The sequence below is a fragment of the Streptomyces sp. NBC_00075 genome (genome assembly GCF_045041225.1).
Taxonomy (GTDB): domain Bacteria; phylum Actinomycetota; class Actinomycetes; order Streptomycetales; family Streptomycetaceae; genus Streptomyces; species Streptomyces adonidis.
Window position 1 is genome coordinate 6,598,891 of sequence record NZ_CP108243.1, and the last position, 57,671, is coordinate 6,656,561.

45 protein-coding genes and 1 tRNA gene (2 of these 46 only partly in view) are annotated in these 57,671 nt (G+C 70.7%); 28 read left to right on the forward strand and 18 right to left on the reverse strand.

From position 1 onward, the window contains the following. Window positions 1–164, forward strand: the 3' portion of a protein-coding gene (locus tag OG787_RS28880; RefSeq protein ID WP_369035450.1) for an MFS transporter. 1,441 nt of this gene lie to the left of the window's left edge; 164 of the gene's 1,605 nt are visible here — the last part of the coding sequence; its start codon lies beyond the left edge, outside the window; it ends in the stop codon at window positions 162–164. Here the strand turns inward: OG787_RS28880 and OG787_RS28885 are convergent. Beyond that, complete coding sequence (locus tag OG787_RS28885; protein ID WP_405537001.1) at window positions 161–595, reverse strand: hypothetical protein; 435 nt, start codon at window positions 593–595, stop codon at window positions 161–163. The genes OG787_RS28880 and OG787_RS28885 overlap by 4 nt on opposite strands. A 300-nt stretch (window positions 596–895) precedes the next feature. Here OG787_RS28885 and OG787_RS28890 point away from each other — a divergent pair, with 300 nt between their 5' ends. Together OG787_RS28890 and OG787_RS28895 are read left to right on the forward strand one after the other, a co-directional pair. Beyond that, window positions 896–2,308, forward strand: a complete 1,413-nt coding sequence (locus tag OG787_RS28890) for a DUF2252 domain-containing protein (RefSeq protein WP_405537002.1) — start codon at window positions 896–898, stop codon at window positions 2,306–2,308. 18 nt (window positions 2,309–2,326) lie between these two features. Beyond that, entirely contained in the window at window positions 2,327–2,746 is a 420-nt protein-coding gene (locus OG787_RS28895; protein ID WP_369035452.1) for an SHOCT domain-containing protein, read from the forward strand. Between the two features lie 3 nt (window positions 2,747–2,749). Here OG787_RS28895 and OG787_RS28900 read toward each other — a convergent pair whose 3' ends face one another. Both OG787_RS28900 and OG787_RS28905 read right to left on the reverse strand, forming a co-directional pair. Beyond that, on the reverse strand, window positions 2,750–3,661 hold the full coding sequence (locus tag OG787_RS28900; RefSeq protein ID WP_405537004.1) for a sulfotransferase family protein: 912 nt from the start codon (window positions 3,659–3,661) through the stop codon (window positions 2,750–2,752). 87 nt (window positions 3,662–3,748) lie between these two features. Continuing rightward, window positions 3,749–4,201 (reverse strand): GNAT family N-acetyltransferase, encoded by a 453-nt coding sequence (locus OG787_RS28905; RefSeq protein ID WP_405537006.1) that lies wholly within the window; start codon window positions 4,199–4,201, stop codon window positions 3,749–3,751. A 308-nt stretch (window positions 4,202–4,509) separates the two neighbouring features. Here OG787_RS28905 and OG787_RS28910 point away from each other — a divergent pair, with 308 nt between their 5' ends. Further along, window positions 4,510–5,283 carry a LuxR C-terminal-related transcriptional regulator gene (locus tag OG787_RS28910; RefSeq protein WP_369035454.1) on the forward strand — a complete coding sequence of 258 codons (774 nt, stop codon included), beginning with the start codon at window positions 4,510–4,512 and terminating at the stop codon, window positions 5,281–5,283. Between the two features lie 19 nt (window positions 5,284–5,302). Here the strand turns inward: OG787_RS28910 and OG787_RS28915 are convergent, their stop codons facing one another. Further along, the gene (locus OG787_RS28915; RefSeq protein WP_105974558.1) at window positions 5,303–5,800 is read right to left on the reverse strand and encodes a MarR family winged helix-turn-helix transcriptional regulator; all 498 of its coding nucleotides are present in this window, start codon (window positions 5,798–5,800) and stop codon (window positions 5,303–5,305) included. Between the two features lie 89 nt (window positions 5,801–5,889). On the opposite strand from OG787_RS28915, the gene OG787_RS28920 reads away from it, so the two are divergent. Together OG787_RS28920 and OG787_RS28925 are read left to right on the forward strand one after the other, a co-directional pair. Next, window positions 5,890–6,699, forward strand: coding sequence for a trans-aconitate 2-methyltransferase (locus OG787_RS28920; RefSeq protein ID WP_405537009.1), 810 nt, complete (start codon window positions 5,890–5,892; stop codon window positions 6,697–6,699). Window positions 6,700–6,702: 3 nt separating this feature from the next. Beyond that, window positions 6,703–7,068, forward strand: a complete 366-nt coding sequence (locus OG787_RS28925) for a VOC family protein (protein WP_369035456.1) — start codon at window positions 6,703–6,705, stop codon at window positions 7,066–7,068. A 193-nt stretch (window positions 7,069–7,261) separates the two neighbouring features. On the opposite strand, the gene OG787_RS28930 is transcribed toward OG787_RS28925, so the two are convergent. After that, window positions 7,262–7,939, reverse strand: coding sequence for a TetR family transcriptional regulator (locus tag OG787_RS28930; protein ID WP_369035457.1), 678 nt, complete (start codon window positions 7,937–7,939; stop codon window positions 7,262–7,264). Continuing rightward, entirely contained in the window at window positions 7,936–8,961 is a 1,026-nt protein-coding gene (locus OG787_RS28935; RefSeq protein ID WP_369035458.1) for an acyl-CoA desaturase, read from the reverse strand. The genes OG787_RS28930 and OG787_RS28935 overlap by 4 nt, the downstream gene beginning before the upstream one ends. A gap of 277 nt (window positions 8,962–9,238) precedes the next feature. On the opposite strand from OG787_RS28935, the gene ppc reads away from it, so the two are divergent. After that, window positions 9,239–11,980 (forward strand): phosphoenolpyruvate carboxylase, encoded by a 2,742-nt coding sequence (ppc, locus tag OG787_RS28940; RefSeq protein ID WP_369035459.1) that lies wholly within the window; start codon window positions 9,239–9,241, stop codon window positions 11,978–11,980. Window positions 11,981–12,049: 69 nt separating this feature from the next. Here the strand turns inward: ppc and OG787_RS28945 are convergent, their stop codons facing one another. The 6 genes from OG787_RS28945 to OG787_RS28970 form a co-directional block, all read right to left on the reverse strand. Then, a complete protein-coding gene (locus tag OG787_RS28945; RefSeq protein ID WP_369035460.1) occupies window positions 12,050–12,541 on the reverse strand; it encodes a hypothetical protein in 492 nt (163 codons plus the stop codon). 65 nt (window positions 12,542–12,606) lie between these two features. Next, window positions 12,607–13,209: an aminoacyl-tRNA hydrolase gene (gene pth / locus OG787_RS28950; RefSeq protein ID WP_369035461.1), complete on the reverse strand. Its 603-nt coding sequence runs from the start codon at window positions 13,207–13,209 to the stop codon at window positions 12,607–12,609. 89 nt (window positions 13,210–13,298) lie between these two features. Then, window positions 13,299–13,883: a 50S ribosomal protein L25/general stress protein Ctc gene (locus tag OG787_RS28955; protein WP_369035462.1), complete on the reverse strand. Its 585-nt coding sequence runs from the start codon at window positions 13,881–13,883 to the stop codon at window positions 13,299–13,301. Window positions 13,884–14,087: 204 nt separating this feature from the next. After that, window positions 14,088–15,071: a ribose-phosphate diphosphokinase gene (locus OG787_RS28960; protein ID WP_369035463.1), complete on the reverse strand. Its 984-nt coding sequence runs from the start codon at window positions 15,069–15,071 to the stop codon at window positions 14,088–14,090. Between the two features lie 119 nt (window positions 15,072–15,190). Then, window positions 15,191–16,639, reverse strand: a complete 1,449-nt coding sequence (gene glmU / locus OG787_RS28965; RefSeq protein WP_405537014.1) for a bifunctional UDP-N-acetylglucosamine diphosphorylase/glucosamine-1-phosphate N-acetyltransferase GlmU — start codon at window positions 16,637–16,639, stop codon at window positions 15,191–15,193. A 129-nt stretch (window positions 16,640–16,768) separates the two neighbouring features. Further along, window positions 16,769–16,840 (reverse strand) — tRNA-Gln (locus tag OG787_RS28970). Window positions 16,841–17,121: 281 nt separating this feature from the next. Here OG787_RS28970 and OG787_RS28975 point away from each other — a divergent pair. Beyond that, a complete protein-coding gene (locus OG787_RS28975; RefSeq protein ID WP_405537015.1) occupies window positions 17,122–18,435 on the forward strand; it encodes a sensor histidine kinase in 1,314 nt (437 codons plus the stop codon). Window positions 18,436–18,571: 136 nt separating this feature from the next. Here the strand turns inward: OG787_RS28975 and OG787_RS28980 are convergent, their stop codons facing one another. Continuing rightward, entirely contained in the window at window positions 18,572–19,105 is a 534-nt protein-coding gene (locus tag OG787_RS28980; RefSeq protein ID WP_369035477.1) for an SUKH-3 domain-containing protein, read from the reverse strand. Window positions 19,106–19,181: 76 nt separating this feature from the next. Beyond that, entirely contained in the window at window positions 19,182–19,778 is a 597-nt protein-coding gene (locus OG787_RS28985) for a YwqJ-related putative deaminase (protein WP_369035466.1), read from the reverse strand. A 355-nt stretch (window positions 19,779–20,133) separates the two neighbouring features. On the opposite strand from OG787_RS28985, the gene OG787_RS28990 reads away from it, so the two are divergent. The 7 genes from OG787_RS28990 to OG787_RS29020 all read left to right on the forward strand — a co-directional run bounded on the left by OG787_RS28990 (window position 20,134) and on the right by OG787_RS29020 (window position 33,480). Then, window positions 20,134–21,132 (forward strand): SMI1/KNR4 family protein, encoded by a 999-nt coding sequence (locus OG787_RS28990; RefSeq protein ID WP_405537016.1) that lies wholly within the window; start codon window positions 20,134–20,136, stop codon window positions 21,130–21,132. Between the two features lie 8 nt (window positions 21,133–21,140). Continuing rightward, a complete protein-coding gene (locus OG787_RS28995; RefSeq protein WP_405537017.1) occupies window positions 21,141–24,926 on the forward strand; it encodes an SUKH-4 family immunity protein in 3,786 nt (1,261 codons plus the stop codon). Between the two features lie 178 nt (window positions 24,927–25,104). After that, entirely contained in the window at window positions 25,105–25,989 is an 885-nt protein-coding gene (locus OG787_RS29000) for a cellulose-binding protein (protein WP_405537018.1), read from the forward strand. Between the two features lie 132 nt (window positions 25,990–26,121). Then, on the forward strand, window positions 26,122–27,105 hold the full coding sequence (locus tag OG787_RS29005; RefSeq protein WP_405537019.1) for a TIR domain-containing protein: 984 nt from the start codon (window positions 26,122–26,124) through the stop codon (window positions 27,103–27,105). Beyond that, window positions 27,106–28,722: a hypothetical protein gene (locus OG787_RS29010; protein WP_405537021.1), complete on the forward strand. Its 1,617-nt coding sequence runs from the start codon at window positions 27,106–27,108 to the stop codon at window positions 28,720–28,722. Then, window positions 28,719–29,780 (forward strand): AAA family ATPase, encoded by a 1,062-nt coding sequence (locus tag OG787_RS29015; RefSeq protein WP_405537022.1) that lies wholly within the window; start codon window positions 28,719–28,721, stop codon window positions 29,778–29,780. The genes OG787_RS29010 and OG787_RS29015 overlap by 4 nt, the downstream gene beginning before the upstream one ends. A 7-nt stretch (window positions 29,781–29,787) precedes the next feature. Next, window positions 29,788–33,480, forward strand: coding sequence for a TIR-like protein FxsC (locus OG787_RS29020; RefSeq protein WP_405537023.1), 3,693 nt, complete (start codon window positions 29,788–29,790; stop codon window positions 33,478–33,480). 116 nt (window positions 33,481–33,596) lie between these two features. On the opposite strand, the gene OG787_RS29025 is transcribed toward OG787_RS29020, so the two are convergent. Then, window positions 33,597–35,129, reverse strand: a complete 1,533-nt coding sequence (locus tag OG787_RS29025; protein ID WP_405537024.1) for an MFS transporter — start codon at window positions 35,127–35,129, stop codon at window positions 33,597–33,599. Between the two features lie 384 nt (window positions 35,130–35,513). On the opposite strand from OG787_RS29025, the gene OG787_RS29030 reads away from it, so the two are divergent. The 4 genes from OG787_RS29030 (at window position 35,514) to mfd (ending at window position 43,836) form a co-directional block, all read left to right on the forward strand. Further along, on the forward strand, window positions 35,514–36,302 hold the full coding sequence (locus OG787_RS29030; protein WP_369035471.1) for an ABC transporter ATP-binding protein: 789 nt from the start codon (window positions 35,514–35,516) through the stop codon (window positions 36,300–36,302). After that, window positions 36,299–38,872, forward strand: coding sequence for an ABC transporter permease (locus tag OG787_RS29035; RefSeq protein WP_405537025.1), 2,574 nt, complete (start codon window positions 36,299–36,301; stop codon window positions 38,870–38,872). The genes OG787_RS29030 and OG787_RS29035 overlap by 4 nt, the downstream gene beginning before the upstream one ends. Before the next feature lie 150 nt (window positions 38,873–39,022). After that, on the forward strand, window positions 39,023–40,132 hold the full coding sequence (locus OG787_RS29040) for a hypothetical protein (protein ID WP_405537026.1): 1,110 nt from the start codon (window positions 39,023–39,025) through the stop codon (window positions 40,130–40,132). Window positions 40,133–40,305: 173 nt separating this feature from the next. Further along, window positions 40,306–43,836, forward strand: coding sequence for a transcription-repair coupling factor (gene mfd, locus OG787_RS29045; protein ID WP_405537027.1), 3,531 nt, complete (start codon window positions 40,306–40,308; stop codon window positions 43,834–43,836). An 85-nt stretch (window positions 43,837–43,921) separates the two neighbouring features. Here the strand turns inward: mfd and OG787_RS29050 are convergent, their stop codons facing one another. Then, a complete protein-coding gene (locus tag OG787_RS29050) occupies window positions 43,922–44,116 on the reverse strand; it encodes an Rv0909 family putative TA system antitoxin (RefSeq protein WP_369036898.1) in 195 nt (64 codons plus the stop codon). Between the two features lie 188 nt (window positions 44,117–44,304). Here OG787_RS29050 and OG787_RS29055 point away from each other — a divergent pair, with 188 nt between their 5' ends. Beyond that, on the forward strand, window positions 44,305–45,051 hold the full coding sequence (locus OG787_RS29055; protein WP_405540615.1) for an HNH endonuclease family protein: 747 nt from the start codon (window positions 44,305–44,307) through the stop codon (window positions 45,049–45,051). Between the two features lie 206 nt (window positions 45,052–45,257). Next, window positions 45,258–46,001, forward strand: coding sequence for an N-acetyltransferase (locus OG787_RS29060; RefSeq protein WP_369036899.1), 744 nt, complete (start codon window positions 45,258–45,260; stop codon window positions 45,999–46,001). Between the two features lie 13 nt (window positions 46,002–46,014). Here the strand turns inward: OG787_RS29060 and OG787_RS29065 are convergent, their stop codons facing one another. After that, window positions 46,015–46,803, reverse strand: a complete 789-nt coding sequence (locus OG787_RS29065) for a hypothetical protein (RefSeq protein ID WP_405537029.1) — start codon at window positions 46,801–46,803, stop codon at window positions 46,015–46,017. A 189-nt stretch (window positions 46,804–46,992) separates the two neighbouring features. Continuing rightward, a complete protein-coding gene (locus tag OG787_RS29070) occupies window positions 46,993–47,712 on the reverse strand; it encodes a hypothetical protein (protein ID WP_405537030.1) in 720 nt (239 codons plus the stop codon). Window positions 47,713–47,978: 266 nt separating this feature from the next. Between OG787_RS29070 and OG787_RS29075 the strand changes: the two genes are divergently transcribed. The 7 genes from OG787_RS29075 to OG787_RS29105 all read left to right on the forward strand — a co-directional run. Beyond that, entirely contained in the window at window positions 47,979–50,318 is a 2,340-nt protein-coding gene (locus tag OG787_RS29075) for an N-6 DNA methylase (RefSeq protein ID WP_405537032.1), read from the forward strand. 195 nt (window positions 50,319–50,513) lie between these two features. Then, window positions 50,514–51,176, forward strand: coding sequence for a hypothetical protein (locus OG787_RS29080; protein ID WP_405537034.1), 663 nt, complete (start codon window positions 50,514–50,516; stop codon window positions 51,174–51,176). A 38-nt stretch (window positions 51,177–51,214) separates the two neighbouring features. Further along, on the forward strand, window positions 51,215–52,696 hold the full coding sequence (locus tag OG787_RS29085; RefSeq protein ID WP_405540617.1) for a protein kinase domain-containing protein: 1,482 nt from the start codon (window positions 51,215–51,217) through the stop codon (window positions 52,694–52,696). A gap of 154 nt (window positions 52,697–52,850) precedes the next feature. Beyond that, complete coding sequence (locus OG787_RS29090) at window positions 52,851–53,699, forward strand: glycoside hydrolase domain-containing protein (protein WP_405537036.1); 849 nt, start codon at window positions 52,851–52,853, stop codon at window positions 53,697–53,699. A gap of 150 nt (window positions 53,700–53,849) precedes the next feature. Then, entirely contained in the window at window positions 53,850–54,512 is a 663-nt protein-coding gene (locus OG787_RS29095) for a SurA N-terminal domain-containing protein (RefSeq protein ID WP_369036905.1), read from the forward strand. Window positions 54,513–54,619: 107 nt separating this feature from the next. Beyond that, window positions 54,620–55,639, forward strand: a complete 1,020-nt coding sequence (locus OG787_RS29100; protein WP_369036906.1) for a nucleoside triphosphate pyrophosphohydrolase — start codon at window positions 54,620–54,622, stop codon at window positions 55,637–55,639. A gap of 72 nt (window positions 55,640–55,711) precedes the next feature. After that, window positions 55,712–57,671, forward strand: partial view of a tetratricopeptide repeat protein gene (locus tag OG787_RS29105; RefSeq protein WP_405537037.1) — the 5' portion only. Its footprint extends 113 nt past the window's final position; the window shows 1,960 of its 2,073 coding nt (coding positions 1–1,960); its start codon is at window positions 55,712–55,714; the stop codon falls past the right edge of the window.

The following is a 57,671-nucleotide window of genomic DNA, read 5'->3' on the forward strand; positions in this document are numbered from 1 at the left end:
CCCTGGCCAAGGAGGGCGCGAGCAGCGAGGTGACCCAGGCGGCACTCGACGCGAACGCCGACGCCAGGATCGAGGGTCTGCGCGCCGCACTGGCGATCCTCGCCCTCGCCGCCCTCCTCGCGATGTTCTTCACCCACAGGATCCCGAAGACACAGCCCCGCTAGTGTTCCGACGGGCTGGGTGCGGTGCACAGGGCCCAGATCACCACAGCGTTGAGCGCGATGAGGACGATGGCCCAGAACGGCGCGTAGGGGATCCAGAGGAAGTTCGCGAGCATGGCCAGGCCGGCCAGTGCCACGCCGACAACCCTGGCCCAGGTGGCGCCCTGGAAGAGAGCGACACCGGCGAGAGTGATGACCACACCCAGGACCAGATGGATCCAGCCCCATGCGGTGAGATCGAACTCGTACACGTAGTTGCGGGTGGCGACGAACACGTCGTCGTCGGCGATGGCGGCGATGCCCGAGAAGAGCGCCATCAGTCCGCCGAAGATCATCAGGACGCCGGCGAATACCACCCAGCCGCTGCCGATCCCCGTGTGCGCGGAACTTCGTGCTGCCGTACCCGAGTGGGCTCCGGTCACATGACTGACCATGGCTGGTTCCTTTCCTGAAGACGGGCGCAGGCGATCATGCCGAGGGCCCGGACGATCAGAAGGGCACCCGGCGACGGCATGGTCACCTCTGGGACGAGAAGGCGGATCTGCTGGTCCGCGCTGGTTCCGACCATGGGATGTCCCTCGGTCACGGTGCCCCTGCGTCCAGCCTCCTCCTCCAGCCCGTGGCTCGCCACAGGTGACCTTGCCGGCCGAGATGCCCGCGGGTGCCGAGTGTGGAACGGTGGGAGAGGGCCGGGGCACGTCTCCACCGGGCGGCTCCGCCCTGGAGGTGGCGACATGGCTGACCAGATCGACGGAAACCACGACGGAAACCTTCCCGAAGAACGGGCAGCGCGAGGACGGGCCGCCCGGGCGGACGCGCCACGCTCCGCCCACGCCGAGTACCGGCCCGCGGCGAAACGGCCGGACCCGGTGGACACCATCGAGGCACAGTCGGCCGCCCGGGTCCCGGAACTCGTGCCCATCCGCTACGGGCGGATGCTGGAGTCCCCCTTCCGCTTCTACCGGGGCGCCGCCGCCATCATGGCCGGTGACCTGGCCGACACCCCCCGCTCGGGCATCACCGCCCAGCTGTGCGGGGACGCGCATCTGCTGAACTTCCGGCTGCTCGCCTCACCTGAGCGGCACCTCGTCTTCGACATCAACGACTTCGACGAGACCCTGCCCGGCCCCTGGGAGTGGGACGTCAAGAGGCTGGCCGCGAGCCTCGCCATCGCCGGACGCGAGAACGGCTTCACGGACGCCGAACGGGCCTCCGTCGTACGCGCCGCCGTACGGTCCTACCGCGAGCGGATGCGCGACTTCGCCGGCCAGGGCAACCTCGCCGTCTGGTACACCCAGGTCGACATGGACGCGATGCAGGAGCTGGCGGACCAGAAGCTGGGCTCGCGGGCCCGCAAGCGCACCCGGCGGGCCATGAGCAAGGCCCGCAGCCGGGACAGCCTCCAGGCCTTCGAGAAGCTCACGGAGGTGGTCGACGGCCGGCGCAGGATCGCCCCCGACCCGCCCCTGATCGTGCCGGCCCAGGACCTGCTGGCGGGCGGCGAGCGGGACGCCCTGGAGGAACAGCTGCGCGAGCTGATCAAGCGGTACGCCCACAGTGTGCAGTCCGACCGCCGCCATCTGCTGCGGCAGTACCGGTTCGTCGACATGGCCCGCAAGGTCGTCGGGGTCGGCAGCGTCGGCACCCGTTGCTGGATCATCCTGCTGCTGGGCCGGGACGACGAGGACCCGCTGCTCCTCCAGGCCAAGGAGGCCGACCGGTCGGTGCTGGCCCCGTTCGCCGGGGCGAGCGTCCACGACAACCAGGGTCATCGGGTCGTCGCCGGGCAGCGCCTCATGCAGGCCACCAGCGACATCTTCCTGGGCTGGGAACGCGTCATCGGCATCGACGGACGCCGACGCGACTTCTACGTCCGCCAGTTGCGGGACTGGAAGGGCATCGCCGAACCCCAGTTCATGGTCCCCAGAACCATGCGTGCCTTCGGTGAGATCTGCGGCGCCACCCTGGCTCGCGCGCACGCCCGCTCCGGCGACCGCATCGCCATCGCCGCCTACCTCGGCGGCGGCGACGCCTTCGACCGCGCACTCACGGTCTTCGCCGAGAGCTACGCCGACCAGAACGAACGCGACCACCAGGCCCTCGTCGACGCCGTACACACCGGCCGGGTCCGCGCGCAGAGCGCGTAGGGAGACAGGAGAACGACCATGAGCAACAGCGTGTTTCTGGCATACGACTACCCGCTTCTGGGCGCGTTCTGGACGATGATGTGGATCTTCCTGTGGATCCTGTGGATCGTCCTGCTGTTCCGCGTCATCGGCGATGTCTTCACCGACGACTCGCTGAGCGGGTGGGGGAAGACGGGGTGGACCTTCTTCGTGATCATCCTGCCGTTCCTCGGGATCTTCGTGTACCTGATCGCCCGCGGCCGTGACATGGGCAAGCGGGGACAGCAGGCCGCCAGAGCACGGCAGGAGTCGATGGATGCCTACATCCGTGAAACCGCCGCAAGCACGGGCTCGGGCGGCCACGCGGACGAGCTGGCCAAGCTCTCCGAGCTGAAGAGCAAGGGCGATCTCACCGAGACGGAGTTCCAGCACGCCAAGGAGAAGGTCCTGTCCTCCTGACTCCTACTGGTACCCCCACGTCCGGCACATCTCCCGCAGCACCTCGGGTATCTCCTCCGGCGCCGGAGCCGGCCGGTCCGGCTGGACCTTCCCCGAGCGGATCTTGTCGTTCCAGTCGCCGAAGCCGCCGCCCAGGACCGCGCCCTCCAGGCTGCTGCCGTACTCCAGCATGCCGGGCTGCCACTCCAGGTCCAGGAAGTCGCAGAGGGCGCGGAGTTCGGTGGCGGGGTCGGCGGTGAGGTCCTCGTACGTGAGGATGTGGCCGCCCAGTTTCGCGTGGGCCTCCTCCATCGCCACCATGTACTGGAGGACCCGGGACGCCGCCTCCTCGCGGGTGCGGTCGGGCACCGCCTCGTGCCAGGAGCGGGCGACCGAGGCCGGGTGGCGGCGCAGGAAGACGAAGCGGGCGTCGGGCCAGGTCTCGGCGATGCGCTGCCACTGGAAGGTGTTGCCCGGGGTCTTCTCCACGATGAACGGCTTGCCCGACTTGACCAGTTCCCGGTGCAGGGCACGGTCCCAGAGCAGGCCCTCCAGGTCCTCGTAGCCGAGACCGAGCGCCTCGAAGGAGCGTTCCGTGGGGCTGCCGGACTTGAAGTACACCTCCAGGCCGGTCAGATGCAGCTCGTGCGAGGCGTGCAGCTCGGAGTGGGCGCCCAGCATCATGCGGAGCAGTGTCGAGCCCGAGCGCACGGGCGCCAGGACGAAGACCGGACGGTCAAGGAGCCGGTCGACCGCCGGGTCCACCGGATGCCGGGGCGCGGCCGGCGGCCGGGGCGGACGCGGCTGGCGGGGCTTCGGCACGGCGTCGAGGGTGCCGGCCTTCGCACCCGCGACGGCTTTGGGCGCGGGGACGCGGCGCACCTGGTAGCCGGTCGTCTCGGCGAGCTTGGAGTTCAGCTTCCGCAGGATGCTCATGGGGCGGCACGCTAGAACTCTTACCTGAGACTTACCTTGGTCTTGCCTGAGACGGGAGTAAAGTCCCGAGGTGAACGCCCACGTCTCTCAGGCCCCTGACCGCAGCCGTTTCGTCAGCGTGTACTCCGTCACCCCCGGCGGATAGTCCGGGATCACGCACACCACCTCGTACCCCTGCTTCCGGTAGAAGTCCGGCGCCTGGAAGTCCCAGGTCTCCAGGCGTACGTCGGTGCACGCGCGCTCCCCGCGCGCCTTGTGCTCCGCCTCGGCGAGGAGACGGGAACCGAGGCCGCTGCCCCGGTGCGGGGCGTCGACCCAGAGATACGTCACATGCAGCCAGGTCGTCCAGGTGTGGCCGACCAGGCCCCCCGCCAGCTCACCCTTCGCATCCAACGCCCATACGTGCAGCGGGAGTTCGCGTTCGGCCGGGGTTCCGCGCAGGGCGCGCAGCACCGGCGATGCCGCCGTGTTCGTGTCACGCAACCTTGATCGGAGAAGAGAGAGCCATTCCTTGTCGACTTCTGTCTCAATACGAAACATGCGGCACACCATAAACGTGCTGGCCAATCAGTTCTGCGAATTAGCTTCCGCTCCTGCCTCCCGGCCGTACCCTGATGAACAGCACCGGTGGGGGCCGGTGCTGATCAGGGGGCGAGACAGTCGGGTACGACGCCCGGAGTGGGGGTAGCAGTCATCGCACGGCGGCGGCCGCGCGGAGTGACTGCGGCAGCCCCGTCCCAGGCCAGAACCAACAGCCGGGGACTGCTCCGGGCGTCGTGTCCGCACGGGGTGTCCCCCCGACGATTGGGTGTCCCCAGCTCTTGAGGAGCTCGGGGAAGGGGGTTTCAGTGGTTCGCATCCGAGTCCTGGTCGTCGACGACCACCGCATCTTCGCCGAGTCGCTCGCCGCCGCACTGGCCGCGGAGCCCGACGTCGACGTCTCCGCCGCGGGCAGCGGTCCCGCCGCGCTGCGCAGTCTGGAGCGCGCGGTGGCCGAGGGCCGCCGGTTCGACGTCCTGCTCGTCGACTCCGACCTGGGCGGCAATGTGCCCGGGGCGCGTCCGGCGGTGCCCGTGCAGGAGGGCAACGAGGAAGGGCTGGTCGACGGCATCTCGCTGGTCGCGGGCGTCCGTACGGGCCATCCGCACGTACGGACCGTCGTGCTCGCCGAGAAGGACGATCCGCGGCGGGCCGCACTGGCCCTCCAGGCCGGGGCCTCCGGCTGGGTCGCCAAGGACTGCTCGCTGTCCCGGCTGCTGACCGTCATCAGGGGCGTCCTGCGCGACGAGACGCACCTCCCGCCGGCGCTGCTGACGGGCGTACTGCGCGAGCTGACGGCCGCCCGCAAGCACCGCACCGAGAGCGAGCGGCTCGTGGAGTCGTTGACGCCCCGGGAGCGGGAGGTACTGCGGTGCATGGTCGCCGGCCTCGGCCGCAAGGCCGTCGCCGAACGCCTGTTCCTCTCCCCGCACACCGTCCGCACCCACATGCAGAACGTGCTGGGCAAGCTCGGCGTCCACTCCACCCTCGCCGCAGTCGCCCTCGCCCGACGGGCCGGCGTCGGCCCCGTCGACCTGGGACCCACCGCCCGGATCGGCGTGGAGGAGAGCAGCAGCGCCTGACCGGGGACGCCTTCGGCGCTCAGCCGGGGATGTTGTCGAAGGGCGCCGTCAACTGGCGCAGCAGCCCGGCGAGTTCGCCCCGCTGTGCGCGCGACAGCTCGGCCAGGATCGCGCGCTCCTGGTCCAGCAGCCCGGCGAGCGCCTGATCAGCCCTGTCCTGCCCCTCGACCGTGAGCCGCACCAGCACACCGCGCCGGTCACTGGGGTCGGGGAGTCGCTCCACCAACCCCTTCTTCGTCAGCCGGTCGATACGGTTCGTCATCGTGCCGGAGGTGACCAGGGTCTGGGTGAGGAGCTGTCCGGGGGAGAGCTGATACGGGTTCCCGGCACGCCGTAGCGCGGTCAGAACGTCGAACTCCCATGGCTCCAGGGCGTGCTCGGCGAAGGCGAGCCTGCGCGCACGGTCCAGATGCCGGGCCAGCCTGCTGACCCGGCTGAGCACTTCGAGCGGTTCCACGTCGAGGTCCGGGCGCTCCCGGCGCCACGCAGCGACCAGCCGATCGACCTCGTCCTCCATGGCGATCAGTGTAGTGGTTGTGTCGACGTGAAGTCTCTTGGGATCAAGTCTCTTGACGTCGAGATAAATATCGAGGGAGAGTGAGAGGCATGACCACCCCCACCTGGGACCCCACCCAGTACCTCCGCCACGCCGACCACCGAGCCCGCCCCTTCACCGACCTCCTGGCCCGAGTACCCACCCTCCCCTCGGCCGAGCCCCGCATCGCCGACCTGGGCTGCGGCCCCGGCAACGTCACCACGCTCCTCGCCGACCGCTGGCCCACCGCGCACATCACCGGGTACGACAACTCCGCACCGATGCTGGAACGGGCCGCGCGCCACGCGGGCCCCACGGCGGGCGGCGGGCGCCTCGACTTCGCCCACGCGGACGCCACGGCGTGGGCGCCCTCGGAGACGTACGACCTGATCGTGTCGAACGCGGCCCTCCAGTGGGTCGACGGCCACCTGGACGCCTTCCCGGCCTGGCTGGACGCGGTCGCCCCCGGCGGCACCTTCGCCTTCCAGGTCCCGAACAACCTCGACGCGCCCCTGCACACCCTGATGCGCGAACTGGGCACAGGCGTCCGCTGGCGAAGCCGCCTCGGCGAGGTACTGCGCCACGACGACTCGGTCCACGCACCCCTCGTCTACCTCGACCGCCTGGCCCGCCTCGGCTGCGAGACGGACGTCTGGGAGACGACGTACCTCCACGTCCTGGAGGGCGAGGACCCGGTCCTGGACTGGGTCAAGGGCACGGGCCTGCGCCCGGTACTGACGGCCCTGGCGGCGGACCCGGAGGCGAGGGACGCCTTCGTCACGGAGTACCGCGACCTGCTGCGGGCGGTGTACCCGACGGAGGCGTACGGGACGGTGCTGCCGTTCCAGCGGCTGTTCGCTGTGGCGCGGAAGGCGGGCTGAGCGATGATCGCCGCCGTCGACCATGTGCAGCTGGCCGCCCCGCCCGGCACGGAGGACGCCCTGCGGGCGTACTACGCCGACATCCTCGGCATGACCGAGATCCCGAAGCCGCCGGCCCTGGCCGCACGGGGAGGCTGCTGGTTCCGGGCGGGCCCGGTGCAGTTGCATCTCGGGATCGAGAAGGACTTCCGCCCGGCCAGAAAGGCCCACCCGGGCCTGCGGGTCGTCGGCATCGAGGCGTACGCGGAGAGGCTGGCCGCAGGCGGGGCGTCGGTGGCCTGGGACGACGAACTCCCGGGCCACCGGCGGTTCTTCTCGTACGACCCGGTGGGCAACCGGCTGGAGTTCCTGGAGCCGGGGGTTCGTTGATCAACCGGGCTGTGAACGGCTGCGGGTCGTATGTGGCTTGTCGCGCAGTTCCCCGCGCCCCTGGGCGGGTGTGCGCGGCCTTCGTCGAGAAGGCGCCCCAAGCCCGGCGCTTCCGGTCCGGCGCGCCCCGCAGTTGAAACGCGCCCCCGGCCAGGCGCACCGACCTCAGCGCACCCTCACCTGAAAAGTACCCTCAGGCCTTCCGACGCCCGATCAGGTGCGGCTTCGCCTCCAGCCCGTCCAGGCCGTTCCACGCCAGGTTCACCAGGTGGGCCGCCACCTCCGCCTTGCGGGGGCGGCGTACGTCCAGCCACCACTGGCCTGTCAGGGCGACCATGCCGACCAGGGCCTGGGCGTACAGGGGGGCCAGTTTCGGGTCGAAGCCCCGGCTCTTGAACTCGCGGCCCAGGATGTCCTCCACCTGGGTGGCGATGTCCGAGATCAGGGATGCGAAGGAGCCCGTCGACTGGGGGATGGGGGAGTCGCGGACCAGGATGCGGAAGCCGTCCGTGTACTCCTCGATGTAGTCGAGGAGCGCGAAGGCCGCCTGTTCGCACAGTTCGCGCGGGTGGCCGGCCGTCAGGGAGCTGGTCACCATGTCGAGGAGGCGGCGCATCTCGCGGTCCACCACCACCGCGTACAGGCCCTCCTTGCCGCCGAAGTGCTCGTAGACGACCGGCTTGGAGACGCCGGCCTTCGCCGCGATCTCCTCCACCGACGTCGCCTCGAAGCCCTTCGCGGCGAACAGGGTGCGGCCGATCTCCAGCAACTGGGCCCGGCGCTCGGCACCCGTCATCCGGGTGCGGCGGGGGCGCCGCGGTTTCTCATTGCTCGGAGTGCTGCTGGAGTCGGTCGCCACGCCGTCAATCATGCCGCCTTCGCGGGCTCCTTCCGGCGCCGAGGACTGTCATCGTCCGTGTTTCGACGGGAATCGATACGCGAGCGTGACGGCCAGCGCACGTCATAGGCCCAGCCGAGCATCTCGAACCAGCGGATGAGCCGCGCCGAGGAATCGATCTGCCCGCGCATCACACCGTGCCGCGCCGACGTCGGGTCGGCATGGTGCAGGTTGTGCCAGGACTCGCCGCAGGACAGGACGGCCAGCCACCAGACGTTCCCCGAGCGGTCACGGGACTTGAACGGCCGCTTGCCCACCGCGTGGCAGATCGAGTTGATCGACCAGGTGACGTGGTGGAGCAGGCAGACCCGGACCAGCGAGCCCCAGAAGAAGCCCGTGAACGCGCCCCACCAGGACATCGTCACCAGGCCGCCGATCAGCGCCGGGAGTGCCAGGGACAGGCCCGCCCAGAGGAGGAACTGGCGCGAGATCGTACGGATCGCCGTGTCCTTGATCAGGTCCGGCGCGTACTTGTCCTGCGGGGTCTGCTCCTCGTCGAACATCCAGCCGATGTGCGCCCACCACAGGCCCTTCATCAGCGCCGGAACCGTCTCCCCGAACCGCCACGGCGAATGCGGGTCGCCCTCCGCGTCCGAGAACTTGTGGTGCTTGCGATGGTCGGCCACCCAGCGCACCAGCGGACCCTCGACCGCCATCGAACCGGCGATCGCGAGGGCGATCCGCAGCGGCCGCTTCGCCTTGAAGGCGCCGTGCGTGAAGTAGCGGTGGAAACCGATCGTGATGCCGTGACAGCCCAGGTAGTAGAAGGAGACGAGCAGGCCGAGGTCCAGCCAGCTCACCCCCCAGCCCCACGCCAGCGGCACCGCCGCCAGCACAGCGAGGAACGGGACGATGATGAAGAGAAGGAGCGTGATCTGTTCGAGCGACCGTTTCCGTTCGCCGCCGAGGGTGGCTGAGGGCAGTGGGGTGCCGTCGGGCACGGTCGGGTTCGAGTTCGAAGCGTCTTCGATCACTTCGGAACCTGAGGTGGTCATGCGCGTCCCCTGTGGGGTGATGGGTCCAGTCCAGATTGGGCAGACACCGGGGTACGGGATCCGAGGAGGCCTTCGGATCCTCAGGCTCCCTACGGTTGCGTAACCTACGGCGTCGTAAGTATGGCAGCGCGTCGCCCGGCGGCAAGAGCCCGAAATTCTGCGCGTCCGACTCGACACCTATCCTTAGGTCGGTCGGACAGCGCGGTCCGCTTTGTTTAGTTCCCGGATGTTCCGCCCCTATGCCCGCCGAGCCTCCACACTGCAAGGAGCCGCACCTGTGAGCAGTGCCGACGACCATGGCCAGGCCACCACGACGACCAGCGGTGAGCTGCGCGCCGACATCAGGCGCCTGGGCGACCTGCTCGGCGAGACCCTCGTCCGCCAGGAGGGCCCCGAGCTGCTGGAACTCGTGGAAAAGGTCCGCCACCTGACCCGCGAGGACGGCGAGGCCGCCGCCGACCTGCTGCGTGGCACCGAGCTGGAGACCGCCGCCAAGCTCGTCCGCGCCTTCTCCACCTACTTCCACCTCGCGAACGTCACCGAGCAGGTGCACCGAGGCCGTGAACTGCGCGCCAAGCGCGCCGCCGAGGGCGGCCTCCTCGCCCGTACGGCCGACCGCCTCAAGGACGCCGACCCCGACCACCTGCGCGCCACGGTCAGGAACCTCAACGTTCGCCCGGTCTTCACGGCCCACCCGACCGAGGCCGCCAGGCGCTCCGTCCTCAACAAGCTGCGCCGTATCGCCGCCCTGCTGGAGACCCCCGTCATCGAGGCGGACCGGCGCCGCTACGACACCCGTCTGGCCGAGAACATCGACCTTGTATGGCAGACGGACGAGCTGCGCGTCGTACGCCCCGAGCCCGCGGACGAGGCCCGCAACGCCATCTACTACCTCGACGAGCTGCACGCGGGCGCGGTCGGGGACGTGCTCGAAGACCTCACCGCCGAACTCGAACGCGTCGGGGTCAAGCTCCCCGACGACACCCGGCCCCTCACCTTCGGCACCTGGATCGGCGGCGACCGAGACGGCAACCCCAACGTGACCCCGCAGGTCACCTGGGACGTCCTGATCCTCCAGCACGAGCACGGCATCAACGACGCGCTCGAACTGATCGACGAGCTGCGCGGCTTCCTCTCCAACTCCATCCGCTACACCGGTGCCACCGAGGAACTCCTGGAGTCCCTCCGCGCCGACATCGAACTGCTGCCCGAGATCAGCCCCCGCTACAAGCGCCTCAACTCCGAGGAGCCCTACCGCCTCAAGGCCACCTGCATCCGCCAGAAGCTGGAGAACACCAAGCAGCGCCTGGCCAAGGACACCCCGCACCAGCCCGGCCGCGACTACCTCGGCACCGGCCAGCTCCTCGCGGACCTCACCCTCATCCAGACCTCCCTGCGCGAACACCGCGGCGGCCTCTTCGCCGACGGCCGCATGGACCGTACGATCCGCACGCTCGCGGCCTTCGGTCTCCAGCTGGCGACCATGGACGTACGGGAACACGCCGACGCCCACCACCACGCCCTCGGCCAGCTGTTCGACCGCCTCGGGGAGGAGTCCTGGCGGTACGAGGACATGCCCCGCGAGTACCGCAACAAGCTCCTCGCGAAGGAACTGCGGTCGCGCCGTCCCCTCGCGCCCACCCCGGCGCCCCTCGACGCGGCCGGCGCCAAGACGCTCGGTGTGTTCGAGACCGTCAAGAAGGCCCTCGCCGTCTTCGGGCCCGAGGTCGTCGAGTCGTACATCATCTCGATGTGCCAGGGCTCCGACGACGTCTTCGCGGCTGCCGTGCTGGCCCGCGAGGCCGGTCTGATCGACCTGCACGGCGGCTGGGCCAAGATCGGCATCGTGCCGCTCCTGGAGACCACCGACGAGCTGAAGGCCGCCGACACGATCCTGGAGGACATGCTCTCCGACCCGTCCTATCGGCGCCTCGTCGCGCTCAGGGGCGATGTCCAGGAGGTCATGCTCGGGTACTCGGACTCCTCCAAGTTCGGCGGCATCACCACCAGCCAGTGGGAGATCCACCGGGCGCAGCGCCGCCTGCGCGACGTGGCGCACCGCTACGGCGTCCGGCTGCGGCTCTTCCACGGCCGTGGCGGCACCGTCGGCCGAGGCGGCGGCCCTTCCCACGACGCGATCCTCGCCCAGCCCTGGGGCACCCTGGAGGGCGAGATCAAGGTCACCGAGCAGGGCGAGGTGATCTCCGACAAGTACCTGGTCCCCTCGCTGGCCCGCGAGAACCTCGAACTGACGGTCGCCGCCACCCTCCAGGCCTCCGCCCTGCACACCTCCCCGCGCCAGTCCGACGAGTCCCTCGCCCGCTGGGACGCGGCCATGGACGTGGTGTCCGACGCCGCCCACGCCGCCTACCGCAGGCTGGTCGAGGACCCGGACCTGCCGACGTACTTCCTCGCCTCCACGCCGGTGGACCAGCTCGCCGATCTGCACCTGGGCTCGCGGCCCTCCCGCCGCCCCGGCTCGGGCGTCTCGCTGGACGGGCTGCGCGCGATCCCGTGGGTGTTCGGCTGGACCCAGTCACGGCAGATCGTGCCGGGCTGGTTCGGCGTCGGGTCGGGCCTGAAGGCGCTGCGGGAAGCGGGCCTCGACACGGTCCTGGACGAGATGCACGAGCAGTGGCACTTCTTCCGCAACTTCATCTCCAACGTCGAGATGACCCTCGCGAAGACCGACCTGCGCATCGCTCAGCACTACGTCGACACCCTCGTCCCCGAGAACCTCAAGCACGTGTTCGACGTCATCCGCGCCGAACACGAACTGACGGTCCGCGAGGTCCTCCGCGTCACCGGCGAGAGCAAGCTCCTGGAGGCCAACCCGGTCCTCCAGCAGACCTTCACCATCCGCGACGCCTACCTGGACCCGATCTCCTACCTCCAGGTGACCCTGCTGAAGCGCCAGCGCGACGCGGCGGCAGCGGGCGCCGAGCCCGACCCGCTCCTCGCCCGCGCCCTGCTCCTCACGGTCAACGGAGTGGCGGCGGGCCTGCGCAACACCGGCTGAGCCGGACGGACATGGATTGAGGGTGCCCTCGTACGCGTGATCACGCATACGAGGGCACCCTCATGTCTGTCACAACGCCACCCAGGCCGCCGTCACCAGCGCGAAACCGGTCCCCGCCAGCGCCCAGCCTGTGCGCGGCAGCCCCAGGCCGCCCGCCACCACGACCGATGCCAGCAGCAGCGCGCCGCCCAACGGCACCCAGGCGTACAGGAAACCGGACGGGCCCGACCGTACGACATCACGGCTGCCGGGCTTCACGACCACGGTGTACGTCTCGCCCGCGCTGACCCCGACCGTCTGGTCCAGGACCACCTCGCCCCGCGCCTCGGACCCCACCGACACCGGCCGGTACGACCCCGTACAGACGCCGTCCTCGCACTCCGCCACGGTCATCGTGCCCTGCTCGCGGCCCTTGGAGAGCATCACGTGCTGGGCCGTCCCCCAGGACGCCCAGACGCCCGCGATCAGGATGAGCGCGGCGACCGTACCCATCGCCGCGAGCTGTCCGAACCGGAGGGCGGCGACCGAGGCCTGGCGGGAAGAGGTGGCTGTGGCAGGCATGGCGGGGATCATTGGCCATGCCTCGACGAAGAGTCAACCTCGGTCGGTCCGAACGACCGGACAAGTCAGGAGTTGTACGTGCTTTGCGCCCGCTCGAGACCCTCGATCACCAGACACTCCACGGCATCCGCGGCCCGGTCCACGAAGTAGTCCAGCTCCTTGCGCTCCGCGGCGGAGAAGTCCTTCAGTACGAAGTCGGCGACCGGCATCCGGCCCGGCGGGCGCCCGATCCCGAACCGCACCCGGTGGTACTCGGCGGAGAAGGCCTTCGTCATCGACTTCAGACCGTTGTGCCCGTTGTCCCCGCCGGCGAACTTCAGCCGCAGGGTGCCGTAGTCGATGTCCAGCTCGTCGTGGATCGCGACGACGTTGGCGACGGGCACCTTGTAGAAGTCCTTGAGCGCGTTCACCGGCCCGCCCGACAGGTTCATGTACGACATCGGCTTTGCCAGGATCACCCGGCGGTTCAACGGCCCAGGCGGACCGATCCGCCCCTCCACGACCTGCGCCTGCGCCTTCCCGGCCCGCTTGAACTTCCCGCCGATCCGCGCGGCCAGCAGATCGGCCACCATGAAGCCGACGTTGTGGCGGTTGGCCGCGTACTCCGGCCCGGGGTTGCCGAGGCCGACGACCAGCCAGGGGGCGGACGCATCCGTCGTCACGTTCATCTCTCCCTCTTGATACGCGTCCTTGATACGCGCGTCGGCCGCCGCTCCGGTACGGAAGCGGCGGCCGACGAACTCTACCGAGCTGAGGATCAGCCCTCGGTGCTCTCGGTCTCGGACTCGGCCGGGGCCTCCTCCGCCTGCGCGGCGAGGACCTGGAGGACGACCGCGTCCTCGTCGATCGCCAGCGTGGTGCCGGAGGGCAGCGGGATGTCCTTGGCGAGGATGGAGGCACCGGCCTCCAGGCCCGCGATGGACACGGTGACGGACTCGGGGATGTGCGTGGCCTCGGCCTCGACGGTCAGCGTGCTCAGCACGTGCTCGAGCAGGTACGCGCCCGGGGCCAGCTCGCCCTCGGTGTGGACGTAGACCTCGACGGTGACCTTCTCGCCGCGCTTCACGGTGAGCAGGTCGACGTGCTCCAGGAAGCCCTTCAGCGGGTCGCGCTGTACGGCCTTCGGGATCGCCAGCTCGGTGCGGCCCTCGATGTCCAGGGTCAGCAGGACGTTCGGGGTACGCAGGGCGAGCGCCAGCTCGTGGCCCGGCAGCGCGATGTGGACGGGGTCGGCGCCGTGGCCGTAGACGACCGCGGGAACCTTGGCCTCGCGGCGGATGCGGCGGGCGGCGCCCTTGCCGAACTCGGTGCGGGTCTCGGCGGTGAGCTTTACCTCGGACATGCGTTTCACTCCTCGTACGGGTGAGAGACGGACAGGTCACCCGGCCACGAACGGCCTGCTACGAAGAGCGCGTCGATAACGGATCGCCGTCCCATGACGTACATGGGTACGGCCTCCCTCGCCGAGCAACTTGGACAGACTACTCGGCAGGGGAGGCCGCAGAAAAATCGATCATGCAGAAGCGTTTTTCGGCTTACTGCCGGCTTACTGCTCGTCGAACAGGCTCGTCACCGAACCGTCCTCGAACACCTCACGCACCGCGCTCGCGATCGTCGGCGCGATCGACAGCACCTTGATCTTGTCCAGGTCGGCGCTCAGCTCACCCGGCGTCGGCAGCGTGTTCGTGAAGATGAACTCGCTGACCCGGGAGTTCTTCAGCCGGTCCGCCGCCGGACCCGACAGCACACCGTGCGTCGCCGTCACGATGACGTCCTCGGCGCCGTGCGCGAACAACGCGTCCGCCGCGGCGCAGATCGTGCCACCGGTGTCGATCATGTCGTCGACGAGGACGCACACACGGCCCTTGACCTCACCCACGACCTCGTGGACGGTCACCTGGTTCGCCACGTCCTTGTCGCGCCGCTTGTGCACGATCGCCAGCGGCGCACCCAGCCGGTCGCACCAGCGGTCGGCCACGCGCACCCGGCCCGCGTCCGGCGAGACGACCGTCAGCTTGCCCTTGTCCACCTTCTCGCCCACGTAGTCGGCGAGCAGCGGCAGCGCGAAGAGATGATCGACCGGGCCGTCGAAGAAGCCCTGGATCTGGTCCGTGTGCAGGTCGACGGTGAGAATGCGGTCCGCACCGGCGGTCTTCATCATGTCGGCGATGAGCCGCGCCGAGATCGGTTCACGTCCGCGGTGCTTCTTGTCCTGCCGCGCGTAACCGTAGAACGGCACGATCACGGTGATGGAACGAGCCGACGCGCGCTTCAGCGCGTCGATCATGATCAGCTGCTCCATGATCCACTGGTTGATCGGAGCCGTGTGGCTCTGGATCACGAAGCAGTCCGCGCCACGTGCCGATTCCTCGTAGCGAACGTAGATCTCACCGTTCGCGAAGTCGAAGGCCTTCGTCGGGACAACCCCGACCCCCAACTGCTGGGCGACCTCCTCGGCAAGCTCGGGGTGGGCGCGGCCGGAGAAGAACATCATCTTCTTCTTCTCGCCGGTCGTCTTGGTCCCGGTCACAGCACTGTCTCCTCAGAGGTGGTGTCTCAGCCGTGATCAGCCCTGAGAGGCCTGCTCAGCTGGGGGTGTGCGGGTGTGCATCTATCACGGTAGCCCGAGTCCGACCTACCTGTTTCCGGTCAGCTTCCGCCGCCCTGCTCCCGGGAAGCGGCCTCGGCGGCCTTCGCCGAGGCACTCCCCGGACGCTTACGGGCCACCCAACCCTCGATATTCCGCTGCTGGCCCCGGGCGACGGCCAGCGAACCGGGCGGCACGTCCTTCGTGATCACGGAGCCGGCCGCGGTGTACGCACCGTCCCCGACCGTGACAGGCGCCACAAACATGTTGTCCGAACCCGTCTTGCAGTGCGACCCCACGGTGGTGTGATGCTTCGCCTCGCCGTCGTAGTTCACGAACACACTGGCGGCACCGATGTTCGAGTACTCCCCGATCGTCGCGTCCCCGACGTACGACAGGTGCGGCACCTTCGTCCCGTCACCGATCGACGCGTTCTTCGTCTCGACGTACGTCCCGATCTTGGACTTGACCCCGAGACGCGTACCGGGCCGCAGATACGCGTACGGCCCCACGGTCGCCTGAGGACCGACCTCGGCGCCATCGGCAACGGTGTTGTCCACGCGCGCGCCAGCTCCCACCCGGGTGTCCTTGAGCCGGGAGTTGGGCCCGACCTCGGCACCCTCGGCGAGATGCGTGGAGCCCTGGAGCAGCGTGTTCGGATGCACGATCGAGTCCTGCTCAAAGGTGACCGTGACGTCGACCCAGGTACTGGCCGGATCGATCACGCTCACCCCCGCGAGCATGGCCTCGGTCAGCAGCCGGTCGTTGAGAATCCGCCGCGCCTCGGCGAGCTGCACACGGTTGTTGATCCCGGCGATCTCACGATGATCACCGGCGATGGAGGCCCCGACGCGATGCCCGGCCTCGCGGAGAATCCCGAGGACGTCGGTGAGGTACTCCTCACCCTGAGAGTTGTCGGTCCGCACCTTCCCCAGCGCGTCGGCGAGCAGCTGCCCGTCGAAGGCGAAGACCCCGGAGTTGATCTCACGGATGGCTCGCTGCGAGTCGCTCGCGTCCTTGTGCTCGACGATCGCGGTGACGGCCCCGGAGGCCCCGTCCCGCACGATCCGCCCGTACCCGGTCGCGTCCGGCACCTCGGCGGTCAGCACGGTCACGGCGTTGCCGTCGCCGGAGTGGGTGGCGGCGAGGGCACGCAGGGTGGCTCCGGTGAGCAGCGGGGTGTCACCACAGACGACGACGACAGTCCCGTCGACGCTCCCACCCAACTCCTCCAGCCCCATGCGTACGGCGTGACCGGTGCCGTTCTGCTGCGCCTGGAAGGCGGTACGGATGCCGGCGTCGGCCTCGGCGAGGTGGGCGGTGACTTGTTCGCGGGCGTGCCCCACGACGACGACCAGGTTCTCGGGGTCCAACTCGCGGGCGGCGGCGAGCACATGACCCACCAGCGAACGCCCGCACAGCTCGTGCAGGACCTTGGGTGTGGCCGACTTCATACGGGTGCCCTCACCCGCTGCGAGTACGACGACGGCGGCGGGGCGATTGGCGCTCACGGGGTGTGCCCTTCGGCTGCGGAGGGGGAGGGGCGGACATCCGCAGGATACCGGGGCGTTTCGTGTGGGACATGAGAGTGGGCCCTGACAGAGCTGTCAGGGCCCACATCTCGTATCGCTCTGGTATTGCTCCCCCGCCAGGACTTGAACCCGGACAGATGGCACCAAAAGCCACAGTGCTGCCAATTACACCACGGGGGAATGAAATCGACTGAACCGGACATTTGGCCGGGCCGCCGAATTGGCACCCACCACTATGCCGTAACACCGGCCCTCGACGCGACGGTGTAGGTCGGCGCGCTCGGGGTCGTCGCCGGGGACGGAATCATCGCTTCCAGGGTCGAACGGCGTGCGATTCGGCAGTTCGAGGGATTCTGGTGGGTTTCGCTTCTGTTCGATTGCGGTGGTGCGGGCCTGTGTGGTGTAGGCCAGTCGTCGAAACTCGCCGGAAAAGCGGGGGGTGGCGCCCGTAGGCTGGACGCATGACCACTACGGGGGAAGACCACACCGCGGCCCTGACCGGGCCGTGGTGGTGGGCCAGGTGGCGCAGCGCGGTGCTTGACGGGGGGCTTGCGCTGGTGTCCGCCGGGGAGTGTGCGGCGGAGGGGGTTCCGTTCGCTCGGGACGCGGGGATTCCCGTGTCGGCCGGGATTGTGTTCGGGCTTGTTGCCGGGTCCGTGTTGTTGTTGCGGCGGCGGTGGCCGATTGCTGTCGTGCTGGTCGCCATCGCCATTACGCCGGCCCAGATGGGCTTCCTGATGGGGATCGTCGGGCTTTATACGCTTGCCGCCAGCGAGTTGCCTCGGCGGATCATCGGGGCGTTGGCGGGCATGGCGATGGTGGGGACGCTCATCGTGACGTTCGTGCGGTCGCATCAGGACATGGCGAACGGGAGTCTGAAGATCGGGGACTGGCTCGTTCCCGTGGTTGCCATCACTACGTCGTTGGGTGTTACCGCGCCGCCCCTGCTGCTCGGGCTGTACGTGGGGGCCCGGCGGCGGCTGATGGAGAGTCTCCGGGAGCGGGCCGACAGTCTGGAGCGGGAGCTTCAGTTGCTGGCCGAGCGGGCCGAGGAGCGGGCGGAGTGGGCGCGCAACGAGGAGCGGACGCGTATCGCGCGGGAGATGCACGACGTCGTCGCGCATCGGGTGAGTCTGATGGTCGTGCATGCTGCCGCGCTTCAGGCCGTTGCCCGGAAGGACCCGGAGAAGGCCGTGCGGAATGCCGCCCTGGTGGGGGACATGGGGCGCCAGGCCTTGACCGAGCTGCGGGAGATGCTCGGGGTGCTGCGGTCGGGGGAGGGGTTCGAACGGCGGGTGCAGGGTGTGCCGTTGGCGGCGGTGGGGGTGGCCGCGGCGGTGGCCGCCTCTCGTGCCGCCGAGAGTGGCGACGGTGGGGCGGACGGGCCCTGCCTGGAGGAGCTGGAGGAGTTGATCGGGCAGTCGGCGGCCGCGGGGATGGTCGTGGATCTGTCCGTCGAGGGGGACGTGCGGCTGTACGGCGCGGAGGTGGAGCAGACCGCGTACCGCGTGGTGCAGGAGGCGCTGACGAACGTCCACAAGCACGCGGCCGGTGCGAAGACGCACGTACGGCTGGCCCATCGCGGTGGTGAGATCGCGATGCAGGTGGAGAACGAGCCACCGCCCGAGCCGGCTTCGGCCTCGTCGGTGGGGTTGCCGTCCGGTGGCAACGGTCTGCTCGGGATGAAGGAGCGGGTCGCCGCGCTGGGCGGCGTTTTCGTGTCCGGGTCGACGGAGGCCGGGGGGTTTCGGGTGTCGGCGGTCATTCCGACGTGAGCGCTCCGCCGGTTGTGCGGGTCTTTCGCCGCGGGCCCGGTGGGGGCTGGTCGCGCCCCGCGGCGGAGCCGCAGACAGATGCAGCCCCGCGCCCCTTTCGGGGCGCGGTTGCGCACCCGACTCGGTCCGAGGGGGCTCAGGGTGCCGTCAGGCGTATCGGTTCCAGGCCGGTGACCAGGGTGGACAGGGCCTGGTCGACGTCGGGGCCGAGGTACCAGTCGCCGGTGTGGTCGAGGGCGTAGACGCGGCCTTCTGTGTCGATGGCGAGGAGGGACTGGGTCTCCCGTTCCTCGCCGAGGGGGCAGACCTCGGTGTCGAGGGCGCGGCCGAGGTCGGCGAGGGTGCGGGCCATGTGGAGGCCGTGCAGGGGGTCCAGGTGCAGGGCGGTGGGGGCGACCTGGCGGCCGGGGCCGGAGGGCGTGATGTGCAGACCGCCGAACTCCGCCCAGGCCTCGACGGCGGCGGGGAAGACCGCGTGGCGGTGGCCGGCGGGGGACGTGTGGCCCCGTAGGGCGTCGGCCCAGATCTCCGCCTGCTTTATGTCCCAGCGTCCGGGCTGCCAGCCGGCGGCGCGCAGTGCGGCGTCGACGGGTGTGGGGAAGCGGGACGAGGTTCCCCCTGGCCCGAACGGATGCGGGGGATTGGGGGAGGACGTGCGGTCGGTGTGCATCTGCCCTTCGATCGTCGAGGTCATGGACCGGCGCCGGGGCACCGTCGTGCGTGTGTGGGGGGTGGAGGTGCGGGCGTCAGCCGGTCGGGGCCGACGGGTCGACTATGCGGACGCCGAAGTGGGCGCTGAGCGCTGTGCAGGAGCGGCAGGGCGCGGCGAAGCCGCCGTGGAGGGGGTCGCCGTCCTCGCGGATGCGGCGGGTGGTGAGTTTGGCTTGTTTCAGTGCCCTGCGGGCCTCGCCGTGGGTCATGGGCTTGCGGGCGGCGCGCTTGCTGCGGGCCTCGTCGGCGACGGTGATCTGCCGGGATATGAGGAGCGCCTCGGCGCAGCGGCCGGTCGCGCGGTCGCGCTGGGCGCTGGTGAGGGTGTCCAGGAAGTCCTGGACGAGCGGGTGCAGGGCGGGCGGCTGGTCGCCGCGGGCAGCCGTGCCGGTGAGGGTGGCGCCGCGTACGGAGAGGGCGGCGGCGACGGTCGGGAGTATGCCGTCGCGGCGGTGGCGGAGGGCGGGGACGCGGGGCGTCTCGCTCGCGCTCCAGCCGACGCGTGGGTCGCCGCCGGGTCTGTCGCCCGTACCGCGTGTTCCGGGCACGGGTGTTCCCGTGGAACCGTCCGTCGGCCTGCCTGCGGGCCTGCCTGTCTGTGTCCCCGTCTGTGTCGCGTTCATGATCGTCATCCCCTCCGGTGCCTCCCCCGTACATCCCCCCGGCGGACACAGAGTGCCAAATGGCGTGGCTGGTGCGGAAGCTGGGGCGGTGTGACACGCCAGGGCTTCGGCGGACCGTCACGGCAGGGTGACGGCAGGTCACGGAACCGGGGGGCCGGTGACTGGTGCCGGTGACCGGTGTCGGCGTACCGCATAGGCTGTCGGGCAACCGCGAACCGCGGCCTCGTCCGGGTGGCTGTCCGTACTGATGTGCTGGCGGTCGGGACGGGTGCGGGGGTACGGGATGTGACGTGCACGTGATGTGACAGACGTACGGACCGCACTGATGTGCGGGCCCTACAGAACGCCGCAGGGGGCAACCGCCATGACGACAGGTCGGCTCGGGCAGCGAGCCGTGCCGCCGAACGCGGCCTATGCCGGGCAGGTCGTGCACTTCCCGGACCCGGTCCGGGCCACCCGGCACCCGAGAGGGGTGCGGGTCGACGAACACGGCTATCCGGACTTCTCGCTCTACGCGCGTGCGGTGGCGGAGATCGCCGAGCCGCCCGAGGGCTTCGGCGTCGACGAACTGCGGCTGACGGACTACGTGTCGGCGAACGCGGCGCTGGCCGCGTCCGGGCACGAACTGTGGGACACGGTCCCGGCGGTGGCGACGCCGCACGGCTGGACCTGGCACCACGCACCGGGCGGCCGGCGGCTGGAGTTGGTCCCCGTCGAGGTGAAGGCGCTGCTGCGGCACCACGGCGGGATCGCGACCTCGACGGTCGATCAGCACAAGCGCGGTACGCGGCCGTTGCAGGAGACGCGGCCGGCGCACTTCGCGCTGCCGAAGTCGGCGGTCGCGGTGACCGAGCAGCAGGTGCAGGGCGTCGAGGAGGACCTCGGCTACCGCCTGCCGGGGGCCTACCGCTCGTTCCTGAAGGCGGCGGGCGGCTGCGCGCCGGTGGGCGCCGCGCTCGACGCCGAGCTGGGGCTGCTGGTGGACCAGCCGTTCTTCACGGTGCGGGAAGAGGCCGCGGTGAACGACCTCGTGTACGTCAACAAGTGCCTGCGCGACCACCTGACCAAGGACTATCTGTGCGTCGCCTTCGTGCAGGGCGGTCTGCTGGCCGTGAAGGTGAAGGGCGAGCGGCTCGGTTCGGTGTGGTTCTGCGCGTACGACGACGCGCGGGACGTCGATCCGACCTGGCCGCCGGCCGACCGCGTCCAGCGGCTGCTGCTGCCGTGCGGCGACGACTTCGACCAGTTCCTGTCCCGGCTCGCGGGCAATCCGCCGGAGCTGGAGACGGTGGCGAACCTGATGGTGGACGGCGGCTTCGCGCGCGCGGTGCACGTGCCTTCGGCGACTTCGGTGGGGGAGTGATCTGACCGATGGTGACCTTCGCGCAGGCGCAGGAGCGCGCCGAGGAATGGGTCAACGGGGATGTGCCGTCGTACCAGCACCGGGAGGCGCGGGTACGGGAGTTCGAGCTGGGGTTCGTGGTCTGGGCGGAGGACCGCGCCGAGGGTCCGCGTTCGGACGGGGGCGCCCAGCGGCTGGTCCTCGCCCGGGACAGCGGCGAGGCCACGCTGTGGCCCGCGCTGCCGGTGGGCGAGGTGATCCGCCGCTACGAGGAGGAGTACGGCCGTCCGGACGCCGTCGAGGACGCCGTACCGGCGCCTCCGGCGCGGGTCGACCTGAACCAGACGTCGTTCCTGCTGACTCCGCCGGAGTGGTTGCAGGAGGCGGCGGACAAGCTGGGGATCCAGGATCGGCGGGGGGATGCGGGTGCCTCCGGCGGTGACGCGGTTGGGGTGGCGGCCTCGGCTGCGCCCTCGGCGCCTCCGTCGGACGCGGTGCCGCCAGGGGCCACGCCCTGGACGGGGACCGACACGACCAGCGTGGACGCGGGCGAGGACCGCTCCGTACCGCTCCCGGCGACGGTGTTCTCGCCACCGCTGAGCGACGACGACGTTCCGCGCTCGCGGGACGCCTTCGACGGGGCTCCCGGGTCGGCGGGGCCTTTGGGCCCGGCGGGGGCTTCGGGTCCGGCGTACGGCTATCCGCAGGGGGCGAACGGTCCCTCGTACGGCTATCCGCCTCCGGGGCGCGCGCTCGCGCCGAACGCCGGCGACATCGCCGACGCGACGACCAGCAAGGCCCCGCCGCCGCGAGGCGCCCGGGGTGCGGGCACTCCGCCACCGCCGGGCGCACCGGGAACTCCGGGCGCCCGTCCGGGGGTTGCGCCTCCGGCGGCGGGGGGCGGTCCGGGGGGTGCGCCTCCGGTGCCGGGGGCTGGTCCTGCGGGTGGGTATGTGCCCACGCAGTTTGTTTCGGCGCTTGGGTCGGAGGGGGGCGAAGGGGCCGGGGGCGCTGGTGGGCCCGGTGGTGGGTCCAGTGGGTCCGGTGGTGCGGGTTCTGGTGCTGCTGGTGGATCTGGTGGGTTGAATCCGCCGGGTGGCCCGGGGGCCTCGGGCGCTCCGAATACGGCTGGTGGTCCCCACTCGTCCGGCGGTGCGCCTTCTGGTGGTGTTCATCAGGCCGCGACGATGTTCTCCGGTCCTGGTCGGCCCGGTGGGCCGGGTGCGGTTCCGCCCCCGGGTGCCCCCGGTATGCCTGGGCGGCCCGGTGAGCCCGGTGGGGCTCAGCCTTCGGCGGCTCCTGGGGGGCCGGGTGCGCCCCAGCCTCCGGGTACGCCTGGGCGGCTCGGTGTGTCCGGTGTGGCCGGTGCTCCGCAGGCTCCGGGTGCGCCGAATCCGCCTGGTGCTCCTGGTGCTCCCAACTCGCCCGGGGGTGCGCCTCCTGAGGGCGTTCACCAGGCCGCGACGATGTTCGCCGACCCCAAGCAGGGCGGCGGCGCCAACGCGCCCCGTCCGCCGGGTGCCCCTGGCGCTCCGCAGCCTCCGGGTGCCCCCGGCGTGCCCGGTGCGCAAGGCGTACCGTCCGCTCCCGGTGCTCCCGGTGCTCCCGGTGCTCCCGGCGGTTCTGGCGGTTCTGGCGCCCCCGATTCCGTGCATCGGGCCGAGACCATGCTGGCCGGTCCTCCGGTCGGCGCCCCCGGTACGCCTCCGCCGCCTCAGGCTCCCGGTGCACCAGGCGCTCCTGGTCAGCCTGGTGGATCCGGCGCTCCGGGCGCACCGGGCTTCCGTGGGGCTGCGGGCACTGCTGGTGCCCCTGGCTCCCAGGGCGCCCCGGGCTTCTCCGGGGCTCCGGGATCCGCCGGCGCTCCCGGCGCCCCTGGCTTCCGTGGGGCTACTGGCACTCCTGGCTCCCAGGCCCAGAACTCCCAGGCCCAGGGTTCGCAGGGCGCCCCGGGCTTCTCCGGGGCTCCGGGATCCGCCGGCGCTCCCGGCGCACCTGGCTTCCGTGGGGCTACTGGCACTCCTGGCTCCCAGGCCCAGAACTCCCAGGCCCAGGGTTCGCAGGGCGCCCCGGGCTTCTCCGGGGCTCCCGGAACCGCCGGCGCTCCCGGCGCACCTGGCTTCCATGGGGCTCCGGGCACTCCTGGTGCCCCCGGCTCCCAGGGCGCCCCGGCCTTCCCCGGGGCTCCAGGAACCCCCGGTGCCCCAGGCGCCCCCGGCTTCCCGGGTGCTCCGGGCACCCCCGGTTCCCCTGGCGCGCAAAGTGCCCCCGGCCTCCAGGGCACTCCTGGTTTCCCTGGCGTGCCTGGCGCTCAGGGCGCTCCCGGTACCCAGAGCCCTCCCGGTACCCAGGGTGCCCCCGGTACCCAGAGCCCTCCCGGTACCCAGGGTGCCCCCGGTACCCAGAGCCCTCCCGGTGCTCCGGGCACCCCCGGCGCGCCCCCGAGTTCCCCCCAGCCCCCGCCGCCACCCGGTGCCGTACCCCCGCCCCCCGGCGGTCGGTCGGCGCACGGCATGCCCGCACCGGGTGGTCAGCCTGTCGCCGGTATCCCGGCGCCGGGTGGCCAGCCCAACCCCGGCATGCCTGCTCCGGGCGGTCAGTCCGCCCCTGGCACACCCACCCCCGGTGGTCAGTCCGCCCCCGGTATGCCCGCGCCCGGCGGTCGGCCCGCCTCCGGATTCGCAGCACCCGGAATGGCGCCCCCCGGCCCCGCCGCCCCCGCCCAGTCGGCGCCCGGGATGCACGCCCCTGGCGCGCCCACCCCTGGGTTCCCGCCACCCCCTGCCCCCAACCTCTCCGCGCCCCCGCCCGCCCCCTCCTACGGCTACCCCCCGCCCGGTCAGCCCACCGTCGGCCCCGGTTATCAGGCCGTTCTTCGCTACCGCGCCCCCGACGGGTCGGAGCAGCAGCTGATTCGGCGGTCCGCGCCGGGGACGCCGCATCCGGAGTGGCAGATCTTTCATGAGTTGCGGGCGATGAACATCCCGCCGGATCAAGTCCTCGAACTCCACACCGAGTTGGAGAGCTGCGAGCTGCCGGGGGCCTACTGCGCGCGCATGATCCGCGAGCAGTGGCCGAACGCCCGGATCACGAGCATCGCCCCCTACGGCACCGACCACGCGAGCCGTCAGCAGGGCATGGCCCAACTCCTCGCGCACCAGGGCGAGTTGCACCAGGTCGCGGACGGGCCCGCGCGACCCGGGCCCGTACGCGCGCCCCTCCCGCCCATCCAGCCCGCGCCGCCGATCCCGCCGGAGGCGGTCGCGCAGGAGCTGGCCGGCGCGTTCGGGCCGGGGGTCTTCCGGTTCGACCAGGCCGCGGTGTCGCGGCAGGGCGTGCCGCCGATCGTGGCGCACACCCTGGTCGTCGCCGGGCTGCCCGCCGACATGGGGCCGTTCTTCTGGGCGCAGGCCCAGCCGGGGCGGCCGGTACCGACGCTCGCCGAGCTGGCGCAGGAACGCGGGGTGCGGCCGGCGTCGGACGCGGGCTCGTACCTCGTCATGGGCAGCGACTTCGGCAAGGCGATCTGCGTGCAGTACGGCACCGCCAACATCGTCGCCGTGCCCGTGGAGCCGGGACCGGGCGGCGCACCCGTACCGCCGCAGTTCGTGAACACCGGCCTGCCCGAGTTCGCGCGCTGTCTCGCCCTGCTGGGCCGTATGTGGCGGCTGCGCTACGGCCTGAACCAGGAGCAGGCGGGCCGCTGGACCGTCGACTTCCAGGCCCAGCTCGCCTCCCTCGACCCGGCGGCGCTCGGCTCGCCGGAGAGCTGGTGGTCGGTGCTGCTCGAGCAGATGTGGGACGGGTTGCTGTAGTTCCAGAGCCGTTCCAGGAAGGGAGGGGTGGGTGACCGTACGGTCACCCACCCCCTCCCTTCCGTATGCCGAGATACGGACCGTGACCCTGCCCGGAGTGTCGCGTTAGGCACATTTCGTCCCAATCCATCAAGATATGCGCGAAATCATTACTTCGTACGTGGAGAGGGGTTGCAGGATGAGCAACGCAGCGACGTCGCACGGTTTCGGGGCCGGACGGGGGCGTGGTTACCGGCCCGATCAGGTCGACGCGTACGCCGCCGCGCTCTCCGCGGAGCGGGACGCCGCCTGGGAGCGGGCCGCGCGGCTGACCGTGCTGGCCCGGCAGATGGGCGCCGAGTCGGAGCGGCTGCGGGAGGTCGTCGCGGGGCTCGCTCCGCAGACGTACGACAGCCTCGGCGAACGCGCCCGCCGGCTCTGGGAGTTGGGCGCCGAGGAGGCCGGCGCCGTGCGGGAGCGGGGGCGCAGCGAGGCGCGGCAACTGGTCGCGGCGGCCGAGGCCCGCGCGGACGCCCTGCGGGAGGGCGCCGAGGCCGCCGCCCAGGCCGTACGCGCCGAGGCCGACGAACGCGCCCGGCACCGGCTGCTCGCCGCCCGCGCCGAGGCCGACGAGATCCGGATCGGCGCCCGGCGGGACATCAAGGAGGGGCGCGGGGAGGCGCTGGCCGCGCTGCGCGAGATGCGGGCGCGGACCTCGGGGCTGCTCGCCGAGCAGGAGAAGGAGTATGCGGAGAGGTGGGCCGCGGAGGAGCGGCTCGCCGGCGAGCGTGAAGTCGCCCTGGACGCACGGCACATGGACCGCGTGACGGCCGCCGAGGCCGCGCTGTCGGAGGCGAAGCGGGCCTTCGCGGACGCCGAGGAGTCGGTCGGGCGCATCGAGGACGACGCCCGGATCCACGCCGCCGAGATCCTCACCGAGGCCCGCGTCCAGGAGGACCGCATCGCCCGCGAGACGGAGCGCGTGCTGCGGGAGCACGGCGAGGAGTGGGACGACGTACAGGCCCACATGGACCACGTACGCAGCAGCCTGACCACGCTCACGGGGCGGGCGGCGGCCGAATAGGACGTCCGCGCGGGGGAGGGGGAAGGTGGAAAGGTTGGGATGAAGTATGTCCAACCGGCCTCCCGATAGCCCGGCTTGGGCCATGATGTACCCACTCGTCGTGGTGTTAAGGGGAGTCAAGGGGGAAGCCACATGAGTGAGGCCGAGGCCGAGAGACCCGCACCGGTGCGGGTGTTCATCTCGTACGCGCACGGCAACCCGATCCATGCCGATCAGGTCAGGGAGTTCTGGCGTTTCCTGCGCGCGTGCGGGATCGACGGCGAGTTCGACCTGATCGCCGACGAACGCCGCCAGGACTGGGCGCGGTGGATGCTGCGCGGCATCAGGGACAGCCGGTATGTGATTGTCGTGGCCTCCCCGGAGTACAGACGCCGGGCCGAAGGCGATGCCACGGCGGGTGAAGGCATGGGCGTGCAGTGGGAAGCCCGGCTGTTACGGAGTTTCGTCTATGAAGACCCCGACGCCGCTCTGGAGCGGATCATCCCCGTCGTCCTGCCCGGCGGTTCCCCCGACGACCTGCCCGCCTGGCTGGGCGGTCGCACTCACACGCAGTACTCCGTCGAGGAGTTCACGGTCGCGGGCGCGGAGCGGCTGCTGCGGCTGCTGACCGGGCAGCTGTACGAGACGGCGCCGGAGCTGGGGCAGGTGCCTGTGCTGCCGTCTCGCGATCAGGCGGCGGCGCAGGGAATGCCGGCAGCACAGGGGGCAGGGGCCGGACGGGCGCCGATGGTGCTGGCCGCACCGGTCGTCGAGCCGGCACCCGTTCCGCCCGAGCAACCGCCTCCCGCGGCCTTCGGGTTCCCCGAAAAGCAGGCTCTGACCCAAGCTCTGCTGGCCTGCGAGGCGCTGCACCGACTGGCCAACCGGCATGACCTGCTGGACCGGATGGGTGAGATCTTGGGCCGCGGCCATGCGTTCTCGGTCTCCGAGAGCCCCGATGCGCGGACGCATCTGCGGGCACTCGTCAACAGCATCAGTCGCACCCTCGCCCGCGACACCACGCTGAAGGCCCTGTACCTGGCCCTCGCGGAAATCGCGCCGCCCGACACCGACGTCGGTACCGAGCGAGTACGGGTTCTGCTCGTTGCTTCGGGTCTGGTTCTCGGGGAGGGGTAGATGAGCCGCTGGCGCTGGCTGTCAGGACGACGCTCCGCAGAGTACGGAGCCCATCCCCGTGCGCGGCGGAAGGTGAACCGACTGCTGACGGCGATCCTGGTCGACATACCGGCGCTGCAGACGAAGGCCGGCCGTGAGAGGTTGCTCAGGGATGCCGGCGGCCCACTCTTGGGAAACACGGCCGAGAGCGACGTCGCCCGTGACCACCTGATGACCATCGTCGACGCCGCCCGACGCACCGGGGCGCTGAAGTCGCTGCGGGACGCACTGCTGGAAGACCAGCCGGACGACATCGGTGCCGCGTGGTTCGACCTCGCGGTCACGGTGCTGACGACGGCGAACGGCGCGCTGTCTTCCCGTGACATGTTCGCTCTCATCGGTGAACTGCGCCTCTCTCCACAGGAGTTCGGGCAAGGGTCGATCTCCGCCTTCACATCTGAGCGCCGGGCGGCCGGCCGCCCGCTGGACATCGGTTCCCTCCCTCAGGTGCTGATGCGGCTCTACGACGCACAGGAGAATGTCGCCGAACGGCTCACGGACATACGGCGCTTCCTTCGGCTCCTGAGCAAGGAGCCTGTGGAGCAGGGGCAGGGCGATGGGCTCGCCGGATTGTTCGAGCGCGTGCTCGGCCGCGATGCAGTTGGTGCCGCCCCCGCCCCCGTGTGCCTCGTCGGCCTGGCGGACGCGGAGCGGCAGGTGATCATCCAGGTACGGGTCGAGGAGGAGGGCCCGCCGAGCAACCTGCCGTACACCAGGCGCCGTTACTCCATGCGCGGTTTCTACTACGAGCGCACCGGCTACGCCCAGCCGGTCTTCCGGGGCACGCGGCCCGCGTCCGGCGTGTTCACCGGCGATGAACTGGAGCGCCACGGCCGGGAGTTCCTGGCCACCTGGCGGGAACCGATGGAGGCAGGCAGGGACGTGAGCAAGCGGGTGGAGTTCCTGCTGCCGCATTCGCTGCTCGGCCTTCCGGCCGAGCTGTGGCCCGGTGGCCCCAACGGGGTTCCGTTGAGCCGCAGTTGCCAGGTCGTCGTGCGTTCCCTGCCTCGCTACCAGGACAGTTCGATCCACCGTGAGTGGATCCGCCGTTGGGAAAGGCTCGACCGTGACTGCCTTCCGGGCAACGCGCTGGACCGCATCGGCTGGATGGGCCCCTGCGCCACCGAGGACGAGGTGAACTCCCCGACCACGCAAGGGAACTGGCCCGTCGGCAAGTATCCGCCCCTGAGGCTGACCGACTCCGGAGAGGTGGAGGACTGGCTGCGGAACAACGCCGACCTGGCCTGCGTGGGCCTGGGCACCGCATACGACGACCACGATCCCCTCATCCGGGAGGCGGTGTGCGCCGCCCTGCTGGAGGACGGCATCCCTGTCATGGTCTGGCGGCGCGACATGGGCGACCCGTGTCTGCTGCTGGCTGCACTACGCGAGAGCGAACCGCCCTCCTTGCTGGCCGACCTGCCGCACAGCGTGCACCAGGCGCGCAGGCGCGACCGTGCCGACAAGCTGGCTCTCAGCCACCACATCACCCTGCTGTGGGACGACCCGACCTGCGTCCACAGCGACCAGGACCACCAGATGACCGGTACCCGCGGGGCCGGCGAAGGAGCGGCATGACGCAGCGCCAGGACTGGTGGGTGTACGAGGGCACCGGGACCCCGCACGACGGCATCCGCCGACTGCCCCCGGCGCCTCCCTGGCGGGCCTTCCGGCACGACGGCACGAGGTCCGCGCCCTTGTACGAGCCGTCGCACGTACCGGCCGACGACGCCGCCGGCCGACGACACCTCGGCCGAGCCTGGCAGGGCGCGGCGTACCAGGCGGGCGAGAAGGAGATCCACCTCGTCAACCTCGCGCTGCATCTGCGCCGGCCGCTGCTGCTGACCGGCAAGCCGGGCACCGGCAAGTCGACCCTCGCGTACGCCGTGGCGCACGAGTTGAAGCTGGGCCCCGTCCTGCGCTGGTCCGTCACCAGCCGTTCCACCCTCAAGGACGGGCTGTACGAGTACGACGCCGTCGGCCGTCTCTACGACGCCGGGCTGCGTAACACCGGTGTCTGCGCGGGCAGCGTTTCGGCAGCCGAACCGCCCGACATCGGCAAGTACCTGTCGCTGGGGCCGTTGGGAACGGCACTGCTGAACTGGCCCCGGCCCCGGGTCCTGTTGATCGACGAGATCGACAAGAGCGACATGGACTTCCCCAACGACCTGCTGAACGTGTTCGAGGAGGGCGAGTTCGCCATTCCCGAACTCGCCCGGCTCGGGGACAGGCCGCAGGAGGTGGTGACCGACGACGGTGAGCGGGCAGTGGTCAGGGGAGGTGAAGTGGCCTGCACCCAATTCCCGTTCGTGGTGCTGACCAGCAACGAGGAGCGCGAGTTCCCGATGGCCTTCCTGCGGCGCTGCATCCGCCTGAAGATCGGGGCGGCCGACCCGGAGCGGCTGGCGGGCATCGTCGCCGCGCATCTCGGAGCACCGGAGGACGTCGCGCCCGAACTCGCCGGCGCTCGCACCGAACTCATCGCCCGGTTCCTCAAGCGGCAGCGGGAGGTGGGGGTGTTGGCCAACGACCAGCTGCTCAACGCCCTGCTCATGGCCGAACGCGGCCTGTGGGGCAGTGAGAAGGGCCAGGCCCTGGTCCTCGACGATCTGCTGCGCCCCCTGGACGGGGGCTGACCCGACGGTGCCGGACGACGACGTTCTCAGGGACGAACTGGCCCGTCTGCTGGAGCCCGGTGGCGAACCGGACACGGCCGACGTCCTGGACGTGCTCTGGATCGCCCGGCTGAGCGGACTCGGCCCAGTGGCCGGGTCGCTCCTCGGTGCCGACCGCGACGCGGCGGCTGCCGCGCCGGCCTCCGACCGGTCGCCGCCGACGGTCCCGGAGCCCGGCCCCGTCCCGGACTCCGGCCCCGTGTCCCCGTCGGCCCGCCTCCATCTGCCGGGCGGGTACGGCGCCGCCCAGGCCGCTACGGGCGGCGCGCACACCATCCGTGTGGCGCAGCCGTCCGCGCTGCCCGACGTCCTGTCCCTCTCCCGGGCCCTGCGGCCCCTGCGCCAGACAGTCGCCTCGACCCGTGTCCGCATCCTGGACACGCAGGCCACGGCAGCTGCCTCCGGTGGCATGGGTCTGCTGTTGCCGGTACTGCGTTCCGCGCCCGAACGCCGGTTCTCCGTCGACCTGTTGATCGACGTCGGCACGACGATGGCGGTCTGGCACCGCCTGGCGGGCGAACTGCGCACGCTGCTCGAACGGCAGGGCGCCTTTGCCGACGTACGCTGCTGGGCGCTGCACACGGACGAGCCCGAGCCGCGCCTCGCCCCCTTCCGCCGGGGCGTGCAGGCCGCGCGGACCACCCGACGGTGGCGGGAGACGCTGGCCGACCCCAGCGGGCGGCGGGTCGTGCTGGTCCTGACGGACGGTGTCGGGCCGGCCTGGTACGGCGGCGAACTGCCTGCCGCGCTCGCGAGGTGGTCGCGGGAACGTCCTGTGGCCGCGCTCCAGGTACTGCCGAGCCGGCTGTGGCACCGCACGGCGCTGCGTACGGTTCCGGCTCGGGCGCGTGGCACGGAGGCGTTCCGCGCGACGATCGAGGTCCGTTCCTCCGGCCCGCTCTCCGGCATCGCCCGCGGTGGCACGGGTAACGCCGACCGGGCGCGGATCAGGTGGCTGCCGGTGCTGGAGGTCTCCGGTGCCTGGCTCGGCCCATGGGCGCGGCTCGTCTCCGGCCGCGCCACGGACTGGACGCCGTTGCGGGCGGCCGCGCTGACAGTGGTGGACCGTCCGCTGTCTCCCCTACGCGCCGATGAGCCCGGCACGCCGGCCGACTGGATCGAACGCTTCGAGGCGGGCTACTCGCCGGAGGCATTCGGCCTGCTGCGGCTGCTGGCCGCCGCTCCGCTCAGCCTGCCGGTGATGCGCCTGGTCCAGCGCACCCAGCTCCCTTCGCTCACGCCCATGCATCTCGCGGAGATCTTCCTCTCCGGGCTTCTGGTCCGCCGTACTCCCGCTGAGCCGGGGGAGGATCCGGACGCGGTGCTGTACGACTTCAGGGCCGGTGTGCGGGAGGCACTGCTTGCGCGGCTGACCCGTACGGAGTCGGTGCGTGTGCTTGAGCAGGTTTACGAGGGTGTGAGCGAGCGCGTGGCGGCGACGCTGGGCGGTGTGAACGACTTCCGGGCGCTGATGGACGCAGGGGCGGGGGGAGGGCTGGGCGGGCTCGAACTGCCCGAGGAAAGCAGGGCGTTCGCGGAGGTCGCGGTGGCGGTGTTCAGGGGGGCGGGCGGGGACTACGGGGACATCGCCGCACGGCTGTCGGTCGGTGGCGCGAAGGCCGCGGTCGGCCTGGCGGAGGCGGTGGACGAGGCGAGGCCACGGGAGCGAGGAGGAGGGCTGTTCCGATGGTGGCCGAGGCGGCCCAGGGCTGAGGCCGAGGCCGTAGGAGAGGGGTCGGCCAGCGGTGGCGTGAAGCCTGTTCATGACGGGACGAGGGTGGCGACCCGGATACCCGTGCTCCCGAAGTCGTACGTCCGACGGGGGGCGACCTCGCATGTCGTGGAGGTGCTGGGCGGGGCCACCCCGGCAGCCGCCTCGGAGTATCCGGTCCGGGACACGACGATGTGCGTGATCGAGGGTGCCCCGGGCGTGGGCAAGACGGCGCTGGCCGTCGGCTGCGCACGGGAACTGGCCGCGGAGTTCACCATGGTCCGGTGGCTCCGCGCCCACTCGCAGGAGAGCCTGGTGGACGATCTCGTCGACCTTGCCGTCGACCTCGGACTTGTTCCGGTCCGCGGCACCACCGACCCCGCCGACCTCCTGGCCGGTCTCCGTACCTATCTGCGCGAGCACCCAGGCTGGCTGTTGATCTGCGACGGTGTCACCCGGGAAGCTCTCGCCTCCCCCCAGTTGGATCTCCGGCTGTGGTCACCGCTGACGGGGTACGGCAGCGTGCTGGTGACCCTGTCCGAGGGGGCACACTGGGAGGCCGGGCCGTACGAGACGGTGACCCTGGATGATTTCAGCCCCTCTTCGGCGACGGTTTACCTTCACTCCGCACTCGCTCGGGAGCGCGGAGAACTGTGGAACCTGGACAGCGTATTGACCGATCTGGTCGAAGTGGTGGGGACGAGGCCGCTCGACCTGGCCGTGATCGTGTCGGCGATCAAGAACAGCGACTCCCCGGTCGACATCCATGTCCAGAGCATGCTGCTGGACCGAACGGATACCAGCAGGTTCCTGAGATCCCTGGTCTGGATCACCCAAAGCGGCACCTTCCTCGGTACGGGGGTCGCTGTGCGACCTGACGCGGTACTCACCGCCACCGCCGTCGACCTGGAGTCCGGCCTCCTCCAGGTCCATCAGGAGGGCGGCCAGGTGTATGACGTGTCCAGCTGCTCAACCCAACACCTCGATGCCCCGGGGCTTTTCTTGCTGATGCTGGCGGATGCCGTTCTCCCACCAGTTTTTCTTGCCCACCCCGAGACCGGTGCGGACGCCGTCGCGGTGTGGCACTCCCCGCCCGGGCGCGGCTGGACGACGGCACCGGGAATCCGGCTTCGCCCCGGCTCCGCAGCGGTGGACACCCTTCCTGAGGGAACGGCATTGATCGACTCGGCCGGAAGTCTGCGTTCCCTGGTCACGGCAACCACCGAAGGCGTGATGGTGGCGATCGACGTCACGCCGGGTCTCGTCAACAGGTTGGCGGCGAGGTTCGAAGGAAGACGTGTCCAAGCCCGCGTCCGGGAACCCACGGTGCCACGCTCGCCGCGGCAAGCGCCGTACTTCTATCTGAGCTACGCCCGTACGCCTTCGTGGTCTGCCGGGGAGCGCATCCTGGTGCAGCGCTTCTTCACGGATCTGAGCAGGAATATTTCGGAACTGACCGCGTCCCGGGAGCCGGTCGTCGGCTTTCTGGACGAAAACCTGCCGTTGGGATCGAATTGGCAGGAAGAGATGAGACTCGCACTGGCCAGTGCCCGAGTGCTGGTGCCGCTCTACTCACGCCACTATTTCAACAGCACGTGGTGTGGCATGGAATGGGATGCCTTCGGCCGGCGCCACCAGCGGGATCGCCGCGGCACAACCCATGAGAGGCCGGCGGTCGTGCCCGTTCTCTGGACCGTCGCTGAGGAAATGCGGCTACCGCCGGTTGCCGAGCGCTTGCCGTACATCGACCCGCGTGATGTCAGCAGGTACTCCCGGGAGGGGGTCAAGGGTCTGTTGGAATCAGGGAAGCGCAGCGCCCAGTACCGGCACGTGGTGAAGCAGATCGCGGAAGCCGTTGTCGAGGTGGCTGAGACGACCCACCTGAGTCCCTACGACGTCAGCCTGCTCGACGACCTGCGCAACGTCTTCGAGGACCCCGAGCAGGACTGACAGCCCTTCTTGCCCACGGCGCGGACGCCATCCGGGCGGGCGCAGAGAAGATGAGGGCGGTGCTGTGCCTGTCGGTGCCCGAGACACCGCGCCCGCAACAGGAGATGCTCACGCCCTTACTCCTTCAGCACTGGGAACTTGCGCGGCGCCAGCACCAGCAGCGCCAAGAACGCCAGCGCCGCCGCTCCCGCCGCGCCGAAGTACACCGCGTGCACCGCGTCCGCGATGGCCCGTCGGGTTGCCTCCGGTGCGGCGGTCGAGTCCAACGCCCTTGTCACCGAGTCCAGGTCGCTCGCGCCGCCCAGCCGGGACGCCAGTACGCCGTTGGCGACCGCGCCGAACAGGGCCGCGCCGATCGTCTGGCCGGTCTGGCGGCAGAAGAGGACCGACGCCGTCGCCGTACCCCGTTCCGACCAGCCGACCGTCGACTGGACGCCGATGATCAGGGGGAGTTGGAAGAGGCCGAGGGCGCCGCCGAGCAGCAGCATCAGGAGGGTGGGCTGCCAGGCGGAGCCGGGGTACGGGAGGAAGGGGAACGCCAGCAGGATCAGGGTCGCCGTGCCGATGCCGAGCATCGCCGTGTTGCGGAAGCCGATCCTGCGGTACACGTGCTGGCTCAGTGCCGCCGACACCGGCCAGCTCAACGTCCATACGGACAACACGAATCCGGCCGCTATCGGGGCCAGGCCGAGCACCGACTGGGCGTACGTCGGCAGGAACACCGTGGGGGCCACCATCAGCAGACCCAGCGCGCCCAGCGCCAGGTTGACCGCCGCGATCGTGGGGCGCCGCCACACCCACCCGGGGATGATCGGCTCCGCCGCCCGCCGTTCGATCACCACCACGAGGAACACCAGCGCAAGTCCCGTACCGAAGAAGGCGGTTGACGGCGCCGACAGCCAGGGCCAGGCCACGCCGCCCTGGACGAGGGCCGTCAGCAGGACGCCGCCGCACGCGAACACCGCGAGCGCGCCCGCCCAGTCGATGCGCGGGCGGGGGCCGGAGGTGTCGCGCTGGGGTTCGTGGAGGTGGCGGGCCAGGAGCCACATCGCGACCGCGCCGACGGGGAGGTTGACGAGGAAGATCCAGCGCCAGTCTGCGTAGGCCGCCAAAACTCCGCCGACCGCGGGGCCCGCCACCGCCGAGGTCGCCCAGACTGTGGACAACTTCGCCTGGATCCGGGGGCGTTGTTCGAGTGGGTAGAGGTCTGCGGCGAGTGTCTGGACCGTGCCCTGGAGGGCGCCGCCGCCCAGGCCCTGGATGACGCGGAAGGCGATGAGCGCTGCCATGTTCCAGGCCAGCGCGCAGAGGAGGGAGCCGAGGAGGAACAGGGCCGCGCCCGCGATCAGGACCGGTTTGCGGCCGAAGGTGTCGGAGAGCTTGCCGTACACGGGCAGGGTGACGGTGACGGCGAGCAGATAGCCCGAGAACAGCCAGGAGAAGACGGAGAAGCCGCCGAGGTCGCCGACGATCTGCGGTACGGCGGTCGAGACGATCGTCGAGTCGAGCGCGGCCAGCGCCATCGCGAGCATGAGCGCGGCGACGACGGCTCCCCGCTTCTCGGTGGCGGCACCGGTGCCCTGGGCGGCCTTGCGTATCGCGGGTTTCGTACGGCGACTGCTGCCCACCGGGTTCCTTTCCCCCTGCATCTATCTGCCGCTGACCACTGTGCCACTTGACCCGCACACGGCAACCCCGAGACGTGCTCCTCCGGAGGGGGGACAGCCCCTAGGGGGACCTCCCCAGTTCGGCTCGGGGAGGGTTCGTACCGGCGGAGGACGAGATGGGGCCCCGGCCGTCCTTAACCTGGCTTTATGCCGCTGAAGGGCGGTGTGCAGGACCTCCGGGGGTGGGGTTTTCCCCCGCAGAAGACTGCGCTGGGCGTCAGAGACCCGGACCCCCTCCCGACAGCAGACTCATACACGTACCGAAGAGCGGCAACGCACAACCGGCCGCTACCGGGCAACCGGCCACCACCGGGCTACTACCGGGCATCAGTGCGGCTTCGCACTGACCGACTTAGGAGACATACCGTGACATCGGCTGTGACCATCACCAGGCACGGGGGCACTGGCGGGCGTACGGCCGTTGCCGCGCGGGCGCGGCAGGTCGTGAAGGCGTACGGGTCCGGTGAGACCCGCGTCGTCGCCCTGGACCATGTGGACGTGGACATCGCGCGGGGACAGTTCACCGCGATCATGGGCCCCTCGGGGTCCGGCAAGTCCACCCTCATGCACTGCCTCGCCGGGCTCGACACCGTGACCAGCGGGCAGATCCACCTCGACGAGACCGAGATCACCGGTCTCAAGGACAAGAAGCTGACCCAACTGCGCCGGGACCGGGTCGGGTTCATCTTCCAGGCGTTCAACCTGCTGCCGACGCTCAGCGCGTTGGAGAACATCACGCTTCCCATGGACATCGCCGGGCGCAAGCCGGACAAGGGGTGGCTGGCGCAGGTCGTGGAGACGGTCGGGCTGAAGGACCGGCTCAAGCACCGGCCCAACCAGCTCTCCGGCGGTCAGCAGCAACGCGTCGCCGTGGCACGGGCGTTGGCCGCGCGGCCCGAGATCATCTTCGGTGACGAGCCGACCGGAAACCTCGACTCCCGTGCGGGTGCTGAGGTGTTGGGCTTCCTGCGGCGCTCGGTGGACGAGCTGGGGCAGACCATCGTCATGGTCACGCACGACCCGGTGGCCGCCTCGTACGCGGACCGTGTCCTGTATCTCGCCGACGGACGGATCGTCGACGAGATGTTCCGGCCGACCGCCGACACCGTCCTCGACCGCATGAAGGACTTCGACGCGCGGGGGCGTACGTCATGACTGTGCTGAAGACCTCGATGCGCAACTTCTTCGCGCACAAGGGCCGGATGGCCCTCTCGGCGGTGGCCGTGATGCTGTCGGTGGCGTTCGTGTGCGGGACCCTCGTCTTCACGGACACCATGAACACGACGTTCGACAAGCTCTTCGCCGCCACCTCGGCCGACGTCACGGTCTCCCCTAAGGCGGCCAAGAGCGACGGCAGTACCCCGCAGAACGGGGTTCCCGAGTCCCTGCCGGCCTCCGTGCTGGCGAAGGCCCAGCAGGCCCAGGGCGTCAAGTCGGCGGAGGGCGCGGTCAGTTCGATGAACGTGACCGTCGTCGACAGCGACAACGAGAACATGGGGTCCAGCACCGGCGCCCCGACCATCGCGGGCAACTGGACGCGCAACGACCTGCGTTCGATGGAGATCACCAGCGGTCACGCACCGCGCGGGCCCACCGAGGTGATGGTCGACGCCGACACCGCCGACAAGCACCACCTGAAGATGGGCGACGAGCTTCGTACCATCGCGCAGACCGGCGACATCAAGGCGCGGATCGTCGGCATCGCCACGTTCAAGGTGACCAACCCCGGTGCCGCCGTCGTCTACTTCGACACGGCCACCGCACAGCGCGAACTCCTGGGCGCCACAGGGCGGTTCACCCAGCTCAACGTGACGGCGGCGAGCGGGGTCACCGACGCCGAGTTGAAGCAGAACGTCACCGACACCCTTACCGCGACCGGTGTGTTCAAGGTGCAGACGCAGAAGGAGTTCTCCGACGAGAGCCGTGAGGGCGTCGGCGAGTTCATGAACGTCATCAAGTACGCCATGCTCGGCTTCGCCGGGATCGCGTTCCTGGTCGGCATCTTCCTGATCATCAACACCTTCTCGATGCTGGTCGCGCAGCGCACCCGCGAGATCGGCCTGATGCGGGCGATCGGTTCCTCCCGCAAGCAGGTCAACCGGTCCGTGCTGGTGGAGGCGCTGCTGCTCGGCTTCGTCGGGTCCGTCCTCGGCGTCGGCGCGGGGGTCGGCATCGCGGTCGGCCTGATGAAGCTGATGTCGATGGCCGGCATGAACCTCTCCACCGACGATCTGACGATCAAGACGGCCACCCCGGTGATCGGCCTGGTCCTCGGTGTCGTCGTCACCGTCCTCGCCGCCTACCTCCCGGCCCGCCGCGCGGGCAAGGTCTCCCCGATGGCCGCACTCCGCGACGCCGGCACCCCGGCGGACGGCAGGGCGGGCGTGGTGAGGGGCCTGATCGGCCTGGCCCTGACGGGCGCGGGCGGCTACGCCCTCTACCTGGCCGCCACCGCCGACAAGGCGAAGGACGGCTCGCTGGTCCTCGGCGCGGGCATCGTGTTCACGCTCATCGGATTCGTGATCATCGGCCCGGTGCTCGCGGGCGGTGTCGTACGGGTGCTCAGCGCCGTACTGCTGCGGGGCTTCGGCCCCGTCGGTCGCCTGGCCGAGCGCAACGCGCTGCGCAACCCGCGCCGTACGGGTGCCACGGGGGCGGCCCTGATGATCGGCCTGGCCCTGGTCGCCTGTCTGTCGGTGGTCGGCTCGTCGATGGTGGCCTCGGCGACCGATGAACTCGACAAATCGGTCGGCACGGACTTCATCGTCGAGGGCAACCAGCGGATCGTGCCGCAGGCGGAGAAGGCGATGCAGAACTCGCCCGGCCTGGCCCACGTCACCCGCTACAAGGAGGTCGAGGTCACCCTGACCCCGCCCGGCGGCAAGGCCGAGAAGACCGAACTGACCGCCGCCGACCCGACGTACGCCTCCGATCTGCGCCGCGCCACCACCTCGGGCACGCTGACCGCCGCGTACGGCAAGGACGCCATGTCGGTGGGCTCCGGCTACGCCAAGGAGCACGGCGTGAAGGTCGGCGACACGATGACCGTCGCCTTCAAGGGCGGCTCGACGGCGAAGCTCAAGGTCGCCGCCGTCACGGACGACGACGTGGCGATCGACAAGGGCGCGCAGTACCTGTCCATCGCGACGATGGAGAAGTACCTGCCGGCCGACAAGATCCCGCCGAACGACCTGATGTTCGCCAAGGCGGAGAAGGGCCAGGAGAAGGAGGCGTACGCCGCTCTGAAGAAGGCACTCGACCCCTACCCGCAGTACCAGGTCCGCGACCAGACCGACTACAAGCAGGAACTGAAGGACCAGATCGGCCAGCTCCTGAACATGGTCTACGGGCTCCTCGCCCTGGCGATCGTGGTGGCGGTCCTGGGAGTCGTCAACACCCTGGCCCTGTCGGTGGTGGAGCGGACCCGGGAGATCGGCCTGATGCGGGCGATCGGCCTGTCGCGGCGCCAGCTGCGCCGGATGATCCGCCTGGAGTCCGTGGTGATCGCCCTCTTCGGCGCACTGCTGGGGCTCGGCCTGGGGATGGGCTGGGGCGCGACCGCCCAGCAACTGCTCGCCCTGGAGGGCCTGAAGGTCCTGGAGATTCCGTGGATGACGATCGGCGGCGTGTTCGCCGGGTCGGCCTTCGTGGGGCTGTTCGCGGCGCTGGTGCCGGCGTTCCGGGCGGGGCGGATGAACGTACTGAACGCGATCGCGACCGACTAGCCGATCGGCCACCCCGAGCGGGGGCTACGGGGAACGGGGGAACAGGGGGAGACGGGGGAGCGGCGGCCCCGGTGAGCGTGCTCGACGCTCACCGGGGCCGCCGCCTGCCGTGTCCGGGATGGGGGCGGGGTTCGTGGGTAAATGGGGGGCGTGGACAGCTTGGGCAACGTGGAGAGCGCAGGGCCCGTGGCGCAGCCGATGCCGGCCGTGCTGCGCTCACGGCAGGAACTGCTCGGGCCGGAGGCGGATCTGCCCATCACCGACTCCGGGGTCCGCTACAGCATGGCCCAGTCGCTGGCCTGGCTGGACGCCGACCATTTCGCGGTGGGCTGCTGGGACGGCACCCTGCGCGTCTTCGCGTTCACGACGTCCGTCACCGACGGCCCGCTCATCAACCGGTCCGTCAACAGCCCGGCGGCGCAGGGCGTGCGGATGGTGGCGCGGCTCCCGGGCCGGTCGCTCGTCTCCTCCAACGACGACCGCTCGGTGGCCCTCTGGCACGCTCCCGGCGACGGCTGGAGCGGCCTCGCACTGGCGGGTACGTTCGCCCACGACCCCTCCTTAGGGGCTGCCACCAGCGGATACGCGGTCCGCGCGGGCGCCACCGGGAGCCTGGTCGTGGGGCACAGCAGCGGTTTCCTCTCCGTGTGGGCCCACGATCCGGAGCGCCGCCGGCTGACCTTCCTGCGCTCGGTGGACCTGCGGAATCCCGCGCCGGTGAACCCCTGGGGGCTGCACGACATCAACGCCGTCGACAAGGTGACGGACTCGCCCCGGGTGGCCCGGGTGGTCACGGGCTCCGAGGACGGTTACGTCTGCGTGGTGGAGATCCCGTCCGGGGAGATCCTGTCCCAGCGGGTCTTCAACCCCGAGGCGCAGCGCGGCATCAACGACCTCGGGGTACGCGACGGAGCGCTCCTCGTCGCCAACTGCTCCGTCGGCCCGTCGGACTCCAACCTCTGGTACTACACGCTGGACCGGAAGAACTGGACGTTCGAACTCCGGGACCGGGCCAATCTGATCATCGACAGTGCCCGGCCCCAGGCCTTCAACTTCAACACCGTCTGGGGGGCCTACTCCGGCGGGCCGTGCTGGTTCGCCTCCACGGAGGAGGGCGCCCTGTGGATGGGTACGGCCGACACCGGCATCGAGGTCATCGGCCGCCGCGAGGTCACCAACCCGCTCGGCTCCGCGCTGGGCTGGACCGCCCCGGGACGGCTCGCCATGGTCGCGTACGACCCGCGTGAATTCACCACCTGAGCCGATCACCTGACCGACGCCCGGTGACGGTGGGGCGGGCGTTGTCCACAGGCACGGCGCGGGCGGGCGCGGCGACGTACGCTGGAGACCCCCCGGCCCGTCGTACGAGGCCGGGTGTTCGCGTTGCCCACCCCTGACGAACCCCAGCCGAACCTCGGACGAAAGCCCCCTTCATGAGCCTGCACGGTCTGCTCGACGTCGTCGTCAAGGACGCCGCCCTCGCGGAAGCGGTCAAGGCCGCCGGTGGCGGCAACCGGATGCATGTCGACCTGGTCGGACCGCCCGCCGCGCGCCCCTTCGCCGTGGCCGCGCTGGCCCGGGAGGCCGGGCGCCCGGTGCTGGCCGTGACCGCGACCGGCCGGGAGGCCGAGGATCTCGCCGCCGCCCTCAGGTCGCTGCTGCCGCCGGACGGGGTCGTGGAGTACCCGGCCTGGGAGACCCTCCCGCACGAGCGCCTCTCGCCGCGCAGCGACACCGTCGGCCGCCGCCTCGCCGTGCTGCGCCGCCTCGCCCACCCCACCACCGACGACCCGGAGACCGGCCCGGTCTCGGTCGTCGTGGCGCCCGTACGTTCCGTACTCCAGCCGCAGGTCAAGGGGCTCGGCGACCTGGAACCGGTGGCGCTGCGGACCGGTCGTACGGCCGATCTCAACACTGTTGTCGAGGCGCTGGCCGCCGCCGCGTACTCGCGCGTCGAGCTGGTCGAGAAGCGGGGCGAGTTCGCCGTACGCGGTGGCATCCTCGACGTCTTCCCGCCCACTGAGGAGCACCCCCTCCGGGTGGAGTTCTGGGGCGACGACATCGAGGAGATCCGGTACTTCAAGGTCGCCGACCAGCGGTCCCTGGAGGTTGCCGAGCATGGGTTGTGGGCGCCGCCTTGTCGTGAGCTGCTGCTCACCGACCAGGTGCGGGAGCGGGCCGCCACCCTCGCCGAGGCTCACCCCGAGCTCGGCGAGCTGCTCGGCAAGATCGCCGAGGGGATCGCGGTCGAGGGCATGGAGTCCCTCGCCCCGGTTCTCGTCGACGACATGGAACTGCTGCTCGACGTCCTGCCCAAGGGCTCCATGGCCGTCGTGTGCGACCCGGAGCGGGTGCGGACGCGCGCCGCGGACCTTGTGGCGACCTCGCAGGAGTTCCTCCAGGCCTCCTGGGCGGCCACCGCGGGCGGCGGCGAGGCGCCGATCGACGTCGGCGCGGCTTCCCTCTGGTCCATCGCGGACGTACGGGACCGGGCGCGCGAGCTGGACATGATGTGGTGGTCCGTCTCGCCCTTCGCGGCCGACGAGGAGCTGGACGCGGACACCCTCAAGCTGGGCATGCACGCGCCCGAGACCTACCGCGGCGACACCGCGAAGGCCCTCGCCGACACCAAGGGCTGGCTCGCGGACGGCTGGCGCACGGTGTACGTCACCGAGGCGCACGGCCCGGCGGCCCGTACGGTCGAGGTGCTCGGCGGGGAGGGCATCGCGGCCCGCCTGGAGGCGGACCTGACCTCCCTGACGCCTTCCGTCGTGCACGTGGCGTGCGGCTCGATCGACTTCGGGTTCGTGGATACGGCTCTCAAGCTCGCCGTGCTGACCGAGACCGACCTCTCCGGGCAGAAGGCCGCGGGCAAGGACGGCGCCCGGATGCCCGCCCGGCGCCGCAAGACCATCGACCCGCTGACCCTCGAAACCGGCGACTACATCGTGCACGAACAGCACGGTGTGGGCCGGTACATCGAGATGGTCCAGCGGACCGTGCAGGGCGCAACTCGTGAGTATCTGGTGGTGGAGTACGCGCCCGCCAAGCGCGGCCAGCCCGGCGACCGGCTCTACATCCCCACCGACCAGCTCGAACAGATCACCAAGTACGTCGGTGGCGAAGCCCCCACCCTGCACCGGCTCGGCGGCGCCGACTGGACGAAGACCAAGGCGCGCGCCAAGAAGGCCGTCAAGGAGATCGCCGCCGACCTCATCAAGCTGTACAGCGCGCGGATGGCGGCCCCCGGGCACGCGTTCGGGCCGGACACGCCCTGGCAGCGCGAGCTGGAGGACGCCTTCCCGTACGCCGAGACGCCCGACCAGCTGACCACGATCGCCGAGGTCAAGGACGACATGGAGAAGACGGTCCCGATGGACCGCCTGATCTGCGGCGACGTCGGCTACGGCAAGACGGAGATCGCGGTCCGGGCCGCGTTCAAGGCGGTCCAGGACGGCAAGCAGGTGGCTGTACTCGTCCCCACAACTCTCCTTGTGCAGCAGCACTTTGGGACCTTCGGCGAGCGGTACTCCCAATTCCCGGTCAATGTGCGGGCGTTGAGCCGCTTCCAGACGGACACCGAGGCGAAGGCCACCCTGGAGGGCTTGCGGGAGGGCTCGGTCGATGTCGTCATCGGTACGCACCGACTCTTCTCCTCCGAGACCAAGTTCAAGGATCTCGGGCTCGTCATCGTCGACGAGGAACAGCGGTTCGGCGTCGAGCACAAGGAGCAGCTGAAGAAGCTGCGCGCGAATGTCGATGTGCTGACCATGTCCGCCACCCCCATCCCCAGGACCCTGGAGATGGCGGTCACCGGCATCCGCGAGATGTCGACGATCACCACCCCGCCCGAGGAGCGCCACCCGGTCCTGACCTTCGTCGGGCCGTACGAGGAGAAGCAGATCGGTGCCGCGATCCGCCGTGAACTCCTGCGCGAGGGCCAGGTGTTCTACATCCACAACCGCGTCGAGTCCATCGACCGGGCGGCGGCGCGGTTGAGGGAGATCGTCCCCGAGGCGCGGATCGCGACCGCCCACGGCCAGATGTCCGAGCAGGCGCTGGAGCAGGTCGTCGTCGACTTCTGGGAGAAGCGGTACGACGTCCTCGTGTCGACGACGATCGTCGAGTCCGGCATCGACATCTCCAACGCCAACACGCTCATCGTGGAGCGCGGCGACAACTTCGGTCTGTCCCAACTCCACCAGCTGCGCGGCCGAGTCGGTCGTGGCCGCGAGCGCGGTTACGCCTACTTCCTCTACCCGCCGGAGAAGCCCCTGACCGAGACCGCGCACGAGCGGCTCGCGACCATCGCCCAGCACACCGAGATGGGCGCCGGCATGTACGTCGCCATGAAGGACCTGGAGATCCGCGGCGCCGGAAACCTCCTCGGCGGCGAACAGTCCGGGCACATCGCGGGCGTCGGCTTCGACCTCTACGTACGGATGGTCGGCGAGGCCGTCGCGGACTACCGGGCCTCCCTGGAGGGCGCGGTGGAGGAGGAAGCGCCGCTGGAGGTCAAGATCGAGCTGCCGGTCGACGCCCACGTCCCGCACGACTACGCCCCCGGCGAGCGACTGCGCCTGGCCGCCTACCGTGCCATCGCCGCCGCGAACACCGAGGCCGACATCAAGGCCGTACGGGAGGAACTCGTCGACCGCTACGGCAAGTTGCCCGAGCCGGTCGAGAACCTGCTGCTCGTGGCCGGGCTGCGGATGCTCGCGCGGGCCTGCGGGGTCGGCGAGATCGTGCTCCAGGGCACCAACATCCGCTTCGCACCGGTGGAGTTGAGGGAGTCGCAGGAGCTGCGGCTGAAGCGGCTGTATCCCGGGACGGTCATCAAGCCGGCCGCGCACCAGATCCTCGTACCGCGCCCCAAGACCGCGAAGGTCGGCGGAAAGCCGTTGGTCGGGCGGGAGTTGCTGGGGTGGACCGGGGAGTTCCTGGCTTCGATCCTGGGGTCCTAGTACTCGTACGGAACATGTCCTGGTACTCGTACGGAACATACGGAGAAGCCGTCCGCGGCAGGTTGGCATCCGCGGACGGCTTCCGTCAGGGCTGGTCGGGCCTGTTGGGATCGCGGTCGCGGTCCATGCCCATCGCGCCCTCGACCCTCTGCTGAGCGTCGTCGACCTGGCTCGTGTACTTGTTGCCGGTCTTCTCGTTGATCTGTTTTTCCGCAGTGTCGGAGGCGTTCTGTCCCGCCTTGCCGCGCATCTGCTCCTTGATCTTGTCGATGATGCCCATCCAGAGCTCCTTCCGGAGGTGAGTCAGCAACGACGATACGCCCGGTATGCGCACTACGCCCCTTGAGTGCCGGTGGGCGCCCCTGTGGTGCGGAAACCCCGGCCGCTAGCCTGGCGACCAGGAAAAACAGGTCGAACAGTCGCACATGGGAATTCCGTACACGGGGAGCAGGGGAGGGACGCAGCGTGATGCGTGTGAGGGGTGGGGGCGTCGCCGCCGTCGTACTCGTGGTGGGGTTCGCGGTCGGCGGGTGCGACGGTACGACCCTGGGGTCCGCCGGGCCCGAGGAGAGCGCGAGTGGTGCGGCCGGCGGGGGCGGTGGCGGCGGGGGTGCGGCGCTCGCCGCCGTCGACTCGCTGACCGTGAAGGGGCGGGCGCCGAAGACGGGGTACGCCCGGGACCGGTTCGGGAGTGCGTGGGCGGACACCGACTCCAACAAGTGCGACACCCGCGACGACATCCTCATACGGGATCTCGCCGACGTGAAGTTCCGCAGCGGCGACGACTGCAAGGTGGCCTCGGGGGAACTGGAGCCGGACCCGTACAGCGGCAAGGACGTGAAGTTCACGCGGGGCCGCAGCGAGGTGGACATCGACCACATCGTCGCCCTCTCGGACGCCTGGCAGAAGGGCGCCAAGTACTGGGACGCCAGCAAGCGCATAGCTCTGGCCAACGACCCGCTCAACCTGCGTGCCGTCGACGCGAGCACCAACCGCAGCAAGGGGGACGGTGACACGGCGACCTGGTTGCCGCCGAACAAGGCGTACCGCTGCACGTATGTCGCCAACCAGGTCGCCGTGAAGAAGAAGTACGAGCTGTGGGTGACGGAGGCGGAGAAGGCGGCGATGAAGAAGGTGCTGTCGGGGTGTGACGGGCAGAAGCTGCCGACGGGGGGTAATCCGACGGAGGCGCCCGCGCGGTTCCATGCGAGCTGAAGGTGTTGCCGGTGGGGTGGTGAACCGGCGTTGGTGTGGGCGTCGGCTGGGGGCTGCCGCCCCCAGGCCCCCGCTGTCGGCCTGAACGGCCTCGTCCTCAAACTCCCCCAGAGGGGGACCCCCAACGGGCTGGATGGTGCCGACCGGGGCTGGACAGTGCCGCCAGGGGCTGGGGCGCAGCCTGCAATCCCGTTACCGTGACGCCCATGGAGCTGAAGGTCTCGTCCCTCGCCGAACGCCCCGAGATGTATCGCCAGGTTGTTGAAATGCCCGACACCTGGCCGGAGTTCATGCAGCACGACTTCACGGGCAACGCCCACTACGACCGGATCGCCACCGAACTCCCCGAGTACGTCCTGTTCGCCGAGGACGAGCGGGGCGAGGTCGTCGCCCACGCCTACGCCGTGCCCTTCGCACTCGCCGCCGACGGGCGGGGCGAACTGCCCGCCCGTGGCTGGGACCAGGTGCTGGTCTGGGCGTTCCAGGACCTGCGCGCCGGGACCCGTCCCGACACGGTGAGCGCGATCTCGATCGTCGTCTCCCCGCACACACAGGGCACGGGACTGTCCGGACGTATGCTCGCGGCGATGCGGGACAACGCCGCCGCACACGGCTTCCGCGAGGTCGTCGCCCCGGTCCGGCCCAGCGCCAAGCACCTGGAGCCACGGACCCCGATCGCCGAATACGCGCACCGGGTCCGCGCGGACGGACTGCCCCACGACCCGTGGCTGCGCGTGCACGCCCGAGCCGGCGCCACGATTGTCGCCATGGCACCGGCGTCGATGTGCATCGCGGCCTCACTGGAGGAGTGGCGCGCCTGGACCGGGCTGCCCTTCGACCGCGAGGGCGAGGTGGAGGTGCCCGGGGCGCTGGCACCGGTGCGGTGCGACCTCGAACACGGGTACGGGGTCTACGTAGAGCCCAATGTGTGGATGCGGCACCAGCTGTGACTGATGGGGGCCGCTATCCGCCCAGCGCGTCCAGGTCGAGGATCTCGCCAGTGGGCTTCTTGGCCGCGACCGGCTTGTCGTACTCGCTGAAGGCGATGGTCCCCGGGTCCTTTGCCGACTTGCTTTCGAGCCGGAGGATGTAGGGCTTGCCCTTCGTGGCGACGTACAGCGTGTAACTGTCCTTGCCGTCCTTCTCGTTGACGACGAGGGCCGGCGTACCGTCCACGGTGGTCGTGGCGCCGCGCGTCACCCCGGCGCCGGGCCCGGAACCGGCGTCCTTGAAGTCGGCGAGCACGCTGTCCAGGTCACAGAAGCCCGCGATGTCCTTGGCGTCGGCGCCGGTCGCGGCCATCTTGGTCCACTTCCCGGCGAGCATGGCCACGACCCCGTCGGTCTCCTCCTTCGACGAGCCGTCGCTCTGCGCCCGCAGGAACTTCTCGTCGTACTTCATGTAGAGGGTCGTGCCCGTCTTCACGACGTCGGCCTTGCCCTCCCCGTTCATGCTCATCGTCCCGGCGCACTCGCCCCGCTTGTCGAGCGCCATGTCGATCCGGATCGTGCCGCCGCTCTCGTCGTCCGGCACGTCACCCTTCATACGGAGCGACGAGGCACCCGAGGTCGCCGCCAGAGCGCGCTCGGCTATCTCGCCGCCGGTCAGCCCGGCGAACGGGCCCTTCGGTTCGGCGGCCGTCGTCTTGTCCGCTGTCTTGTCGGCCGCCTTGTCCTCACCGGGCAGACAGCCGGCGACTCCGGCGACGGTGACGGCGGTGAGACAGAGGGCGGCGAGTGTGGTTCGGCGCATGGCAGTTCCTTCGAGGTTTCCTGGTGAGGGACGAGCTGAGCTGAGAGGTGAGGAGCTGAGCTGAGAAATGCGGGCGGCGGTGGCGCGGTCCCCGGCGCTGCGCCACCGCCGCCCGGCTGGGGAGGGGGAGGAGAGGGGAGAAGGGGGAGGGAGAGGGCCGAGAAAGGGAACGGAACAGGGAACGGGACGTCAGCCCGTCTTCACCCAGTCCTTGCAGCCCGTCGTCTTGAAGTAGCCGTCGGAGGCGCTGATCGTCGCGACGGCGGTGCCGTTGACGTTGTTGTTCGCGACGATCGAGTCGATCGAGTGCGAGGCGTCCTTCGACCGCTCCCAGTAGCAGAGGTCGTCCGCGTTGCCCGTGGACTTGTACGTCCCCGGCGCGATGTCCGAGCCCACCCTGAACATGCCGCCGTTGCCGGCCATCTTCGCCGCGGGCGTGCCCTTCGCCTTCAGGTCGACGGCTTCCCAGTCCTTGCAGCCGCTGGACTTGAAGAGCTTGTCGGTCGCCAGGATCGTCACGTAGCTGGTGCCGCTGACGTTGTCGTTGGCGAGCAGCGAGTCGATCTCGCCGGAGGCGTCCTTGGCACGCTCCCAGTAGCACATGTCGTCGGTGTTCCCGCTGGTCCGATAGGTACCGGGCTTGACATCACTGCCGACCTGGAAGTCCCCGTCCCCCTCGATGGCGACCACCTTGTCGGCGACCTCCGCGCTGTCGGCGTCGCCCGAGCCGTCCGCGGAGTCCGCGCTCGACCCGCCGCCCCCGGGCTTCTTCCCCGCCGATGCCGACGACCCCTTGTCCCCGCTGCCCCCGGAACCCCCGTCCCCGTCGCCCCCGGACGTCGCCGACGCGACCCCGATGACGACGATCCCCACGACGGCCCCCAGCGCGACCTTGCCCTTCATACCCATGACAGTCCCCTCCCCGTTACGACGTGACCGCCTCCTTGTGGCGGCCCGCTCGTTCGCTGGGTCAATAAGACCAGAGCGTGTGAACCGAGTCAACACGATTCACGCGATGCCTTGTGTACACGCCCGTGAATGGGTAGATCTTGCGTACGCCGCTATGCTCGGCGTCACACGTGAAACGAGGGCTGCACGACCAGGGCTGTGTACGGGTGACCAGAGCCGTACGCGGGTACGCCGGGGCTGTGCGCGGAACGAGGGGAGCGCGGCGCGTGCAGGACAACGCCACGGAAGTGACCGCCGCCGGCATCGCACGGCTCGCGGGCGTCGGCCGCGCCGCCGTCAGCAACTGGCGCCGCCGTCACGCCGACTTCCCCAAGCCGGTCGGCGGTACCGAGACCAGCCCCGCCTTCGCCCTCGCCGAGGTCGAGTCCTGGCTCCGCCGCCAGGGAAAACTCGCCGAAGTGCCCCTCCGTGAACGCGTCTGGCAACAACTCGTCGGCCACCCCGAGGGCCCGGCCACCGCCCTCGTCCACGCGGGCTGCGTACTGCTGCTCATCCACGACCGCCCGACCGTCTGGTTGGAGCTGGGCGCGGTCTCCGACGAACGGCTCGCCGCCCGCCTGCCCGGGACGCTGGAGCAGGTGATCGTCCCGCGCTTCGGCGTCGCCGGGAAGCGCGGTGTTCACAGTCGGGGTGCGGGGCGGGGGGTTCACACGCCGTCCGTCGCACAAGGGGTTCACAGTCCGACTGATGTTCGGGGTGTTCACACCTCGCCAGCCGCGTCCGGAGTTCACAGCGCCCGCGCCGAGTCCGGCGTTCACAGCACGCCCGCAGCATCCGCCGCATCCGCAACGCCCGCCGACCCCGGCGTACACAACGCCCCCGCCCCACCCCACGTACACAGCTCGGCCCCCGTACACACGACCCCCGCCGCCCCCGCCGTTCACACCCCCACCGGCCCCGAACTCCTCCCCTCCGTCCCCCTCCTCCGCGGTGTCGCCGAGCTCGCCGCAGAGATGGGGGCGCGGCAGGCGTACGAGTTCCTGGCGGGGCGGCATCTTGATGCCAATCCGCGGCAGTACACGCTCACGCCGGCCGAGTTGGCCCGGCTCATGGGGGATCTCGCCGGGGCGGCGCGTACCGTGCTCGATCCGGCCTGTGGGACCGGGGCGTTGCTGCGGGCCGTTCCCGTGCCGGGCGCGCGGGAGGCCGAACGGGAGGATGCCGAGCGGGAGTTGTACGGGCAGGACAGTGCCCCCGAGCTGGCCGCGCTCACCGCGCTCCGGCTCGCGCTCCAGGGGCGGAACGTGGTCGTGCGTACGGCTGTCGGGGACACGCTCAGGGCCGACGCCTACCCCGGGCTCAGGGCCGATGTCGTGCTCTGCCATCCGCCGTTCAACGAGCGGAACTGGGGGCACGACGAACTCGCGTACGACGCCCGCTGGGAGTACGGCTTCCCCGCGCGCAACGAGTCCGAGCTGGCCTGGGTGCAGCACGCGCTCGCCCGGCTCAGGGACGGCGGCACCGCTGTACTGCTGATGCCGCCGGCCGCGGCCTCCCGGCGTTCGGGGCGCCGTATCCGCGCCGATCTGCTGCGGCGCGGGGCCCTGCGCGCGGTGATCGCGCTGCCGGTCGGCGCGGCACCCCCGTACAACATCCCGTTGCACCTGTGGGTGCTGCGGCGGCCCGACAAGGCGCCCGCGCAGCCCGAGGTGCTGCTCGCCGACACCGGGAGCGTCGCCGATCTCACCGGGCAGTCCGGGCGCGGTGGGCTCGACTGGGAGGCCGTTCGCACCGCCGTCCTCGATGCCTGGCGGCCCTTCGAGCGGGCCGGTACGGCGGTCGAGCAGCCGGGGGTGTCGCGTTCCGTGCCCGTCATCGAACTCCTCGACGACGACGTCGACCTGGCCCCCGCCCGCCATCTCCCGCCGGCCGCCGCGGGCGACGGCGAGCACCTGGGCGACGTACGGGAACGCCTCGGCGAGACCCTCCGGCTGACCGCCGATCTCACCCCGCCCGCACCCACCGGACCCGCCGAGGGGCAGGCCGGGCGCTGGCCGCTCATCACCATCGGCGACCTCGCGCGCGGGGGCGCCCTGGTGATGCGTACGGGCGGAAACGGCGGCCACGCGCGCGTGCCCGTGCTCACCGACCACGATGTCCTCGCCGGAACCGCCCCCTCCGGGACGCTGCCCGAGAGCGACGAGGAGGCCGTGCTCGTCGAGGCCGGCGATGTCGTCGTCCCGGTGCTCGGCGGCGGGTCCGTCGCGCGCGTGGTCGACGACGCGACCGCGGGGGCCGTTCTCGGCCGCAGCCTCGTCCTCCTGCGGCCCGATCCGGCCGCCCTCGACCCGTGGTTCCTCGCCGGGTTCCTGCGCGGCACCGCCAACAACCGGCAGGCCAGCAGCTACGCGTCCACGGCGACGCGGCTCGATGTGCGCCGACTACAGCTGCCCCGGCTGACGCTGGACGAACAGCGGCGCTACGGGGCGCGGTTCAGGGCGCTCGCCGAGTTCGAGGAGGCCCTGCGGCACGCGGGCCGGCTCGGCGGACAGCTCGTGCGGGGCATGTACGACGGGCTGACCGACGGGACCGTCGCGCCCGACTGACGGTCCGATGACGTCCGACGGCTCACGTGCCGCGATCAGCGGCACAAGGGTCACGACAACGGTTCGGTACAACCCGGACCCGTTGTCGGTGTCGGCCTATACGCTCGGACTCCGACATCCGACCTGTCACTTGTACCTGTCGCTCGTATCCTCGTACGTCCGTCCCCGTCGGCATCACCCGGTCCAGGAGCAGTCATGTACGGCCCCGGCGCGCCGCCGCCCATCCGCAGCGAGAACACCGTCATCACCCTGCGCGTGCTCTTCACCGCGGCCGGCTTGCTCACGTGCGGCTTCCTCTCGTGCGTGCCCCTGTTCCGGGTCGCCATGCTGCGCGGCCGGTGGTTCAACTGGACGGCGGCCTGGGTGAGTCTGCCGCTGTCCATCGTGTGCTTCGCGGTGGTCGGCACGCTGAAGGAGAGCGACACCAGGGGCGACATCGCGCTCGCCACCGTCATGATCCTGGGCGCCCTGAGCAGCGTGTACTTCCTGGTCATGGACATTCGGACGGTGGACAGCCAACGGCAGCAGTACGCCGGTTACGCGCCCGCCCCGGCCCCGAACGTGCCCTCCGGGTACGGCTACCCGCCCCCGCACATGTCGCCGTACGCGGCCATGCCGACCGGGCCGCAGCATCCCCCTGTGCCCGCCATGCCCCACACACCGATACCCCAGCCCCAGGCTCCGGCGCCCCAGCCGCCCGTCTCCCACGGCCCCGGCCCCGTTCCGCCGCCCCCGGCGCAGCGCCCCGCGCCCGCCCGTATCGACCAGGTGCGCGCCGAACTCGACGAGCTGAGCGACTACCTGCGCAAGCACGACGGCAACGGCCACGGCAATGGCAGCCACGAGGGCGGACGGTGAGCGTGGGGACGGGACGCGTCATCGCCGACCGGTACGAACTGTCCACGCTCATCGGGCAGGGCGGCATGGGCCAGGTGTGGACGGCGTACGACCAGCGCCTCGACCGCCGCGTCGCGGTCAAGCTGCTGCGGCCGGACAAGGTCGCGGGCCAGGAGGCCGACGAGCTGCGCCGCCGCTTCGTGCGCGAGTGCCGGGTGACCGCGCAGGTCGACCACCCCGGGCTCGTCACCGTGCACGACGCGGGCAGCGAGGGCGAGGAGCTGTTCCTCGTCATGCAGTACGTCGACGGCGCCGACCTCTCCGACCACCTCGCCGAACACGACCCGTACCCCTGGCAGTGGGCGGTAGCGGTGGCCGCGCAACTGTGCGCCGTACTGAGCGCCGTGCACGCCGTGCCGATCGTCCACCGCGACCTCAAGCCGCGCAACGTGATGGTGAAGCAGGACGGCACGGTCACCGTCCTCGACCTGGGCGTCGCCTCGGTCATGGACACCGACACGACCCGCCTCACCCACACCGGCTCACCCATCGGCTCGCCCGCCTACATGGCCCCCGAGCAGGCGATGGGCGGCGCGGTCGGCCCGTACACGGACCTGTACGCACTCGGCGTACTCCTCCACGAACTCCTCAGCGGGGACGTGCCGTTCTCCGGTTCGACGGCCCTCGGGGTGCTCCACCGGCACCTGTACGAGCCGCCGCTGCCCGTGCGCCGCCTCAGACCCGAGGTACCGGAAGCCCTGGAGGCGCTCGTCCTGCGCCTGCTCGCCAAGGACCCGCAGCACCGGCCCGCCTCCGCGCAGGAGGTGTACGAGCACCTGGCGCTGCTCCTCCCGGAGCGCGGGATGCCCACCGGAGCGCCCCTCGACCCCACACGCCCCTTCCTGCGCCCGCACGCCCCCTGGCCGGACCGCGCCCGCACCCCCGCACCGCAGCCGACGGCCGCCCCGGTGACGGAGCGGCCCGATGTCGCCGGAGCCGTCGACGAGGTCAAACGCCTTCTCGGCGAGGGCCGGATCACCCAGGCCGTCGACATCCTCGGCTCGATCCTGCCCGCCGCCGCCGACCAGCACGGCGAGCACTCCCCGGTCGTCCGCACCCTCCGCAAGCAGTACGCGGCCACCCTCATGGACGACGGCCAGTACCGGCGCGCGCTGCCCGAACTGCGCCGCCTCGCCGACGAACGCGCCACCGAGGCCGGCCAGGCCGACCCCCAGTCACTGCGCTTCCGCTACGAGGCCGCCCAGTGCCTCGAACAGCTCGGCGAACCGGCGGCGGCCCTCGCCGAGTACCGCGCCCTGCTGCCGTACTACGAGAACCAGTACGTCGCCGGCGACCCCGAACTCTCCCTCGACGTCCGCCGCCGCATCGGCCACCTCCTCCTCGCCCTCGGCGACCGCACCGCCGCCCGCGACACCCTCGCCCGCCTCCTCCACGACGTGGACCGCCTGCGCGGCCCCGGGCATCCACTGGCGGCGGAGATCCGGCGGACCCTGGAGTGGCTGGGGCAGGTGCGCGGCTAGCCGAACCGGCTGACCACACCTGCCAGTGGCCGGATTTTGCCGTGCCGTGAGGGAAACTTGTGGGCCTCTGGGGCCGGTGTTTCCCGAACAGGGGAACGCCGCCGGTTACGTTGCGACCTGCTTTCGTGTCACAGAACCAGGGGTGGGGTACGTCATGGCCAGCCAGCGCCAGTCGCCGGGTCACCGGCAGTCCAAGAAGCGCAGACATCTCACCTGGGCGGTGGCCGGCGCGGCCGTCGTCGCCGGGGCCGGACTCGCCGCGCAGACCTCGATGGCCGCCACCACCTGGCCCGCCCAGCGCACCTACACCGGCCGTGCGTTCGACACCTGCGCCGCACCCTCCCTCGCCGCGATGAGGGCCTGGCGCACCAACAACTTCTACGGCGCCGCCGCCGTCTACATCGGCGGCAGGAACCGCGGCTGCGCCCAGCCCAACCTCACCGCGTCCTGGGTGAAGTCGGTCAGCGCCCAGGGCTGGAAACTCATCCCCCTGTACGTCGGCGCCCAGCCGTCCTGCCAGACCGGCTCCAGCCCCGAGAAGCTCACCGCCGCCACGGCCGCCTCCCTCGGCGCGCACGACGCGGCGGACGCGGTGACCAAGGCCTCGGCGCTCGGCATGAAGGCCGGCAGTCCGGTCTACCTCGACATGGAGTCGTACGACATCACGAACAAGGCGTGCAACGACGCCGTACTGACGTACGTACGCGCCTTCGACAAGGCGCTGCACGCCAAGACGTACCGCACCGGCTTCTACGGCTTCCGCAGCTCCAGCGCGAAGGCGATCGCCCAGGCCACCGACCGCACGGACCTGCCGGGCAACATGTGGTACGCGCTGTGGGACCAGCAGAACACCACCACCGCGGACTGGCCCTTCGGCGCCACGCAGTGGACCGACCACAGCCGCGCCCACCAGTACCTGGTCAACTGCAAGGAGACGCGCGGCGGTTACACGATCACCGTGGACCGCGACGCGTGGGACGCGCCGGTGGCGATCACCGGCTGAGACGGGCAAAGCTTCCATGGGGAGCGCGGCGGTGCCCGAAGTCCTGGTGAATCGTTGGTCGAATGGCTTGGCCGGAGCCCGGCCACTGCCTACCATCGATCACCGCAAGACTTTGTGCACCGTCGCACAAGCGCTCCTCGGGAGGCCTCCTTGCACCGCCGTCGTCGCACCGCGCTCATCCTCTCCGCCGCGATCGTCGCGGCGGCACCCCTCCTCACCGCCTGTGGAAACGACGCGCATCCCGGCGCGGCGGCCGTCGTCGGCGGGCAGCGGATCACGGTCTCGCAGCTGGAGAGCAGGGTGAACGAGGTACGCGCTGCACAGCGGGCGGCCACCCCGGACCAGGCCCAGTACGCGCAGACCGTCGCCAGAACCGGCAGCCTCACCCGGGACACCCTGCACACCATGGTCCTCGACCGTGTCCTGAACCAGGCCGCGAAGAACGCGGGCGTGACCGTGACCCGCAAGGACGTCCAGAGCCTGCGTGCCGCTCTGGAGCAGCAGGCGGGCGGCGCGAAGGAGCTGGAGACGGCCTGGCTCCAGCAGTACGGCGTCGCTCCGGCCCACCTCGACGACAGCCTGCACACCGAGATCACGGCCCAGAAACTGGCCGCGGTGCTCGGCGCCGACATGAACACGACGGACGGCCAGGCCACCTTCTGGAAGGCGATGTCCGAGGCCTCCAAGACCCTCGACGTCGACCTCAACCCGCGCTACGGCACCTGGGACGTCCAGAAGAGCAGCCGCGTCGACGCGAAGACGCCGTGGGTACGGGAGATCACGGCGGCGAAGGCGGCGCAGGGAACGGCGTAACGGTTATTCGTATAGGTGTACGGGTGTGCTGACGCCGGTGTGGGCGTGCGCACCCCCGGCCTGTGGATAACTCTGGGGCTGTCGGTGGCGTGAGTTACGTTCGGGTGGTGAACGCAACCAGCGGCTTCGAGACCGCTCCGGAGACGGGGACCGACCCCGGTCGTGTCGTCCTGCTCACCACCAGCCACCGGGTCGCGCCCGGCCTGCTGTCCTGGCCCGCCTGGCAGACGGCGCACGCGGCCGACCGGGTGCTGTGCGCGGACGGCGGACATCCGCAGCTGCCGTACCTCCGGGAAGCCGGCATATCGGTCGAGGAGGCCTCCCCGACCGCCGAAGCGCTGATCGACGCCTGCGCGGGCGGCCGGACGGTCGTGGTCGTGACGACGGGCGAGGGCGACCAGGCCCTCACGGACGGCCTGGCACGCCTCGCGGGCTCCGGCCGCGTCCGAATGCCCGACCTGGAACTTCTCCCCGCCTCCTACGACCTCCCCGGCGCCCGCCTCCTCGACCTCGTCCAGGTCATGGACCGCATCCGCCTGGAATGCCCCTGGTCGTCCCGCCAGACCCACAAGGGCCTCGCGAAGTACGCCATCGAGGAGGCGTACGAACTCGTCGAGGCGATCGAGGAGGGCGACCGGGACGAGCTGCGCGAGGAACTGGGGGACGTGCTGCTCCAGGTCGTCTTCCACGCGCGTATCGCGGAGGAGGGGAGCGAAGAGGACGGGACCGGGACCGCCCCCTTCTCGATCGACGACGTCGCGGCGGGCATCGTCACCAAGCTGATCCACCGCCACCCGCACGTCTTCGGCGACGAGACGGCGACGACACCGGAGGAGGTGAAGGAGCACTGGCTGCGCACCAAGGCGGTCGAGAAGAGCCGGGAGTCGGTGACGGACGGCGTGCCCATAGGCCAGCCGGGCCTCGCCCTGGCCGCGAAGCTGGCGTCGCGGGTACGGACGGCGGGACTCGACGTCCCGCTGCCGGTGGGCGAGGGCATCGGATACGAGCTGCTGGAGCTGGCGGTACGGGCGGAGGGAGAGGGCGTGGATCCGGAGGCGGCGTTGCGGGTTGCTGCTCGGGCTTATCGGGATGCGGTGCGGGTGAAGGAGGGGGTGGTGGGGTCCTGATCGCGCTGACGGTTTCTCAGTACCGTTGACCCACGGTGGTGTTGAGGCGTGGGGGCGTGCGTGGAACGGTCGATGGACGAGCTGGCGGTCGAAGGTGCCAGGACGCTGGTCGATGGGCTCAAGTCGGCGGAGTGGAAGCGGGTACGGGACCGGTTCGCGGAGTGGTTCGTGCTTCGTGGGCAGGACGAGTGGGCCCATGAACTCCGGAGTCTGCAAGGGCCATTGAGGCCTTACGCGTGGCCTGGGAATCTGGAGTGGCGTTTTCGACTGAGCGAGGGCCTCGCCGACGCGTGGGACTTGGACGGCTCCGACGAACTAGCCTCCCTCATCAGGGAGTTCGACGTGCCGGCCCGCCCCGAGGAACCGACCCCCGCTCCGGCTCCCGCCGCGCCGGGCGACCGCTTCGACTTCCAGGGGATCACAGTCAACGGGCAGTTCGTCGGCGTGCAGCACGTCCAGCAGGAGCCGGCTGCCGCCCGGCCCGGGTCGGTGGACTGGCCGTCGGCGGAGGACATGGCGCCGCTGGCGTACGGGGTGCGGCCGACGCGCCGGGGCAAGGGCCTGCCTCAACTGCCGCCGTACGTCGAGCGGGACGCCGACTCGGAGGTCAACTCGGCGGTGGAGACGGCCGCTTCGGAGGGCGGGCTCGTCGTCGTACAGGGGGAGGCGTACGTCGGCAAGTCGCGTACGGCGCTCGCGGCGATGGCTCATGTGCTCCCCGGCGTACGGGTGTTCGCGCCCGCCCGGCACGAGAACCTGCGTGGGCTCCCCGCCCTGTTGAGAGGCATGCCGGGCGAACGCTGCGCGCTGTGGCTCGACGACCTCGACGGTCACCTCGGAGCCGACGGCCTGGAGCCGAGGTTGCTGGCGCAGCTGGCGGCACAGGGAGTGCCGGTGATCGCGACGATGAGAGAGGACACGTACGACAAGTTCCGCAGGCTGTCCCGGGGGCGGGTGCTGGACCTGGCGCAGATCGTGGAGCTGCCTCGGGACTGGAGTCACGAGGAGCGGAAGCGGGCGGGGGAGACGGAGGACCCTCGACTGACGGATGCCGCCCGCCGGTGCGGGGTCGAGGGCGTGGCTGCCTATGTCGCCGTTGGTCCGATGCTGTGGGAGGAGTGGCAGCGGGCCCGGCGGGCGGACCGGCATCCGCGCGGGTACGCCCTGGTCCGGGCGGCGGTCGATCTGGCCCGGTGCGGACTGCGGGGCCCGTTGCCGCAGGATCTGTTGGTGAGGGTCCACGAGGCGTACGAGGCCGTGGCCGGTCTGGAACGGGAGTCCGTGGACGACGCCCTGGCCTGGGCGGCGGAGAAACGGGACGGCGTGCTGCGGATGCTGAGGAGAAGCGGCGCGAGCATGTGGGAGGCGTCTCCTTACCTGGTGGACGCCGCGTCCCAGGACGACACGTTCCAGGCGGTGGACTTGAGGGTGTGGACGATCGCCCTGGGTATGGCCCGGGCGGACTCGGCGTACGACGTCGAGGTGGTCGAGGCGGGGGCACGGGGGGCGTTTCGGGCAGCCGCTGAGGCGGGGGACGGCCGGGCCATGTTCGAACTGGGGGAGCTCGAGGAGGACTTGGGGGAGAAGGGAGAGGCTGAGAAATGGTTCCGGCGGGCAGCGGAGATCGGGCACGTGGAGGCTGCGGGGCGATTGGGGAGGCTGCTTGCTGAGCGTGGCGAGCAGAAGGAGGCAGTGCCGTTCTTGGAGGTTGCCGCAGGGGGCGGTGCTTCGTGGGCCGCGCTTGAGCTTGGGCAGATCCACAGTAACCGTACTGAGCATTGGCTGCGGGAAGCAGCCGAGGCGGGTGACATGGAAGCTGCGCACCGTCTCGGGGAACTGCACATGGGCAAGGCGGGAGGTGAGTCCGAAGCCATGCGGTGGTGCCTGAAGGCAAACGAGGCCGGTGTCACGTCGGCGGCGGTTTCGATCGGGAGGCTTCACCAGAGTGAGGGAGACCTGCTGGAAGCCGAGAAGTGGTATCGGCAGGCCTCCGACGCAGGAGACCCACAGGGGATGCGCTACCTGGGACTTC

What these genes read in the sequence shown, in the direction of transcription:
- OG787_RS28885 (WP_405537001.1), bottom strand. Translation starts at nt 595, where the DNA reads ATGGTCAGTCATGTGACCGGAGCCCACTCGGGTACGGCAGCACGAAGT.
- OG787_RS28890 (WP_405537002.1), top strand. Translation starts at nt 896, where the DNA reads ATGGCTGACCAGATCGACGGAAACCACGACGGAAACCTTCCCGAAGAA.
- OG787_RS28895 (WP_369035452.1), top strand. Translation starts at nt 2,327, where the DNA reads ATGAGCAACAGCGTGTTTCTGGCATACGACTACCCGCTTCTGGGCGCG.
- OG787_RS28900 (WP_405537004.1), bottom strand. Translation starts at nt 3,661, where the DNA reads ATGAGCATCCTGCGGAAGCTGAACTCCAAGCTCGCCGAGACGACCGGC.
- OG787_RS28905 (WP_405537006.1), bottom strand. Translation starts at nt 4,201, where the DNA reads ATGTTTCGTATTGAGACAGAAGTCGACAAGGAATGGCTCTCTCTTCTC.
- OG787_RS28915 (WP_105974558.1), bottom strand. Translation starts at nt 5,800, where the DNA reads ATGGAGGACGAGGTCGATCGGCTGGTCGCTGCGTGGCGCCGGGAGCGC.
- OG787_RS28920 (WP_405537009.1), top strand. Translation starts at nt 5,890, where the DNA reads ATGACCACCCCCACCTGGGACCCCACCCAGTACCTCCGCCACGCCGAC.
- OG787_RS28925 (WP_369035456.1), top strand. Translation starts at nt 6,703, where the DNA reads ATGATCGCCGCCGTCGACCATGTGCAGCTGGCCGCCCCGCCCGGCACG.
- OG787_RS28930 (WP_369035457.1), bottom strand. Translation starts at nt 7,939, where the DNA reads ATGATTGACGGCGTGGCGACCGACTCCAGCAGCACTCCGAGCAATGAG.
- OG787_RS28935 (WP_369035458.1), bottom strand. Translation starts at nt 8,961, where the DNA reads ATGACCACCTCAGGTTCCGAAGTGATCGAAGACGCTTCGAACTCGAAC.
- OG787_RS28945 (WP_369035460.1), bottom strand. Translation starts at nt 12,541, where the DNA reads ATGCCTGCCACAGCCACCTCTTCCCGCCAGGCCTCGGTCGCCGCCCTC.
- pth (WP_369035461.1), bottom strand. Translation starts at nt 13,209, where the DNA reads ATGAACGTGACGACGGATGCGTCCGCCCCCTGGCTGGTCGTCGGCCTC.
- OG787_RS28955 (WP_369035462.1), bottom strand. Translation starts at nt 13,883, where the DNA reads ATGTCCGAGGTAAAGCTCACCGCCGAGACCCGCACCGAGTTCGGCAAG.
- OG787_RS28975 (WP_405537015.1), top strand. Translation starts at nt 17,122, where the DNA reads ATGACCACTACGGGGGAAGACCACACCGCGGCCCTGACCGGGCCGTGG.
- OG787_RS28980 (WP_369035477.1), bottom strand. Translation starts at nt 19,105, where the DNA reads ATGCACACCGACCGCACGTCCTCCCCCAATCCCCCGCATCCGTTCGGG.
- OG787_RS28985 (WP_369035466.1), bottom strand. Translation starts at nt 19,778, where the DNA reads ATGACGATCATGAACGCGACACAGACGGGGACACAGACAGGCAGGCCC.
- OG787_RS28990 (WP_405537016.1), top strand. Translation starts at nt 20,134, where the DNA reads ATGACGACAGGTCGGCTCGGGCAGCGAGCCGTGCCGCCGAACGCGGCC.
- OG787_RS28995 (WP_405537017.1), top strand. Translation starts at nt 21,141, where the DNA reads ATGGTGACCTTCGCGCAGGCGCAGGAGCGCGCCGAGGAATGGGTCAAC.
- OG787_RS29000 (WP_405537018.1), top strand. Translation starts at nt 25,105, where the DNA reads ATGAGCAACGCAGCGACGTCGCACGGTTTCGGGGCCGGACGGGGGCGT.
- OG787_RS29005 (WP_405537019.1), top strand. Translation starts at nt 26,122, where the DNA reads ATGAGTGAGGCCGAGGCCGAGAGACCCGCACCGGTGCGGGTGTTCATC.
- OG787_RS29010 (WP_405537021.1), top strand. Translation starts at nt 27,106, where the DNA reads ATGAGCCGCTGGCGCTGGCTGTCAGGACGACGCTCCGCAGAGTACGGA.
- OG787_RS29015 (WP_405537022.1), top strand. Translation starts at nt 28,719, where the DNA reads ATGACGCAGCGCCAGGACTGGTGGGTGTACGAGGGCACCGGGACCCCG.
- OG787_RS29025 (WP_405537024.1), bottom strand. Translation starts at nt 35,129, where the DNA reads ATGCAGGGGGAAAGGAACCCGGTGGGCAGCAGTCGCCGTACGAAACCC.
- OG787_RS29035 (WP_405537025.1), top strand. Translation starts at nt 36,299, where the DNA reads ATGACTGTGCTGAAGACCTCGATGCGCAACTTCTTCGCGCACAAGGGC.
- mfd (WP_405537027.1), top strand. Translation starts at nt 40,306, where the DNA reads ATGAGCCTGCACGGTCTGCTCGACGTCGTCGTCAAGGACGCCGCCCTC.
- OG787_RS29050 (WP_369036898.1), bottom strand. Translation starts at nt 44,116, where the DNA reads ATGGGCATCATCGACAAGATCAAGGAGCAGATGCGCGGCAAGGCGGGA.
- OG787_RS29055 (WP_405540615.1), top strand. Translation starts at nt 44,305, where the DNA reads ATGCGTGTGAGGGGTGGGGGCGTCGCCGCCGTCGTACTCGTGGTGGGG.
- OG787_RS29060 (WP_369036899.1), top strand. Translation starts at nt 45,258, where the DNA reads ATGGAGCTGAAGGTCTCGTCCCTCGCCGAACGCCCCGAGATGTATCGC.
- OG787_RS29065 (WP_405537029.1), bottom strand. Translation starts at nt 46,803, where the DNA reads ATGCGCCGAACCACACTCGCCGCCCTCTGTCTCACCGCCGTCACCGTC.
- OG787_RS29070 (WP_405537030.1), bottom strand. Translation starts at nt 47,712, where the DNA reads ATGGGTATGAAGGGCAAGGTCGCGCTGGGGGCCGTCGTGGGGATCGTC.
- OG787_RS29080 (WP_405537034.1), top strand. Translation starts at nt 50,514, where the DNA reads ATGTACGGCCCCGGCGCGCCGCCGCCCATCCGCAGCGAGAACACCGTC.
- OG787_RS29090 (WP_405537036.1), top strand. Translation starts at nt 52,851, where the DNA reads ATGGCCAGCCAGCGCCAGTCGCCGGGTCACCGGCAGTCCAAGAAGCGC.